The sequence below is a fragment of the Buchnera aphidicola (Cinara cuneomaculata) genome (genome assembly GCF_900698865.1).
Lineage (GTDB): Bacteria > Pseudomonadota > Gammaproteobacteria > Enterobacterales > Enterobacteriaceae > Buchnera_F > Buchnera_F aphidicola_AA.
On sequence record NZ_LR217695.1, the window covers coordinates 1 to 57,671 of the forward strand.

Below are 57,671 nucleotides of genomic sequence, written 5' to 3' on the forward strand. Positions count from 1 at the left end.
TATATATTTATATATTTATATATATGTAAATATATGTAAATATAATTATTTTTAGGAAAAAAAAAATGGTTTTTTATAAAAAATTTGATATCATTGTAATTGGTGGTGGACACGCTGGTACAGAAGCAGCGTCCGCTTCTTCAAGAATGGGTCAAAAAACTTTATTATTAACACAAAATATTAATACAATTGGAGAATTATCTTGTAACCCAGCTATTGGAGGAATAGGAAAAAGTCAATTAGTTAAAGAAATTGATGCTATGGATGGTTTAATGGCTCGTGTTACTGATTATGCTGGAATTCAATTTAGAAAATTAAATTCTAAAAAAGGATCTGCTGTACAGTCTACTCGCGCTCAAACCGATAGATCGTTATATAAAAAAAAGATGCAAGATTTTTTAATAAATCAAGAAAACTTACTAATTTTAGAAAAGGAAGTATCAGATTTAATTATTAAAAATAATCAAGTATATGGAGTTCTTACTGATGATGGTGATTCTTTTATTGGTACTGCAGTGATACTAACAACTGGTACTTTTTTAAATGGTCGCATGTATATTGGATCTAAAATATTATCTGGGGGCAGACGTGATGATGCTAATTCATCAATATTAGCTAAAAATTTAAAAAAATATCCTTTTAGATTTGGGCGACTGAAAACTGGTACACCTCCACGTTTACACGCTAAGACTATTAATTTTAATGAACTAGAAACTCAATGGGGAGATAATCCTATTCCATGGTTTTCTTTCATTAAAAATAGTTCAAAAAACCCAAAACAAGTACCTTGTTATATTACTTATACTAATGTTAATACTCATGAATTAATTAAAAATAATTTACATAATAGTCCATTATATAATGGAATTATTACAGGCATAGGACCTAGATATTGTCCTTCTATTGAAGATAAAATAGTTCGTTTTTCAAATAAACATCGTCATCAAATTTTTTTAGAACCAGAAGGTATTAATAGTGAAGTTATTTATCCTAATGGAATTTCTACTAGTTTATCTTCTAGGGTACAAAAAAAAATGGTACGTTCTATTAAAGGACTAGAAAGTGCAGAAATTATTTATCCAGGATATGCAGTAGAATATGATTTTTTTGATCCAAGAGATCTGAAAATGACATTAGAATCTAAAATTATTAAAAATCTATTTTTAGCCGGACAAATTAACGGTACGACTGGTTACGAAGAAGCAGGTGCGCAAGGTTTATTAGCAGGTATAAATGCTGCTCTATTGGTTCAGAACAAAATTTCTTGGTACCCAAAACGTAATCAAGCGTATATTGGGGTATTAATAGACGACTTGTGTAATAAAGGTACTTCTGAACCGTATCGAATGTTTACGGCTCGAGCAGAATATCGATTATTATTACGTGAAAATAATGCTGATGATCGTTTAACTGAAATTGGTTACAAGCTTGGAGTAGTTAGTTATAAACGATGGAGTATTTTTTCTAAAAAAAAAAATATAATTTCACAAGAACGTCGAAGATTAAAAAATATTATTATTACACCTAAATTATTTAATTGTTTTTTTAAAAATAAAAATTTAAATATTAATTTAAAACAAGATTGTACTGCTTTTGAGTTTTTACGTCGACCAAATATTACTTATACAATTTTAAAAAAATTCATAAATAATTTTATTTCTAATCAGACATTTATAAAAAATAAAGTAATTATTGAAGAAATTGAAACTCAAAGTAAATATTATGGTTATATTCAACGACAAAAAAGAGAAATAAAAAAAATTATACATTATGAATATATGAAGTTATCTTCTATTCAAGATTATAAATATGTTACCGGTTTATCTAATGAAGCAATAGACAAATTAAATATGTATCGACCTCATTCTATTGGTCAAGCTTCTCGCATCTCAGGTATAACTCCTGCAACGATATCTATTTTGCTTATTTTTTTAAAAAAATGTAATTTTAAAAATTAAGTATTTATTTTTATAAAATTCTTTTTAAAAATATTATTTTTGGCAGGTTTATTAAAATTATGTCCTGCCGAAATTAATAAATTTATAAATTTAATTATATAAGATATAAATAATTTTTATATATCAATATTTTTTGCGTATAAAGCATTTATTTTTATAAAACGACGCCTAGGTTCCACTGAGTCACCCATTAACGTACTAAACAATTGATTAGCTGCATGAGCATCATGCATAGTAATTTGTAACATTTTTCGGGTTTTAGGATTCATTGTCGTAGTCCATAATTGTTCAGGATTCATTTCTCCTAATCCCTTATATCTTTGTATATGAATCAATTTTTGAGTTTCTTTTATTAAGCTGTCAATAATGTCATCAATATTTTTAAATATAAATTTTTTATTATGAAACTTTATATACGCATGATTTTTAGTAATAAAATTAATTTTTTTTATAAATTTTAAAAATATCTTATATTTTGATATTGATAAAAAAATTTTTTTTAGAGAATATAAATAAAAATTTTTTTTATTACTAATGCTAAGAAGTGGTTCAAAATATATATTATTTTTTTTAATATGATAAGAATATATATGGTTTTTGTTAGATAAATTTTGATTTTGTAAAATTTTTATTAATTTTTGAATCCACTTTTCAACTATTTTTTTATTTTTTAGATTTTTTAAAGGAAAAATATATAACATAGCTTTATATATAAAAATAGGTATATGTGGATTATTAAGAAAATATTTTTTTTTAAGTTTCTGATATTCATTTATAATAATAGAAAATTTTCTTTTAATTTTTTTTTTGTCTGTTTGGTTTATATATTGTATATAGCTATTTTTTTGTATAATTTTATATTGATATTGATATAATGCTTTTGCATGCATGATATATTTTTCTTTTTTTCCTTGTTTTACTTTATACAAAGGAGGTTGTGCAATATATATGTGTCCTTTTTCTATAAGTTCTGGCATTTGTCGAAAAAAAAATGTTAATAATAATGTTCTAATATGTAATCCATCTACATCTGCATCAGTCATAATTATAATATGATGATATCGTAGTTTTTTAAAGTTATATTCTTCTTTTCCAAAACCACAACCTAAAGCAGTAATTAATGTAATTAATTCTGGAGAAGTTATTATTTTTTCAAATCGAGCTTTCTCTATATTTAATATTTTACCTTTTAACGGTAATACCGCTTGATTTCTTCTATTCCTACCTTGTTTGGCAGATCCTCCTGCTGAATCACCTTCTACTAAGTATATTTCAGAAAAAACAGGATCTTTTTCTTGACAATCTGATAATTTTCCAGGTAAATTAGCCACTTCTAATAACCCTTTTTTACGAGTTATTTCGCGAGCTTTTTTTGCCGCTTCTCTAGATCTTGCTGACTGTATAATTTTGTTTACAATAGTCTTAGCATCTTTTGGATTTTCTAATAAAAAATTCATTAAATGTTCGTTTAATAAGGTTTCAACAACTGATTTTACTTCTGATGATACTAATTTCTCTTTCGTTTGAGAAGAAAATTTTGGATTAAACATCTTAATTGAAATTAAGGCTGTTAATCCCTCTCTTGTATCTTCACCTGTAACAATAATTTTATTTTTTTTATTTGGTTTTTCTTTATCAGAAAAACAGTTTAATGTACGTGTTAAAGCGGCACGAAATCCAGATAAATGACTACCTCCATCTTGTTGCGGGACATTGTTAGTAAAACATAAGATTTTTTCTTGAAATGTTGTATTCCATTGCATTGCAATATTTACTTCAACAGATTTTTTTTTTTTTTGAAATATAAAAATTTTATTATGTATTGGTTTTTTATTTATATTTAAATATTTTATAAATGATTTAATCCCTCCTTTATGAAAATATTGAAATTTTTTTTTATTATTAAAATCTTTTAATTTAATTTTTACATTATTATTTAAATAAGATAATTCTTGTAATCTTTTTTGTAAAATATCACATTGAAAAGTATTATGGTTAGTAAAAATATTTTTGTTTGGCCAAAAACGAATTTTTGTTCCTTTTCTTTGTGTTTTTCCAGAATAAGATAATAGTTTCTGTGGATTTCCATTAAGATATTTTTGTTGATATTTTTTTTTATTACGGTAGATACATAAATCTAATCGTTCTGATAATGCATTTACTACTGAAATACCTACACCGTGTAATCCACCGGATACTTTATATGAATTTTCATCAAATTTACCGCCAGCATGTAGTACCGTCATAATAACTTCAGCAGCAGATATTCCTACTTCTGGATGAATGTCAATAGGTATTCCTCTTCCATTATCCCGTACAGATACAGAATTATCAGTGTGTATAATAACTTCAATTAAATCGCAATACCCTGCTAGAGCTTCATCAATTGCATTATCTACTACTTCAAATACCATATGATGTAATCCTGTACCGTCATCAGTATCACCGATATACATACCTGGTCGTTTTCTAACTGCGTCTAATCCTTTGAGTATTTTTATATTAGAAGAAGTGTATGAATTTGACATGTATTATCCTATTATATTAGTAGTATTTTTTATACAAAAATATATATATTAAAAATTAACTTATTTAAAATAAACTTATATTTTTAATGGCATAATTATAAATTTAATTTCTTTTTGTATATTTGATTGAATTTGAATACTTGAAATTGGTATATTAAAAACAATATTAATTGTATTATTTTTTAATACATTTAGAACATCAAGTAAATAAAAAACATTTATAGAAAATGAAATATTTTCATATTTATAATCAATACGAAAAGAATCACGTGATTCTTCGTCATCTTGATTACTTGATGTAATTGTTAGTAAATTTTTCGAAAAATTTAAATAAACACCTTTAAAGGTAGTGTTGCATAAAATTGATGTTTTTAATAATGATTCTTTTAATTGTTCTATTGATATTACTATACAGCGAGTATACGTATTTAGAATAATATCATGATAATTAGGAAAATGACCATTTATTAATTTAGTAATTAAAATTATATTATTAATTTGAAAAGATACATAATGATTATGAATAATAATTTCTATTAAATCAGTTGTATAATTTAATAATCTATATAGTTCTAAAATAGCTTTTTTATTAATAATTATAGAAAATTCGTGTATATGCAAATCTACATGAGTTTTATATAAAGACAATCTATGTCCATCCGTAGTTACTCCATATAAATAGTTTCCTTTGTATTCTAGTAACATGCCGTTTAAGGTATTTCGAATATCGTTATTGGCAATAGAAAAATGTGTTAATAAAATAATTTCTTTTAACATCAATTGAGACATAAAAAATTCTTTATTATTTTTAATAATTTTAAATTGAGGAAATTTTTTATATGAAATAGTATTTAATTTAAATATACTATTTAGTATTTTAATAGTTATTTTTTGATTAAATAATTGAAAATGTAATTCTACATTACTTTTTATATTACGACAAATATTAAATATTTTTTTTCCAGAAACTGTAATACAACCGGCTGTATAAAAAATATAATTTTTTTTATGTATATATGCATTTAATTCAAGTTCTAATGTAGAACTTGTTAATTTAAGCATATTTTTATTAATTTGTATCATTATATTTTCCAATACTGGAAAAATTGTATTTTTTGTGATAATTTTATTGATTTTTTTAAAAGAATTTAAAAAATCATTTTTTTTTATTTTGAATTCCATATTTTATGAATTTAGTTGATTAAATAAATATAAAAAATCGTAATAGAGTTTATTTTTTTTTTTTAATTGATTAATTTTTTTATATGCATACATGACAGTAGTACGGTGTTTTTTTCCAAAAGCTACACCTATATCAGAAAAGCTATAATTAGTTAATTTTTTTATTAAAGTCATAGCAATTTGTCTTGATCTTACAATAAATTTAGATCTTTTTTTTGAAATCATATCTGATATTTTAATCTTAAAATAAATAGAGACTTTTTTTTGAATTAACTTTATATCTATGTTTTTTTTTTTTTGTATTTTTCTTTTAAATTCCCGTTGAATAAGATGTATTTTTATTTTTTTTTTTAAGAATAATGATGTTAAATATATTTTTTTTAAAAAATTTTTTAATTCTCGTATATTAGAATATAAATTTTTTGCAATATATTGAGCAGATTTATATGGTAAATAAATTTTATGTTTATATGCTTTTTTTAAAAGAATATATGTTCTAGTAATTAATTCTGGAGATTTAATAGGTATAATTAATCCTTGCTTAAAATAAAATTGCAAATTTTTATTGATTCCATTAATATAATTTGGATAACGGTCTGAGCTTAATATAATTTTTTGATTTTTTTCAAATAATTTTTTAAATATATAAAACAATTCTTTTTGTAAATATTTCTTATAAGAAAATAGTTGAATGTCATCTATAAGTAGTACATTAATAGAACTATAATAATTTTTAAAATGTTCAATAGAATTATTCTGTATTGAATGTATCATATTTTCAATAAAATTTTTTGAATGTATGTATATTACTTTAATATTATAATTATCTATTAAAAATTTATTTCCTATGGCATGAAGTAAATGCGTTTTTCCTAAACCTGTATCGCTATATAAAAATAATGAATTATAAATATTTTTTATATTTTCAGTAAATTTGTAAGATAAAAAACGAGCCAATTGATTTGATTTACCTTCGATAAAATTATTAAATTGATATTTTGGATTAATGCCAGTATTTGATATTATTTTTATTTGTAATTTTTTTTTTTTCTTTTTTTGTGTATATTTTTATTAAAATGTTTATTTAGCATATATATTAAGATGAATCATAATTTATTTACATATAGTGCTTATATAATGATTGTTTATAATTTATCATTTATTTTAAATTTATTTTTTATAAAATATTACATTATTGTGTTATACAAGATATAATATAAAAAATAATTCAATATTTATATTGAATAAACTGTTTATATAAATAGTTAATTAGTTGGTTTTTAATAGTATTATTTGACATCAAATTATATTGATATTTTTTGAAAAAAAATAATTGTCATTATTATATTTTTTTATTTTAAAAAATAGTCAAATTAAGGATTTTAATTTATAAATATTATGTTATAAATATTTTTTATAAAAATAAAATTTTATTAATAAAATATTTATAAAAATATAATAAGGAAAAATTGTTATGAAACGTACTTTTCAACCATCTATTCTTAAACGTAATCGAACTCATGGTTTTCGTGCTCGCATGTCTTCTAAAAGTGGTAGAGCCATACTATCTCATCGACGTTTAAAGTCTCGTTCAGTTTTATGTGTATAGGGATACTACATGAAATTATGCAATACGCCTCGTTTTTTTTTTAAAAAAAAATTACGTTTATTGTCGAACGATCAATTTAAGTATGTTTATGAACGTAATTTTAGAATTCATGTAAAATCATTTATTATATTAAGATGTATAAATAATTTAAATTATCCAAGATTAGGTATGTCTATTGCTAAAAAAAATATTATACGATCACATGATCGTAATAGAATTAAACGTTTGATTCGAGAAAGTTTTCGTTTAATTCAACATAATTTATTATTAATGGATTTTATTATTATTGTAAAAAAAAATACACATTTATTGAAAAATAATAGTATTTTGTTTTTTTTACAAAATATATGGCGTTTTAATAGTAAAAAAAATTTTAAATATAAATAAATTATAATGTGATTATATATATTATAAATTCATATTATTTTATTTTTTAATTTTATTTAATGAGACAATTTTATGATATATTTTAAACGTATTTTTTTTATAGTATCTTGTGTTTTATTCTCTTTCTTGATATGGAATTTTTGGAATACACATTTTTCTATAAATCAAAGTAATTTACAGATAAATAATTATTTAAATAAAATAAATGATGTTAATAATGATAATCAAGATCAATTAGTTAATGTAGAATGTAATGTATTGCCGTTAAATATTAATTCTTTACTTCAAAAAATTGAACACCCTAACTCAGGAGGACATAATTCTAAAATAAATACATCATCTATTTTTAATTTTTTATCAAATAAAAAAAAAAATATTTATAGGAATATAATAAAATTTATTTATCGTCAAGTTGATTATATAAAAAGTATCAGAAACCCTATATATGTAATTCAATCAAGATTAAATAAATTACCGTTAAATCCTAAATTAGTTAGATTTTTTATAAAATTGAAATCAAAAGGTTATATTTTTTATAAAAAAATAGTTTCTTTAATACAAGTATTGTATAAACCTTGCATGAGTTTTATTGATCGGTATATTAGATATTATAGGATATATAATATACTTATGAATGAATTACGAGACATTCAAATGTTTTTTAAAAAAAAAAATTTTTTAGAACATCTTTTTATTAATCGAGATTATAAAAAAACTGTTTTTATTGATAAAAAGGAAAATTCTTTTATTTACCATATTAAAAATAATTATAATATTTTTGTAATGAAATTATTATCTCAAATTAATAATGTTAATTTTAATAATTTTTATAAAGTATTTTATACCATTCAAGTAAAACCTAAAATACAAAATAAAACATCTAAAGTTTCTAAAAATTTAGAATCTCACATAAAACACAAATGGTTATATATAATTACTTATCCTTTATTAAAATTATTAATTTTTTTTTATAGCATACTAAATAATTGGGGATTGACGATTATTATCGTTACTATTTTGTTAAAAATAATTACATATCCAATAACTAAATTGCAATATATATCTGTTTTAAAAATGAAATTATTACAATCAAAAATACGGGACATAAAAAATCAATTTAAAAATGATTCAGATATTATGAACAAAAAAATTTTATCATTATATCAATCTAAAAAAATTAATCCTTTTATGAGTCTTTTTTTTTCTATTTTACAAGCTCCTATATTTCTAGCTTTTTATTATGTGTTAGTAACTTCTGTTACACTACATCATGCACCTTTTTTATGGATTCATGATTTATCTAGTTATGATCCTTATTATTTTTTACCGATATGCATCGGTTTAAGTGTTTTCCTTACACAACTTCATGAATTAAATTTTAATAATATCTTTAAGCAAAAAAATTTTTTACGTATAATTCCAATTTTATTTACTGGTTTTTTTATTTGGTTACCTTCAGGATTAGCGTTGTATTATCTAACTAGTAATTTAGTAAATTATTTACAACAACGAATAATACGTCATAATTTCATTAAAAAAAATATTTGATTGAATCAAATATTCTAATATTTAATTAATTTTATTAAACAAAAAATTTATATATTTGGAATGAAAATAGAATATGATATTTCATGACACTATTGTAGCTCCAGCAACAGCTTTAGGTCAATCAGGTATCGGAATTATAAGAATTTCCGGTTTTTCTGTTTTAAAGATAATAAAAAAATTTTTAAAGCTTTCTATGAAGGAACGGTTTGCTCATTATACATCTTTCTTAGATATTCACGGTAATATTATTGATCACGGTATTGCTTTATTTTTTTTAGCTCCTCGATCATTTACAGGTGAAGATATATTAGAATTTCATGGCCATGGTAACCCTATTATATTAGACTTATTAATAAAAAATATATTATTAATTAAAAATGTTCGTATAGCTCGTCCCGGTGAATTTACAGAAAGAGCCTTTTTAAATAAAAAAATAGATTTAATTCAAGCAGAAGCTATTAGTGATATAATTAGTGCGCAGTCTGAAGTTGCAGTAAAATCTGCATTGCGTTCTTTATCAGGTATATTTTCAAAAAAAATATATGTCATTATTAATCTAATAAAAACTTTTTTTTCTAGAATAGAAGCAGTTATTAATTTTCCTGATGAAATAAATATTTCTTTTAAAATACAAGATAATTTATCAAAAATAATAAAATTACTTAAAGAGTTGATAGATATAGTAAAAAAAAATAATATATTGCAGAAAGGCATCAAAATAGTTATCGGAGGTCCACCGAATGTTGGTAAATCTAGTTTGTTTAATTGTTTATCTAACAAAAAAATTTCTATTGTTACTAACATTCCAGGTACTACTCGTGATGTCATGAATAATAATATTTATGTAAATGGAATATCTTGTGAATTATTAGATACTGCCGGGTTGCGTAAAAGTGATGATATTATCGAAAGAATAGGTATAAAATTAGCAAAACGAAATATTCGTTGTTGTGATCATATTTTCTTTGTTTTAGATGCTACGCATAATTATAAAAAAAATAATAAATTTATGTTAAAAAGCATAAATAATTTACAAAAAAATCAAAATATTACGTTTATTTTTAATAAAATAGATCTTATTAATCAAATACCTCATGCAGAAATGATATATAAAAAATTTCCAGTTTTTTATATATCAGTTAAAAATAAACAAGGAATTAATTTAATAACTGATAGAATTAAAAATTTATCTAAAGTTTTAAATAATGTTGAAAATGTTTTTTTAGCCCGACAGAGACATCTTATAGGATTAGAAGAATCATTAGATTATTTAATAACAGGTCAAATAGATTGGTTAGATAATCAAAATATTGAATTATTATCAGATAATATTCGCTTATCGCTTCAAAGTTTATTAGGTATCACTGGACATTTTAATAATGAAGATTTATTAAATAAAATTTTTTCTGAGTTTTGTATTGGTAAATAAAATATATAAATATTATTTTTATTTAACTAACATATGCCCGGAGGCGGAATTGAACCACCGACACGGGGATTTTCAGTCCCCTGCTCTACCAACTGAGCTATCCGGGCATTAAAGTGATTAAACATTAAAATATTTATCTTGTCAATGATTTTATTAAAAATTTTTTAAATTTATGTATAAAAAATAATTTTTTAAAATTAAATAGTATATATGTTTAATTATTTAATTTAATTTTTAATTTCATTCAAATTAATAATTTATTAAACAGATCAAAATATTAAAACAATTAAATAAAAAATTTAAATAAACCCCTTGAAATTCTTTATTTAGATCCATATATTCTTAAAATATAAGAGTACATTAAAAATACTAGTAGTCATTTTATTTGTATAAAATGTATTTTATTTATTAAAGAGGATTATAATATGAAACTTCGTCCATTACATGATAGAGTAATTGTTAAACGTAATGAAGCAGAATTGAAATCTGCTGGCGGTATTGTATTAACTGGCTCTGCAGCTGGAAAATCTACTCGAGGTGTAGTTTTATCAGTTGGAAAGGGTCGCGTTTTAGATAATGGCAATATTAAAAAACTAGATGTTAAAGTTGGTGATGTTGTAATTTTCAATGAAGGTTATGGCGCAAAGACTGAAACTATTGATAATGAAGAAGTTTTGATTTTAACTGAAAGTGATATTTTAGCGATTTTAGAAGAATAATTAGATTAATTATTAACACTAATAATTTTAAATTTTGAGGACATTTCAAATGGCAGCGAAAGATGTAAAATTTGGTAATGAAGCTCGAATTAAAATGCTTCGCGGAGTTAATGTTTTAGCTGATGCGGTTAAAGTAACGTTGGGTCCTAAAGGAAGAAATGTAGTATTAGATAAATCTTTTGGTCCACCAAGTATTACAAAAGATGGTGTTTCAGTTGCTCGAGAAATTGAATTAGAAGACAAATTTGAAAATATGGGCGCTCAAATGGTCAAAGAAGTTGCATCTAAAGCGAATGATGCAGCAGGTGATGGAACTACAACAGCAACTTTATTAGCTCAATCTATAGTGAATGAAGGTTTAAAAGCAGTTGCTGCTGGTATGAACCCTATGGATTTAAAACGTGGAATTGATAAAGCTGTAATTCATGCTGTTGATGAATTAAAAAAAATATCAGTTCCTTGTGCGGATTCTAAGGCGATTACACAAGTAGGTACCATTTCAGCAAACGCAGATGAAAAAGTAGGTAGTTTAATAGCTGAGGCTATGGAAAAAGTAGGAAATGATGGTGTTATTACGGTTGAAGAAGGTACTGGTTTACAGAATGAACTAGAAGTAGTAAAAGGTATGCAATTTGATAGAGGATATTTATCTCCTTATTTTATTAATAAGCCAGATACTGGATTAGTAGAATTAGATAATCCATATATATTAATGGCAGATAAAAAAATATCTAATATTCGAGAATTATTACCAATTTTAGAGTCAGTTGCTAAATCTAGTAAACCATTATTAATTATAGCAGAAGATTTAGAAGGTGAAGCATTAGCAACGTTAGTAGTAAATTCTATGAGAGGAATAGTTAAAGTATCAGCTGTCAAGGCGCCCGGATTTGGTGATCGTCGTAAAGCGATGTTACAAGATATTTCTATTCTTACAGGTGGTTCTGTTATATCTGAAGAATTAGCTATGGAATTAGAAAAAGCTTCTTTAGAAGATTTAGGACAAGCAAAACGTGTTGTTATTACTAAAGATGCAACTACTATTATTGGTGGTAACGGTAATAAGAGTAGTATTAAAGGTCGAATTAATCAAATTAGACAGGAAGTTAGTGAAGCAACTTCTGATTATGATAAAGAAAAATTAAATGAACGTTTAGCTAAATTGTCGGGTGGTGTAGCAGTATTAAAAGTAGGAGCTGCTACTGAAGTCGAAATGAAAGAGAAAAAAGCTCGTGTTGAAGATGCATTGCATGCAACTAGAGCAGCCGTAGAAGAAGGAGTAGTTCCGGGTGGAGGAGTTGCACTAGTTCGCGTAGCAGAAAAAATTTCCCGCATTAATGGTCAAAATGAAGATCAAAATGTTGGAATACGTGTAGCCTTACGTGCAATGGAAGCTCCTTTACGCCAAATTGTTGCAAATTCAGGTGAAGAACCATCGGTTGTAACTAATAATGTAAAAGATGGACACGGTAATTATGGTTATAACGCAGCTACTGATGAATATGGAGATATGATATCTTTTGGAATATTAGATCCAACAAAAGTTACGCGATCTGCATTACAATACGCAGCTTCTGTTGCTGGATTAATGATTACTACAGAATGTATGGTCACAGATCTTCCTAAAGATGAAAAATCTTCTTCTGATTTAAGTACTCCGCCAGGCGGTGGAATGGGTGGCGGTATGGGTGGCATGATGTAATTTTTATTTTTATGTTACTTAATTTAAGTATTGCTATCATAATAATAAAAAATAATTTTTTATATTAATTTTTATAGTTTGACGGTCTCCTTGTTCTCGGGAATAATAACTATATGAGAACAAGGGGTTATATTTATATATTGAGATGTATATTATGACAGCTTATAGCGGTAATTCTTTAAAGTCAGGAATAAAAATTTTAATAGATAATGATCCATATGAAATTCAATATAGTGAATTTATTAAACCTGGAAAAGGTCAAGCTTTTGTAAGGATTAAATTAAAGCAACTTATAACAGGAAAATTATTAAATAGAACTGTTAAAGCTACTGATATTTTTTATTCTATAGATATCAAAGAAATTCATGCAGTATATTTATATACTAATAAATCTATTTGGGTATTTATGAATAAAGAAAATTTTGAACATATTGAAGTATTATATAAATTTTTAAATGGTGTTGATAAATGGTTAATAAATACATCAAAATGTAAAATTACTTTATGGAATAATTCCCCTATTGCTGTTAATATTAATAATTTTATACATTTACGAGTCAATAATACAGATATTGAAGTACAGGGTGATACCATTAATTCATCCAATAAATTAGTTACAGTAGAAACTGGCGCTATAGTACGTGTACCTTTGTTTGTTAAAAAAGATGATGTTATTAAGATAGATACACGTAATGGAAAGTATATTTCACGTGTATTTTGTTCATGAAGAATAGATATATAAATTTATTTATTGATATATAATTTAATATACGTTTTTTCTATAGCTATCCCATTCGAATGTTAACCATAAACTATTACCTAAACTCATTCTATCAACTACTCTTTCTCCTAATAAATTTTTTAATTGGTTATAATTCAAATTAGATAACATACCAGTAGATTTTTTTGATGATGATCGTCTATCTATGATTTGATTAATAATCATTTTTTCATATCGAGATTCTATTTGCATTCCAACTTCATCAATTATTAGGAGATCTACTGTACTTAAATTTTCTAATAGTCTTTCTTCTGTTATACTGGTCAAAGATCTATTGAATGTACTTTTTATGGTAGACATTAAATCTGCGACTGTAATTATTAATATAGTATACCCATTAATAATTAAATAATTACCAATAGCAGATGCTAAGTGATTTTTTCCGGTTCCAGGGCGACCTGAAAATATAAAGCTTGCAATATTGTTTTTAAAGTTTTCTGCATATTTACGAGCTGCATGAAGAACTTTTCTATGTCCTTCATGATGAATATTATAATTTTTGAAGGAACAATTTATATATAATTCTTTTATTCCTGATCTACCTAATGTTCGTTTTATTTTCATAGCTTTGTTATGACGTATAATAGATTCAGAACGTTTTTTTCCTTGTTCTTGATTCCATAATAGTAGTTCTTTATCATTATAAAATTTTGGCTGTATATATGCGGGCATTATTTTTTTTATTTTTTTTAAAAAGTTATTTATTTTATATTTTTTTTTTCTCATATGTAATTTCTATGGTAGAATGCTTATATAAAAATTATACTAGAATTTTTATATTTTTTTTATATATATTTTTAAAATTTTTTAGTGAATATTTTTATATATATAAAAATATATTCATATATTGTGTTTAATAATCATTTGTGTACAATATATTAGTTGTAATTTATTTTCAAAATAAATTTATTTATTTTTATTTTAATATGTATATGGATGTATGATTAAAGTGTATAAAAAATTTTTTATATTCATTGTTATATTATTATGGATTTATAAAATAATGATAACGATACTGTTCCAATATTTTTTTTTTTCATTAATTTCCAATTATCTGGATAAAAAATATTATCATCGATATGTTCAACATATATAATAGAATTATTATGGGTCCAATTATATTTTTCTAGATACTTAATAGACAAGTTTAATAATTTTTTATTATTAAACGGTGGATCTAGATAGATAATATCAAATGGTTTACTATATTTTTTTAACCATATTAGCGTATTAACTCGAAAAACAGATATATTGTTAATTAAAAAAACTTTGATAGTTTTTTTTAATTTTTTTACTAAAATATAATTTTTTTCTAATGCTGTTACTGATTCAGCTGATCGAGATACTGATTCTATGCTTAAATTTCCACTACCTGCAAAACAATCTAAACATATAGAATTTTTAATATAATTTTGCAGCCAATTGAATAATACTTGTTTAACAAAATTTCTTGTAGGTCGTACATTTATTTTGGTTACTGAATGTAATATTCGATTTTTTAAAAATCCACCAGTAACACGAATTTTTTTTTGTTTCATTTTCATATTTATAAATTTACAATAGAATTGTGATTTATTATATATATATAAAATATTTTATATTAAAAATTTGAGGTTTTGTATGTTTAATAAAAAAAAAATTTTTTTTCTGCATTAAATATTTTTTCTAAAAATAAAAAGAAAAAATATGATAGTAAAAATGTTTTAATTCAGCCAGAAACACGTACTTCTAAAAAACCAGTTTTTTCTTTTTTAAGTAATTATATATATAATACGAAAAAATTTTTTATTAATAAAATTAATAGTATTTTTTCTAAACAAACTATAGATAGTCATATTTTTAAAGAATTAAGAAATTTATTATTGTTATCTGATTTTGGAGTTGTAGCTACTGAAAAAATTTTATATAAATTTAAAAAAAAAATTAATCAGAAAAATATTTTAGATACTAAAATAGCTATTTCTTATTTTAAGACTCTATTATTAGATATGTTAAAAATTTCTGAAAAATTTGAATATTGTAATTTTAAAACAATGCCGTTCGTTATTTTAATTATCGGTGTTAATGGGGCTGGTAAAACTACTACTGCTGCTAAACTAGCATATTTTTATAAAAAACTCGGTCATTCTGTCTTATTGGCCGCAGGGGATACTTTTCGATCCGCTGCTATTGATCAACTAATAGAATTAGGATCAATGTATAATATTCCAGTATTTTCAAAACCAATAGGTTCTGATCCTGCTTCAGTAGCATTTGATGCAGTTAAACAGGCTAGAGAACAAAAAAAAAAAATTTTAATTATTGATACAGCAGGTCGGTTACACAATAAAGATCATTTAATTCAAGAATTACAAAAGATTAACAGAGTTATTAGAAAATTTTCTTCAACAGCACCTCAAGAAATTTTTTTAGTATTAGATGCTGGAATTGGTCAAAATTCTATTCAGCAAGCTAGAATTTTTTCTTCTCATATCAAAATTACAGGATCTATTGTAACTAAATTAGACGGAACAGCTAAAGGTGGTATAATTTTTTCTATTGTTAAGGAGTTAATGATTCCTATCCGATACATTGGTATAGGAGAAAAAATAACAGATTTTAAATTGTTTAATCGAAAAGCATTTATTGATAGTTTTTTTGATGCTATTTTATGAAATAGATTTGTTAATCTTTTAATTAATGAGTTAACAAGAATTTATAGTATATATTTTAATTTTAGGATAAAATGAAAAAAATAAAAAATCAAATTAATTCAGTGAGTTTTTTTAATATTGGTAGTTTAGATGCATATATTCGTATGGCGAATTCGTTTTCTATTTTATCATCTAAAAAAGAAAAATTTCTTGCAAAAAAAATATACTTTTACAGTGATATAGAATCTGCAAAATTATTAATTTTATCGAATTTACGATTTGTTATTCTAGTTGCGAAACATTATTCAGGATATGGTTTACCGCAAGCAGATTTAATTCAAGAGGGAAATATTGGATTAATGAAGGCAATTAGACGATTTAATCCTAATATTAATGTTCGCTTAGTGTCTTTTGCTGTTCATTGGATAAAATCGGAAATTCATGAATACGTTTTAAAAAATTGGCGTATAGTAAAAGTAGCAACCACTAAAGCTCAGAGAAAATTATTTTTTAATTTAAGAAAATCAAAAAAACGATTAGGATGGTTTAATCGTCATGAGATAAATATTGTAGCACGTGAATTAGGAGTTAGTCAGCAAGAAGTACAAGAAATGGAAGCGCGCATGTCTGCTCAAGACATTACATTGGATATTACAGCTCCAGATTCTCAATCTGAGAATCCTATTAATAACACACGATCGTCTTTTTATTTAGAGGATAAGAAATCAAATTTTGCAGTTGAAGTAGAACAGGATGATTGGGCTTTACATGCTACTAATAAACTAAGTAATGCTTTATTAGTATTGGATGAAAGGAGTCAACAAATTATTAAAAGACGTTGGTTAAATCAAAATAATTCTAAAATTACTTTACAAGCAATTGCTCAAGATTATGGTATTTCAGCAGAGCGAGTAAGACAATTAGAAAAAAATGCTATGAAAAAATTAAAAATAGCCATTGAAACATAATTATTATTTATAATTTTAATATTTTTTATATATAATTAAATTAATTTTTCTGATATATTACATGTATTTAATAAATTTATCGTATTTATCATATAAATTTATTAAACTATTTTATCAGTAATAAATATAATTTTTTTTAAGTATTGTTATTCTTTTGTTTGTTAATTTTTAATAATTCAATTATTTTAAATATAATAGGAAAATTTATATATGGCTATAAAAAATCATATACTAGGATTTCCTAGAATTGGTTTACATCGTGAATTAAAGTTTGCTCTAGAGGATTATTGGAGCAATAAAATTACATTACATGATTTATTAAATATTGGTAAAAAAATTAGATATAGCAACTGGAAGAGTCAAATTGATAGTGGTTTGGATTGTGTAACAGTAGGTGATTTTGCTTGGTATGATCATGTTTTAAACATTAGTATGATGATTAATAATATTCCTAGCAGACATCAAATTGACAAAGAAAAACTAAATTTAGATACATTATTTAGGATAGCTCGTGGATCTAAATCAATTAAAAAAAATTGTTCAGCATCTGAAATGACAAAATGGTTTAATACAAATTATCATTATATAGTACCTGAATTTGTACATAATCAAGAGTTTTGTTTTTCTTGGAAACAAATCCTCGAAGAAACTGATGAAGCATTATCTTTAGGTTATACTGTAAAGCCTGTCTTATTAGGTCCCATAACATATCTTTGGTTAGGAAAAGTAAAAGGTATTCATTTTAATAAATTAGATCTTTTAGAAAAAATAATACCGATTTATCAAGAAGTATTAGCGGAATTATCTAAAAGACAAGTTAAATGGATTCAAATAGATGAACCTATTTTGGTTTTAGATCTTCCAAAAAGATGGAAGCAATCATTTGTTTATACATATAAAAAGATATATACAAATAAAATAAAAATTTTATTAGCTACCTATTTTGGTGATATACATCATAATATGGATATAGTAAATATATTGCCAGTTAATGGTTTACATATTGATTTAGTCGCTGGTAAGTATGATCTTATGAAGTTAGACGATGATTTTAATAAAAAATTTTTATTATCCTTGGGAGTAATTAATGGTCGTAATATTTGGAAAGCTGATTTATTGAATTGGTTTACTCAATTAAAATTTTTTATGAAATTGAGAAAAACTTTTTGGATCAGTACATCTTGTTCATTACTACATACTCCGTTGGATTTATCATTGGAAAATAACTTGACAGATTTTGTAAAATCTTGGTTTTCATTTAGTATACAAAAATGTTTAGAATTATCTATTTTATCTCGTGTATTAAATAATAAATTACATATTGAAGAAATACATCAGTGGATCAAACCAATTGATGCATATAAATCATCTAATATTATTAATAATATTGCTGTGCAAAAACGTATATTACAAATTTCTCCCGATCAAATAAAAAGAAATAGTAATTTTACTATTCGTTCTAAAATTCAAAAGTTAAATTTAAATTTACCTATATTGCCTACCACTACTATTGGTTCTTTTCCACAGACATCAGATATTAGAAAATTACGTATAGATTATAAAAATAAAAAAATTAGTCAGTTAGACTATGACACTTCAATTAAAGAGCATATTAAAAATAATATTCTTCAACAAGAAAAATTAGGTTTAGATGTTTTAGTGCATGGAGAACCTGAACGAAATGACATGGTCGAATACTTTAGTGAGTATTTGGAAGGTTTTGTTTTCACACAATACGGATGGGTACAAAGTTATGGATCACGATGCGTTAAACCGCCGATTATTGTAGGTGATATTAGTCGCATTACTCCAATTACAGTCATGTGGTCTAAATTTGCTCAAACATTGACTAATAAACCAATTAAGGCGATGTTAACAGGACCGGTAACAATTTTATGTTGGTCGTTTCCGCGAGAAGATATTTCTAAAGAAAATATTGCTAAGCAGATCGCTTTAGCTTTAAGAGACGAAGTTCTAGATTTAGAGAATGCCGGTATTAATATTATTCAGATTGATGAACCAGCTTTAAGAGAAGGATTGCCTTTAAGAAAATATGATTGGAACGATTATTTATCTTGGGCTGTTAAATCTTTTCAATTATGTTCTTCAGTTGTTAAAGATAGTACGCAAATTCATACTCATATGTGTTATTGTGAATTCAACGATATTATGTCATCAATCGTCGATTTAGATGTTGATGTTATTACTATCGAAACATCTCGTTCAGATATGGAATTATTAGAATTTTTTAAAACTTTTAAGTATCCCAATGACATTGGTCCTGGTGTATATGATATTCACTCTCCAAATATCCCGTCAATTAATTGGATTGAACAATTACTAATTAAAGCTTTAAAATATATTCCGATACAGCAGTTATGGGTAAATCCTGATTGTGGTTTAAAAACACGTACTTGGACGGAAACATCGTTAGCATTACAAAATATGATAACTGCTACGATGAATATTCGAAAAAAATTTTTTAAAAAGTAATATAATTTTTATTCCACTTCATGCAATCTATTGATTTTTTTTTGATTGTATTTAGTGGTTGAAATACATGTATTTTTGTATTTAGGATGTTCGATATATATCGAGCTGTTAACGAAATCAGCTCGAATTATATTTTATAGATTATTAGAGATATTTTCAGTAGAGTTTAATAATTCTGATAAATTTGCTGTTGCTTCTTCTACACTAATGGATCGGTTGTTATTTTTTTTGTTTGAAAAATTTTTTGTTTTGTTTATTAATCTTTGTTTATGATATTTATATCCTGTTCCAGCTGGAATAAGTCTGCCTACAATAACATTTTCTTTCAATCCGCGTAATTTATCTTTTTTTCCTGCTACAGCGGATTCAGTTAAAACACGAGTAGTTTCTTGAAATGATGCAGCTGAAATAAATGATTCTGTAGCTAAAGAGGCTTTAGTAATTCCTAATAAATCTCGAGAAAATTTTGCTATTTTTTTATTATTTTTTTTTAATTTTTTATTTTCTAAAATAATACGTGAATATTCTATTTGTTCTCCTTGTAAAAAATGAGAATCACCAGAATTTGTGATTGTAGCTTTTCTTAACATTTGTCTTATTATAACTTCGATATGTTTGTTATTTATTTTTACACCTTGTAATCTATAAACTTCTTGAACTTCATTTATTATATAGTCAGTTACTGCTTGTACTCCTCTTAATCTTAAGATATCATGCGGAGATTCTGGACCATCAGATATGATATCTCCTTTTTCTATTCTTTCTCCTTCAAATACATTAAGTTGTCTCCATTTTGGAATCATTTCTTCGTATGTATTATTTCCATCAGACGGAGTAAGTATTAATCTTCTTTTTCCTTTCGTTTCTTTTCCAAATGAAATAATGCCATTAATTTCAGCAAGAATAGCTAATTCTTTAGGTTTTCTAGCTTCAAATAAATCTGCGACTCTAGGTAAACCACCTGTGATATCTTTAGTTCCGACTGATTCTTGAGGTACACGAGCTAATGTATCTCCTGAAGATATTTTCATTCCATTATCTAATTGTACAACAGATTTTCCTGGCAAAAAATATTGGGCTGGCATATCAGTGCCGGGTATAAATACATCGAAACCATTTTTATTAATAATTTTTAAAGCAGGTTTTAAATCTTTGCCTTGTACATGTCGTTCAGATGTATCAAGAATTATGATAGAAGATAAACCCGTTAATTCATCAGTTTGTTTACTAATACTTTGTCCGTCAATCATATCGATAAATTGAATATATCCACTAACTTCAGTGATAACGGGAATAGTATGTGGATCCCATCGAGCAATTATTTCACCAGCTTTAATTTTTGCTCCTTCTCCTTTTTTAAGTATAGATCCGTACGGTATTTTATAGCTTTCTTGTGTTTTTCCAGATTTATCTAACATTTTTAATTCTACGTTTCTAGAAATAATAACAATTTTACCTTGCGAATTAACAACAGATTTTGCTTGATTTAAGTGAATACGTCCATTTTTACGAACTTGAATGCTAGATTCAGATGCTACTTTAGAGGCTGCGCCTCCAATATGGAATGTACGCATAGTTAACTGCGTACCGGGTTCACCAATAGATTGAGCGGCGATAACTCCTACTGCTTCTCCTTTATTGACTAACGTACCACGAGCTAAATCACGTCCATAACAGTACGCGCATACTCCAAATATTGTTTCACAATGTACAACTGATCTAACTTGAATAGTATCAATGGAATTATCTTCTAAAATACTACACCATTTTTCATTTAATAGGGTATTTTTTGGTATCATAATTTTTGTAGAATTGATATATAAAATATTTTCTACAGTTATACGACCTAATACTCTTTCTCTAAGAGATTCTTTAATATCTCCTCCTTCAATTAAAGCGCTCATAGAGATACCTTTTTTAGTATTACAGTTAGTTTCAGTAATTACTAAATCTTGAGCTACATCTACTAATCGTCTAGTTAAATAACCAGAATTGGCTGTTTTTAAAGCAGTATCCGCTAATCCTTTTCTTGCACCGTGCGTGGAAATAAAATATTGTAATACATTTAATCCTTCTCTAAAATTTGCAGTTATTGGTGTTTCTATGATAGAACCATCGGGTTTAGCCATTAACCCACGCATTCCTGCTAGTTGTCTAATTTGAGCTGCAGAACCTCTCGCACCGGAATCTGCCATCATAAAAATATTATTGAAAGATTTTTGTATTATTTTTTTTTGATTTTTATCATTAAAAATATTACGTGATAAATTCTTCATCATAGCATCTGCAATATTTTCGTTAGCTGTCGCCCAAATATCTATTACTTTATTATATCGTTCACTTGCAGTGACTAATCCTGTTTGAAATTGTTTATGTATTTCAGAAACTTCTTTATCTGCTTGTAATATAATGCTTGTTTTTTCTACGGGAATTATAATATCATTAATTCCTACGGATACACCGGATTTTGCTGCATATGAAAATCCCATATACATAATTTGATCAGCCAAGATCACAGTTTTTTTTAGACCTAACTTTCTGTAACAAATATTTAAAATTTTCGAAATATCTGTTTTTTTTAAAGTTTTATTAACTATATTAAATGATAATCCACGAGGAATTATAGTCCATAAAATTGCTCTTCCAATGGTAGTTTTTATAATATTTTTTTGTTTAACAATATGATTGTTATCATCTTTAATATATTCACATATACGAATTTTTACAATAGAATGTAAGTTAACTGCTCCTAATGCATACATACGTTCTGCTTCTTTTGGTGAACGTAATAACATATTAGCGCCTTTTCCGTTATGTATTGTTCTCGTCATATAATATATACCTAGAACTACATCTTGCGAAGGAACAACAATTGGTTCTCCATTAGCAGGAGATAAGATATTTTTAGTCGACATCATTAACGATCGAGCTTCTTGTTGAGCATATTTTGTTAAAGGAATGTGAATAGCCATTTGATCGCCATCAAAATCAGCATTATATGCCGCGCATACTAGCGGATGTAGTTGTATGGCTTTACCTTCAATTAAAATGGGTTCAAATGCTTGTATTCCTAATCGATGTAATGTAGGTGCACGATTTAATAAAATTGGATGTTTATAAATAATTTCAGCGAGTATATCCCAAACAATGGGTTCTTCTTGTTCTACCATTTTTTTTGCGGACTTAATAGTAGTAGCAAGATTTTTTCGTTCTAATTTACCATATATAAATGGTTTAAATAGTTCTAAAGCCATTTTTTTAGGTATACCGCATTGGTTTAAATGTAAATATGGTCCGACAGTAATAACGGATCGACCAGAATAATCTACTCGCTTACCTAATAAATTTTGTCGAAATCTACCTTGCTTACCTTTAATCATATCTGCTAAAGATTTCAATGGTCTTTTATTAGATCCTGTAATAGATCGACCACGTCTTCCGTTATCTAATAAAGCATCGATAGCTTCTTGTAACATTCTTTTTTCATTTTTAACAATTATATCCGGAGCTGAAAGCTCTAATAAACGTTTTAACCTATTATTACGATTAATAACTCTTCGATATAAATCATTTAAATCTGAAGTTGCAAATCTTCCTCCATCTAGCGGAACAAGTGGTCGAAGATCAGGAGGTAATATGGGAAGTACAGTTAAAATCATCCATTCTGGTCGATTTTTTGATATTAACAATGATTCGATAAGTTTAATTCTTTTTGTAATTTTTTTTTTCTTTGTTTCTGAATTAGTTTTAAATATTTCGTTTTTTAATTTTATACATATATTTTTTAGATCCATATTTTTTAAGATTTGTTGTATAGCTTCTCCACCCATTTTTGCTTCAAAATCATCGCCAAATTCTTCAACAGATTGCATATATTGGTCTTCTGTTAATATTTGATATTTTTCTAAATTAGTTATTCCAGATTCTATTACGATATATGATTCAAAATATAATACTCGTTCTATATCCCGTAATGGAATATCTATTAATAATCCAATTCGTGACGGTAATGATTTTAAAAACCATATATGAGCTATAGGTGACGCTAATTCAATATGACCCATTCTTTCTCGACGAACTTTACTATGTGTAACTTCAACACCGCATTTTTCACATATTACTCCTCTATGTTTTAGGCGTTTATATTTTCCGCATAAACATTCGTAATCTTTTATTGGTCCGAATATACGAGAACAGAATAATCCATCACGCTCAGGTTTAAATGTTCTGTAATTTATGGTCTCGGGTTTTTTTACTTCTCCAAAGGACCAAGATCGTATTATTTCAGGAGATGCTAACGAGATTTGAATAGAATTAAATTCTTCAATTTTAGATTTTTTTTTAAAAAATTTTAATATATCTTTCATGAATTTTTTCTTATAAAATGTATAGATAATTAGTAAAATAAGATAAAATAATGAGCTTAATATTAATAATTTAGTTTTAATATAGCTAAATATTTGATAATATTATTCATTATTTAGGTCAATATTGATACCTAAGGAACGTATTTCTTTGATTAAAACATTAAATGATTCAGGCATACCTGGTTCCATTTTGTATTTTCCACTAACTATATTTTTATACATTTTTGTTCTTCCATTAACATCATCTGATTTAACTGTTAACATTTCTTGTAGTATATGTGAAGCTCCGTATGCTTCTAATGCCCATACTTCCATTTCTCCAAATCTTTGTCCGCCGAATTGTGCTTTTCCTCCTAATGGTTGTTGCGTAATTAAGCTATATGATCCGGTTGATCGTGCGTGCATTTTATCGTCAACTAAATGATTAAGCTTTAACATATACATATATCCAACTGTGACTTTTCTTTCAAATTTTTTTCCAGTGCGTCCATCAAATAAAGTCATTTGTCCGGAAGTAGAAAAATTACCTATTTTTAGTAATTCTTTGATTTCCTGTTCATTAACTCCATCAAATACCGGTGTAGCAATTGGCATGCCATTTCTTAAATTTTGAGCTAATAGTAAGATTTCTTCGTCAGAAAAATTATTTAAATTAATTTTTTGATATGTTTTGTTTCCGAGATTATATGCTTTTTGCAAGAATTGACGAATTTTAAATATTTTTTTGTGTGTTTTTAACATTTTATTAATAACATTTCCAATACCTTTTGCAGCTAATCCTAAATGTGTTTCAAGAATTTGACCTAAATTCATACGTGATGGTACACCTAATGGATTCAATACAATATCTATTGGTATACCTTCATTATCGTATGGCATATCTTCAACTGGATTTATTTTAGATACTACACCTTTATTACCATGTCTTCCTGCCATTTTATCACCAGGTTGTATTTTTCTTTTCACTGCTAAATAAATTTTTACTATTTTTAAAATTCCGGGGGACAGTTCATTACCTTGTTTTATTTTTTTAGTTTTTTCTTTAATTTTTTCTATAAATTTATTTTTTAAATTTATATATTGTTTTTTTAACGTATTAATTTGATTACCTATTTCTGCTGTATATTGAATATTTTCTTTAAAGTAATGATCTAATGAAGTTATATTGAGATTATATTTTAGTTCTTGAGATTGTATGAGTATTTTTTTAACTTGGTAAATAAGATTAATTTCAAAAATTTTTAATTCTTTTGCAAGATCATCTTTAGATTTTTTTAATAGCATTTCTTCTATTTCTAGAGTACGTTGGTCCTTTTTGATTCCATCACGAGTAAATATTTGTACGTCGATTACAGTACCATGCATACCGTTTGGTACTCGTAATGATGAATCCTTTACATCTGATGCTTTTTCACCAAAAATTGCCCTTAATAATTTTTCTTCGGGTGTTAATTGTGTCTCACCTTTAGGAGTAACTTTTCCAACCAGTATGTCTCCATTTGAAACATCCGCGCCTACATAAATGATACCTGATGCGTCTAATTTTGATAATGCTATTTCTCCTATATTCGGGATATCAGCAGTTATTTCTTCAATACCTAGTTTTGTATCACGACATATGCAAGATAATTCTTGAATGTGAATAGTTGTAAAGCGATCATCTTTTACTACTGCTTCGGAAATAAGAATAGAATCTTCAAAGTTATACCCATTCCAAGGCATAAAAGCAACACGCATATTTTGTCCTAAAGCTAATTCTCCTAAATCAGTAGCAGGACCATCTGCTAAAACATCACCTTTTTTAATATCATCGTTAATGTTGACGCAAGGTACTTGATTGATACAGGTATTTTGATTAGATCTCATATATTTTTTTAATTTATATATATCTACACCCGGTTCACCTGATGAAAAATTAATGTTATGAACATGTACGACAATTTTGGAGGCGTCCACATACTGTATTTTTCCACTTCTTTTAGCAATAACAGTTACTCCTGAATCTATTGCTACTATTCTTTCCATTCCAGTTCCTACTAATGGTTTTTCAGATTTAATCATAGGAACGGCTTGTCTTTGCATATTAGCACCCATTAATGCGCGGTTAGCATCATTATGTTCTAAAAATGGAATTAAAGATGCTCCAACTGAAACAATTTGTTGGGTTGATACATCCATGTATTGCGCTTGTGTATTATTAAATAAACCAAATTCTCCTTTATATCGACATGTGATGAGATCATCTTTAAATTGTCCGTTTTTATTGATTTTTACATTAGCTTGTGCAATAATGTAATTACCTTCTTCAATAGCAGATAAATATTTAATATTTGACGTAACAATTCCATTTAATATTTCTCTATAGGGTGTTTCCAAAAATCCATATTGATTAGTTCTAGCATATATAGATAATGAATTAATTAGACCAATATTTGGTCCTTCTGGTGTTTCTACCGGACATACTCTTCCATAATGTGTTGGATGTACATCTCTTACTTCAAAACCTGCTCGTTCTCGTGTTAATCCTCCTATTCCTAATGCTGAAATTCTACGTTTATGTGTAATTTCCGATAATGGATTATTTTGATCCATAAACTGAGATAACTGACTAGATCCGAAGAATTCTTTTATTGCTGAAGAGATAGGTTTAGCATTAATAATATCTTGAGGCATTAATGTTTCTAAATCGCTTAGCGATAATCTTTCTCGTACTGCTCGTTCTACACGAATTAGACCTATTCTAAATTGATTTTCCACCATTTCACCTACTGATCGTACGCGACGATTACCTAAATGATCTATGTCGTCAGTTTCACCTTTCCCGTTACGTATATTGATTAATTTTTTTATTACATCAATAATATCTAGTGCATTTAGTGTTCCTGGGCCGGTTGTTTCATTACGATTTAATGATGTATTAAATTTCATTCTTCCGACAGGAGATAAATCATATTTTTCTTTGGAAAAAAATAAATTATTAAATAAATTTTCGGCAGCTTCTTTTGTTGGTGGTTCTCCTGGTCTCATCATTTTATATATTTCAATTAACGCGGCGCATCGATCTTTAGCGGAATCAATTTGTAATGTGTCTGAAATATATGATCTATGATTTTGATCATTTGTGAATAAAATAGATATTTTCGTGTAATTAAATTTTTTTATTTTTTTAAAGTCTTCTTTTGTTAATTTAGTATTTGCAGCAATAAATATTGATCCTGTATTCGGATCGATATAATCTTTACTTACTATTTTTCCATAAATATATTCTGATGGAACGTGTATTGATGTAATTTTATTTTTTAATAATATATTTATATGTTTTTGTGTTACTCTTTTTCCTTTTTTAATATAGATTTTGTTATTTTTTTTTATATCAAACGACATTATTTCTCCATTTAGTCGTTGTGGTATTAGATCCATAATAAGATTATTTTTTTTAATATGAAAAATATTATGTTTAAAAAATATTTTAAGAATTTTTTTAGTACTAAAATTTAAAGCATGTAATATCACAGTAATTGGCATTTTTCTTCGTCGATCTATTCGTGCAAAGATATAATCTTTAGCATCGAATTCAAAATCTAACCAAGATCCACGATACGGAATAATTCTTGCGTGATATAATATTTTTCCAGATGAATGAGATTTTCCTTTATCACTATCAAAAAATACACCTGGACTTCTATGTAATTGAGATACAACCACTCGTTCCGTACCGTTAATAATAAATGTACCATTATTTGTCATTAATGGTAATTCACCCATATATACTTCTTGTTCCTTAATATACTTAACTGCAGTATTTTTTGAATCTTTTTCGTATACAATTAATTGTAATTTCACTCTTAACGGAACAGAATAAGTAGCACCGTTTATTTGAGATTCTTGAACATTAAATAATTTTTTTCCTAGAGTATATGATACGTATTGTAATTCTGCATATTCGTTGTAACTGCGAATCGGAAAAATAGATTGAAATGCAGATTCTAATCCTTGGTGTTTATGTGTATTAGATTGAATAAATTTTTTAAATGAATCTATTTGGATAGATAATAGATAAGGAATATCTAAAATTGTTTGTTGTTTACCAAAGTTTTTTCGAATACGCTGTTTTTCAGTATGAGAGTAAACCATTAGCTCCTCAATTTATTTATTATGATAAATAATTTTTGTATATATTTAATATATAAATGTTTATAAAATAAAATAAAATATGTAGTATCTATGTATAATAAGAAAAACTGGTGACTTAATAATCACCAGTCACTCCAGTATGTCTATATATTTTTGTGTACATTTTAATGTTTGTTGTTATATAATTTCTGCTGTAGCACCAGCATCTATCAACATTTTATATAAATTATCTGCGTTTTCTTTTGTTATATTTTCTTTAATAATAGCAGGTGCTGATTCAACGAGATCTTTAGATTCTTTTAATCCTAATCCAGTAGTACTACGTATTATTTTAATAATAGAAACCTTATTTGATCCTATCGTCGTTAATTTTACATTAAACGATACTTTTTCTTCTTTTTTAGATTCAATAGAATCTTGTGGATTATGAGCTAAAACATTAGATGTGATGTCAAATTTCTTTTCTATCATTGAAACTAATTCCATAATTTCTTTTACTGACATTTCAGAAATAGCATTTAAAATTTCTTCTTTATTTATTAACATAATTATTATCCCTAAAATAGTCAAAATATATATAATATAATTATATTTTATATAGTTTTATGTCCAATATAATGGAGTAATCGTATCAATTTTCCTAATGATATTTCTTTCAATAAAAATATAAATTTAGTAACTGCTTCTGCATGTGTAGGCAGTAACGCTAAATTAATTATTTCTTTTTCTTTTAATAATTGATTTTCATAAACGGCATGTTTTATCTGAAATTTTTTATTTTTTTTATTAAATTGTATAAATATCCTGCTTGCGCTTCCCGGATGCTTAAAAGAAAATGCTATTAATGTCGGTCCGTTTAATACATTAATTATTTTATTAAAATTTGTATTTTTTAAAGATTTTTTTAATAGCGTATTTTTTACTAAATAAATTTTTACATAAGATTTTATAGCATTTTTACGTAATTGAGTTATTTTATTAACAGCAATTCCTGATGGATCTGCAGTAATAATAGATAATGATGTTTGCGCAATGTCATAAATTTTTTTAATTATATTAATTTTTTTGTTACGATTTAATGCCATTTTTTTTATCCTATTTGACGATTTATGTTTATAAATAATTATAAATAATTAATATTATAAATTTCAGGATAGAAGGCGTGTAATAGTTTATTAAATATTTATATACTGAATGTTATTTTTTTAAAAAAAATAAATATTTAATATGCTCGATATATTGAGTATATTAAATATTTTATAGGGATAGGTGATCAATGATAATACCCGGACTCATAGTCGTAGATATACTTATTTTTTTATAAAATATTCCTTTTAATTGATTCGGTTTAGATTTCATTATATTTTTATATAATGTTAAAAAATTTTCATATAATTGAATTTGAGAAAAATTTATTTTTCCAAAATTACTGTGTATAATACCATTTTTATCATTTTTATAATTTATTTTTCCTTTTCGAGCTTCTAGGATAGATTTTTTTAGATCGGTTGATATTGTACCAAATTTTGGATTAGGCATAATACCCTGAGGTCCTAAAATAGGACCTAATTTACCAACTAAATCCATAGTTTCTGGAGATGCGATAATTAAATCGAATTTAATAGTTTGTTTTTTAATAATTTCAGCTAAATCTTCCGTACCTACAAAATCTGCTCCATATTTATTAGCGACATCAATGTTTTTACCAGTCGTAAATACTCCAATTTTAATTTTTTTACCTGTTCCGTGTGGTAATAATATAGATCCACGAATATTTTGTTCAGATTTTTTAGGATTAATATTTACATGAAATGTTGCATCAACACTTTCTATAAAATTAGCTAGTTTCATAGTTTTTAATATTTTTATAGCTTCATGAAGGGAGTATATTTTTTTTTTTTTTATTTTTATGAGATTCACTTGCATTTTTTTTGATATTTTTTTCATAGTTATTCCTGTATTACTGTAATTCCCATTGATCGAGCTGTACCTTCGATGGTTTTAGCTATTTTATCAATGTTGGATCCAGTCATATCTGTCATTTTTTGTTTTGCAATTTCATATATTTGATTTTTTGTAATTTTTGCAATAATTTCGTGTTTAGGTTTTTTGGATCCACTTTTAATTTGTAAACATTTTTTTAATAAAACTGAAGCAGGTGGTGTTTTAATAATGAATGTAAAAGTTTTGTCAGAATAAACAGTAATAATAACTGGTGTAGGAATTCCTTTTTCTAAATTAGAAGTTTGTAAGTTAAAATTTTTACAAAATTCCATGATATTTAATCCTTTTTGTCCTAATGCTGGACCTACAGGTGGACTAGGATTGGCCATACCAGATGGAACTTGTAATTTTATATAAGAGATAATTTTTTTATTCATGATAATGCTCTTTGTTAAGATATATGAATTTTTTATATTTATAAGTTTAATAATATAAAAATATTTTTTATATTTAATATTTTTCTACTTGATCGAAACTAAGTTCTACGGGAGTAGATCGTCCAAATATAGATACAGAAACTTTTAATCGATTTTTTTCATAGTCAATAGTTTCAACGATTCCATTAAAATCTGAAAAAGGACCATCGTTAACACGAATATTTTCACCCGGTTCAAACATTTTTTTTGGTCGCGGTTTATCACCAATTTTTTTTAATTTATTTAAAATAATATTTATTTCATGAGTACTTATAGGTGTTGGTTTTTCAGAAGTTCCGCCTATAAATCCTAATACTTTCGGTAAGCTTTTAATTAAATGCCAACTATCGTTATTCATAATCATTTCAATTAAGATATATCCTGGAAAAAATTTATAATCACTTTTTTTTCTTTTACCTTTCCGAATTTCAATTACTTCTTCGGAAGGTACAATGACTTTACCAAATATATCTTTCATTTTTTTAATTTTTTCATTATTTATGATTGAAAGTGCTACTCTATTTTCAAAACCAGAAAAAGCTTGTAAGACATACCATTTTTTTTTATCTATGTGCAATTTTTATAATCTCGGTGTTAGTATTCGAGATATGATACGAAGTATTAATCCGTCAAATATCCATAAAAATATAGACGTTAATATGATTAATAATAGAACTATCCCGGTTGTTTGTAATGTTTCCGTATAAGTAGGCCATGTGATTTTATAAAATTCTAATTTTATATCTTTTATAAAAATAATTGTTTTTTTTCCAATATTGGTATTGAAAAATATGCTACCTAATAATATACAGAATATATTAAAAAATATTATTTTTATCAGTTTTGAGGATTGATGGATAAAAAAAATATAGTTAAAAATGATTAAAATAAGGATAACAGTTATACATAACCACTTTATTTTTTCAGCGTGATTCATATATGTTGTATATATTTTGTGAATATGCATAATTATAGCGCTCTGATAAAATGAATATAGTAATTTTAAAAATTATTCAAATAAAATTATTTATATAAAAAATATAACATGAGTATTTTTATTTTTATAAAAAATAAAAAATTATTTTAGTACATTACTATTACAATAATTAATAATAAAAATATATTTTATTTTAAATATAATTAATAAATAAAGCGCGATTTTTGATTTTTTTGAATATTTAATAGAGTATAAACAGTATGATTTGTGCTGACACCTAGATTTGAACTAGGGACCTCATCCATACCAAGGATGTGCTCTATCCGACTAAGCTATATCAGCGGTATTCTATTATTTTAATATAATTTTTTATTTTTATTAAAAAATTAATAGCGGTCAGCGGGAATTGAACCCGCATCATCAGCTTGGAAGGCTGAGGTAATTGCCATTATACGATGTCCGCTTTTTGTGGTGGGAGAAGGATTCGAACCTTCGAAGTCGATGACGTCAGATTTACAGTCTGCCCCCTTTAACCACTCGGGAACCCCACCAATATTTTGCCGGCTACCGGAATTGAACTGGTGACCTACTGATTACAAGTCAGTTGCTCTACCTGCTGAGCTAAGCCGGCTTATTTATACACAAATTTCGATGTATAATAAATACATATATTATAAAAATTTTATGTTATTATAATAAGAATTTATTTAAATTGTTATTATAATAACATAAAAATATTTTTTTATTTTTAATAATAACATATTTTTTATAAATATAAAACTATTTTTATAATTTTATATATTTGAATTATTTAAATTATAGTTATTATTTATAATATTTAATTTATTAAATTATTTTAATAAGAAGTCTTATTTATATAGCATATAATATTTGTGTATATAATTAATATATTCTAGATATATTTATCATTTAAGAATATAAAATAATTAAAATAAAAATTTTTACTAATAATTATTAATATTTACAGGGAGATAGTAGATTATCTATTTATAAAAAGTTTTTTTATATATTTTTATGTAGCTTGTTATGTTGAAAATGATGTTATTATATATTTATAATAACATTATTTTATTGATTATAATCAGGATATATATATGATAAATATCATCAAATGCAATAACGAAAAATATAATTATGAATCTTATCATTTAAAAAATAAAATTAGAATTTCGTTTGAAGTATTTCCGCCTAAAGATGTTATACTAACAAAACAATTATTTCATTCTGTTCAAAAGTTAAATAAATGTAATCCTGATTTTTTTTCAGTTACAAATAGTATATATTCTAAAAATCGTGATGAAACATTTCTTATTGTTAAAAAAATACGTTCTTTAACTAATAAAACTGTATTTGCACATTTTACTACAATTGGATATGATGAATCTGATATTAAAGCTATAGCAATGAAATATTGGAATCATGGTATTAAAAACATCATTGCATTGCGTGGTGATTTACCTGTTCAATATACTAAAAAAATAATATATGCAAGTAACTTAATTAAATTGTTAAAATCAATTAATAATTTTGAAATTTTAGTTGCTGCATATCCTGAATTACACCCTGAATCTAATAGTCTAAAAGATGATTTAAATAATTTAAAATATAAAGTTGATTTAGGTATTACACAAGCTATTACACAATTTTTTTTTAGCATCGATAAGTTTTTAAAATTTCGTGATAATTGTAAAAGTATGGGTTTAGCAATATCTTTAATACCTGGTATATTGCCAATTTTAAATATTAATCAATTACAGAAATTTGCTAATATGACTAATGTTTATATTCCACGATGGATTTTTGATTCTTTTCATGAATATGAAGGTGATTACGATAAATGTACTACCTTGAGCGTTAATATTGCAGTTAATTTAATTGTCCGTTTATATCACGAAGGTGTTAAAAATTTTCATTTATATACTTTAAATCAATCACATTTAAGTTGGAAAATTTGTTATCAATTAGGTTTAATTTAATTAATGAATTAATTAAATAAAATGTAAGATAATTTTATTTTAATATTATTATTATTAATAATATTTTATTAAATAAATATTTAATATTTTTGTAGTATATAGCAATTATATATATTTTTTAATTCACTGAACAGTAAATTTTTATGTATTAAATGGTATTAATAAATTAATTTTATAATTATTAATATAGAATAATGCTTGTATTCTAAAATACCATGACTAAAAAATTTATTTAACGTATAAAGACTATTTTTTTTCGATTAAAGATTAATTATTAATTATTTTTAATAATATTCTTAATACATGCATATAAAGAATAATAATTATATTGGTTAAAAATAAATATAATATATTTTATATTTTAATATGCTATATATAGCATATTAATTAGATAATAAAAATTATTGGAATAATAGTTAAAAATTATGTAAAACACGAATATATATGAAAGTTATTCATGGTTTTTGAGTATATATGCCATTTCTTTTTTTTTGTTCAGCTGTTTTGGTGGTATATAGTTATATTTTAATATTAACTCGATTGAATTAATTAATTTTTTAAATGAGAGTCTATTATTTATAGATAGTTATGTAAAAAATTATTTATTCACAGTGAAATAGTATAAAAAACGATATTTAATATATAGTAAATATATGAATTTTTTATTTGTAAATTGAATATTTTAAAAGATTTAATTACTAAATTAATATTTATGTCGATTTTCTGTGATTTTAGTTTTTAAATAAAGTGACTAAAAATAGATAATTTGTATAGTTTAAATGATTTTTTAAATTATGTATAAGAAAATTCAATAGATGTTGGGATTATAGAGCGTAATTGATAGGTTTATAAAAAATATGAAAAATAATAATGCTAATAAAACAATAGTTTTAGCATATTCTGGTGGATTAGACACTTCTGCTATTATACCTTGGATTAAAGATCATTATAAATATGATGTTATCGCATTTGTTGCTGATATCGGTCAATCTGAAAAAGATTTGTATAATATTAAGAAAAAAGCAATTTTATCTGGAGCATCTGATTGTTATATTGCTAATTTAAAAGATGAATTTGTAACAAAATACATATTTCCTATGTTAAAAATTGGTGCTATTTATGAAGGACAGTATTTGCTAGGAACAGCTATTGCTAGACCGTTAATTGCTAAAGCTCAGATAGATTTTGCTAATAGAATTAACGCAATCGGATTAAGTCACGGAGCTACAGGAAAAGGAAATGATCAAGTTCGTTTTGAGTTAGCGTATGCTGCTCTTAATCCTTCATTAAAAGTTATTGCTCCTTGGAGAGAATGGGATTTTCAATCTCGAGAAGACTTATTACAGTATTTATGTCATAAAAATATTGCTACTGATGTTACTAAAGAAAAAATTTATAGTCGTGATGAAAATATATTTCATGTATCAACTGAAGGAGGGATTTTAGAAAATACTTGGAATGCTACTGATAGTACGTGTTGGGTTTGGACAAATAGCCCATATGATGCACCAGATAATCCAGTAAAAATTCATTTACGTATTGAAAAAGGCTGTGTAATAGAAGTTAATCATAAATCTTTGAGTCCGTATGAATGTTTAAAAAAATTAAATTATATAGGTAGTGAACATGCTATTGGTCGAGTAGATATTGTTGAAAATCGTCTTATTGGTATTAAATCAAGAGGTTGTTATGAAACTCCTGGTGGGACAATTATTCACCATGCTTTAAGAAGTTTAGAGCAACTAGTATTAGATAGAGATAGTATGTATTGGAAAAATAAAATCGCACTAGATATGGCGTCGGTAATATACGATGGCAAATGGTTTACGCCTGTTAGACAATCTCTTCAAAAATCTTCAGAGATGTTATCTAAGAGTATTTCTGGTGAAGTAGTGGTGGAATTATATAAGGGTTCGGTACGTATTTTACAGAAAAAATCACCAAATACATTATATTCTGAAGAATACGCTACTTTTAATAAAGATCAGGTATATAGTCAAGTAGATGCGCAGGGTTTTATTCGTTTATTTTCGTTATCGTCACGTATCCGTGCATTAAATACTAAAAATAGCATTTAATACATTGATAGTGTATTTTGAGGTAAATATATGTCTCTTTGGGGTGGAAGGTTTACTAAGTTATCTCACGTGAAATTTAAAAAATTTAATAATTCTTTAAAGGTAGATTATCGATTAATAAAAGATGATATTAAATCTTCTATAGCATGGTCGAAAATATTAATAGATATTCAGATATTAACAAATAAAGAACAAAAATTAATTGAAACAACGTTAAATAGTATTTTAAAGAAATATAGTAATAATATTACGGATATATTAGAGTCAGATTCTGAAGATATACATAGTTGGCTAGAAACTATGTTAATCAATAAAATTGGTGAATTAGGAAAAAAATTATATACCGGAAGAAGTCGTAATGAACAAATTGCTACTAATTTAAAATTGTGGTGTAAAAGAAAATCGAATGTTATTTTAAAAAAAATTATTAAATTACAACGTATTTTTCTAAATCAAGCGTGTTTACATCAAGATACTATTATTCCCGGTTATACACATTTACAACGAGCACAACCTATTACATTTGCATATTGGTGTTTAGCTTATATAGAAATGTTGGAAAGAGATCGATTACGAGTTTTAGATGTAATGAAATATTTAAATTTATCGCCATTAGGATGTGGAGCTATTGCAGGAACATCATGGAATATTGATAGAAAAAAATTAGCATTATTAATGGGTTTTTCAGATAGTACAAATAATGCATTAGATAGTGTATCTGATAGAGATTTCATTATAGACATGTTGTCAGCAGCATCTATTAGTATGATGCATTTATCTCGTTTTTCGGAAGATTTAATATTTTATAGCTCCGGTGAAGCTTGTTTTATTGAATTGTCTGATTCAATCACCTCAGGTTCTTCATTAATGCCTCAAAAAAAAAATCCAGATATTTTAGAGTTAATTCGAGGAAAATGTAGCGGTGTGTATGGATCACTACATTCTATTTTAATTTTACTGAAAGGATTACCGTTATCATATAATAAAGATTTACAAGAAGATAAACAACATTTATTTCAAGGTTTAGATATTTGGGACGAGTGTTTAGAAATGTGTGGCGTCGTATTAAATAATATTCATATACATAAATTACGAGCGAAAAAACTAGCTCGGGAAGGTTATAGTAATGCTACAGAATTAGCGGATTATTTAGCAATAAAAGGGGTTTCGTTTAGAGATGCTCATCATGTTGCAGGAAATATAGTAATGAAAGCTATTTCTCAAAATAAATATCTTGAAGAGTTAGATTTATTAACTTTTAAAAAATATTGTCCGCTAGTTGAATCCGATATATATCAATATCTAACTTTAGAATCGTGTTTAGAGAAAAAAGATGCAATTGGGGGAGTTTCTAAAAGACAAGTGCAAAATTCATTAAATTTGATAAAAGAGCGACTATATCATATAGATTCATAAAAATATATTTTATAAAAAATTTTTATAAAAAATTTTATATATCACGCGATGTTTTAATATCGCGTGATATATAAATATATATTTTAATATAATTAAATTATTAAATATATATTTATATAAATATTTTTATTATGTTATAATATAAACTATAAATAAAATTTATATAATTTTTTTGGAATGCTATTACATTAATAATAAATATTAGTTATTAACTAACATAAATCTATTATAGGTATATATGTATTAATTAATTTTATATGTATAAAAATTATGAATTTTTAGTATATATAAGCATTTTAAATATATTACTTAATAAATTTTTTATTTTATTAAAGATAATAATAATGTGTCATAAAAAAATTGTTTAATTAGTGTTAATATTTTAATAATTTTAAGAAAATGTATACAAATAAATATTTATTTAAATATAAATTTTTGTTTATAGAAGTTGTAGATTTTATATCTATGATTAATATGGTACGATAGTATATATATACTTTTAATATATCAATACAAATACAAAATTACGAGTTATCTAAAAAACTTTTTAATATTTCTGATCGACTAGGATGTCTTAATTTTCGTAATGCTTTAGCTTCAATTTGACGTATTCTTTCACGTGTAACATCAAATTGTTTACCTACTTCCTCTAATGTATGATCAGTATTCATGTCAATTCCAAATCTCATTCTTAATACTTTAGCTTCTCTTTCAGTTAACCCAGATAAAACATCATTAGTAATAGTTTTCAAACTTTCAGATGTAGCGGATTCTAACGGTAATTCTAGATTAGTGTCTTCAATGAAATCACCTAAATGCGCATCATCGTCTTCTCCGACAGGAGTTTCCATAGAGATCGGTTCTTTTGCAATTTTTAATACTTTTCTAATTTTTTCTTCCGGAATTAACATTTTTTCTGATAACTCTTCGGGAGTGGGTTCTCGGCCAGTTTCTTGTAACATTTGTCTAGAAATTCTATTTAATTTATTAATTGTTTCAATCATATGTACAGGAATTCTAATTGTTCTTGCTTGATCAGCGATAGATCTCGTGATAGCTTGACGTATCCACCATGTTGCGTACGTAGAAAATTTATATCCGCGCCGATATTCAAATTTATCAACAGCTTTCATTAATCCAATATTACCTTCTTGAATAAGGTCTAAAAATTGTAACCCTCTGTTTGTATATTTTTTAGCAATAGATATTACTAATCTTAAATTAGCTTCAACCATGTCTCTTTTAGCTCTTTTTGCTTTCTCTTCTCCTAATAATATACTTTTATTAATTTTTTTAACTTGTTTAATAGTTAAACCTGTTTGCTTTTCAATAGTTAGTAATTTTTGTATACTATTTTGTATATCGGGTTGTATTAAGTTTAGTTTATAAAACCATGATTTTTTTTTATTAATTGCTATATTATACCATATAGAACGAGTTTCGTATTGACTAAATATTTTTATAAAATGTTTTTTAGGCATATGACATTTTTCAGTGCACAACATCATAATTTTTTTTTCTTGTAATTTAATTTTTTGAATTATTTTTCTCATATTTTTTACTAAATAATTAAATTGTTTTGGAACCAATCTAAATTGTTTAAATATTTTAGATAATTCATGAATAGCTTTTATAGAGTCGTGATGACTTCTATTTTTTTTTATAATAGTGTTATTAGTAATATAATATTGGTTTTTTAATTGTAAGAATTTTTTTTTTGCTAGTACGGGATCGATATGGTTATAATCATCGACTTGTCCTTCTGTTGGTTTAGTATTTATTTTTTTTTCAGTATTAGAATTAGATGTAAAAGATAACGGTTTTTCTGAGGAATTAGGTATTTTAGCTTCTATTTTCGGATCTATAAATCCTGTAATTAATTCTGATAATCTCATATCTCCTGATTTTACTCGATCATATTGTTTTAAAAAATATAAAATAGATTTAGGATATTCAGAAATTGAACATTGTACTTGATTAATTCCTTCTTCGATTCTTTTTGCAATTTTTATTTCACCTGCCCGTGTAAGAAGTTCTACAGAACCCATTTCTCTCATATACATTCTTACGGGATCGGCTGTTCTGCCGATTTCTGTTTCGACATTTGATAATACTTGATCAGTAGCTTCTGCTGTATCTTCGTCTGTATCTATGGGTGTTTCTTTAATAATAATTTCTTCTATTTCTCGTGCTTCTTCCACTACATGAATACCTAAATCTTTTATCATTTGTATAATATTTTTAATTTGATCAGAATCTGTAATTTCATTTGGGAGATGATCATGTACTTCTGAATATGTTAAGTATCCTTGTTCTTTTCCATGGGAAACTAATAATTTTAGTTGTGATTTTGGTTTTTTTTTCATAAGACGATATCCGTTTATATTGATAAATTTATCTAAAAAGTAAATAATATATGCTTATTGAAATAAATAATTAATATTATTTAATAATATTTTATATATGTTATTAATATCAATACACTGTGATTCACCTTATAATGCAAAATTTTTTATAGTATGAATACTAGTAAAAATTTTTATGTTATTGATATTTATAATGTTTAATTTTTATTATTTTTTTATTAATTTTCCATAATTCATTTTTTTCTATAATACTAAGTCCGTGTTTTCGCTCTAAATTAATTAATTGATTATATTTATATTCTAAATTTTGCATTTTTAAATTATTAAATAATTCCTGAATTATAGAATATATTTTATTTTTTTTAATCATATGGTCCCAAGTACTTAAATGTTTAAAAATTTTTTCCAAAGGTGTATGTCTATAGAATTCTAGTAGGTGTCCTGTTTTAAATATTTTTTTTTTACGAATTAATTGTATTAATTCTAATAAAATATTTTTTCCGATTATATTAAATGTTTTAATTTTTTCTATAATTTTAATTTTTTTCACTATTTGTGGATTTTGAATAATAAGACTAATTAATAGCCTCATGGTAGTTATTTTTATGGATTTTTTTTTGTACCAATGTTCATTGGTATTAGATAGAGTAATAAATTTATTTAATTGATATGTATCTAATATTCCAGTTTTATTTCCTAAAATTTTTATTAAGTAGATTTTGATTATTTTACTGGGTATTTTATTAATTAAAGGAATAGATAAACGACTTAATTTAATACAATCATTAATGCAACTTAAATTCATTTTATCAGCAAGTTTATTAAATAAATATGAATATAATGTTTCAGAATTTTTAATTCTATTTTCAAAATTTTTTTTTCCTTCTTTAAAAATTAGGCTGTTCGGATCTTCATTGTCCGGTAAGAATAGGAAATTGATTGTGCAATTATCTTGCAACAAATTTAATGATATATTTAGTGCCATCCAATTAGCTTGACGTCCGGCATTATCTCCATCAAAACAAAATATTATTTTTTTACTAATTTGAAATAGTATTTTTATTTGGTGTGTTGTAATATTGGTACCTAATACAGCTACTGAATAATTAATATTAAACTGTGCTAATGAAATAACATCTAAATATCCTTCTACTACTAATATTTTTGTGGGTTTAGAATTATATAAATATAGTTCATATATTCCATAAAGATTTTTTTTTTTTTGAAACGTTATAGTATCAGGTGAATTTAAGTATTTAGGATAATTATATTGATTTAATACTCTACCTCCAAAACCTTGTATTTGACCGTATTTATTTTTTATAGGAAAAATAATTCTTTCTTTAAATCGATCATGTTGATGTTTTTTTGTATTTTGAATAATTAACCCGCAATCTATTATAATAGATGAATTAATATATTTTTTTTTAATATAATTTGTAATTTGATAATTATTTTTAGTAGCAAAACCTAATGAAAATTTTTTCATTGTATTATAATTAATACCACGTTTTGCAAGATACTCGTAGGCTATATTCGGTAATATAAATAAATTTTTTTTATATATTTTTAATATTTTATTTAAAATATAATAAATTTTTTTTTTATAAGAATATTGGTTTATAAAATTACAATTAGTAGTAACTTCTGAAATATTTATACCATTTAGTGTTGTTAATTCAATAATACTATTTAAAAAATCTAATTTTTCATATTTCATTAAAAAATCTATTACATTGCCATGCACGCCGCATCCAAAACAATAAAAAAATTGTTTTTGAGGGCTGACGATAAACGAAGGTGTTTTCTCATTATGAAATGGACATAATGTTTTATAGTTATTTCCAGATTTTTTTAATGTAACATACTTATTTATTAATTCTATAATATCTGTACGTTCAATTAATTCATAAATAAATTTTTGAGAAATTTTACCTGTTATTTTTTTTGTTATCATATAATTTATTAATTTTCGACCGTTTTTAGTAAAAATAAACGGTCTAAATATTTGTATAATATGTAAATATTATTTTTATTAATATTTTTTAATACGTTTAGCATTGTCGCGTGTTAATTTTTTTGCTAATCGTTTTATGGCTGATGCTTTTGCACGTTTTCTTTCTGTTGTAGGTTTTTCGTAAAATTCTCTTCGACGTATTTCAGCTAAGATGCCTGCTTTTTCGCAAGATCTTTTAAATCTTCTTAATGCTACATCAAAAGGTTCGTTGTCTCTGATTTTAATTGCCGGCATAAAATTTTCCATAGAATTGATTTAATATATGTATAATATATAAATATTATTTATTGATGCAGAATATAGTATGCTATTATATAGCTAATTATTTAGCGTATTAGGTTAATAATAGTACTTATAAATATCATATTAATTATATCATAATACATATAATACATTATTAGTTAGATAATATATTTAATAAATTTTTTAGTATTATATGGATCATATTAAATGGAATAAGTATGCGGATATTAGGAATAGAAACATCGTGTGATGATACGTCTGTTGCTGTTTATGATTCAGAATTAGGTTTGATTTTTCATTCAATATTAAATCAAAATCATATACATGCTGAATTTGACGGTATTGTACCAGAATTAGCTGCCAGATCTCATTTAGATCAATTAATTTTTTTAATTAAAAAAGTTTGTATTAAATATTTATTTAATAATGAATTAAATATTCAATCAAATGGTTTTAATGCTATTGCATATACAGTTGGTCCCGGTTTAGCAGGATCGTTATTAGTTGGAGCAACTGTTGCCCGTACTTTATCGATATCTCTAAATATTCCATGTATCTTAGTGAATCATTTAGAAGGGCATTTATTATCAGCGATGATCAATCATCAAAAAAATTTATTTCCATTTTTAGCGTTATTAGTTTCTGGAGCAAATACACAATTAATTCAAGCTCATGGTTTTGGAAAATATACTATTTTAGGTAAAACAATGGATGATTCAGTTGGCAATGTATTTGATTACATAGCAAAATTATTAGGTTTAGGTTACCCAGGTGGAAAAAAATTATCTAATTTAGCAAAATTTGGTCAGTCTGGCAGATATTTTTTTCCACGGCCTATGACAAAAAATTATAATTTAAATTTTAGTTTTTCAGGATTAAAAACGCATGTCAAAAATGTTATCTTGCAGTGTTCTAATATATTTCAAGAGAAAAATAATATTGCATATTCTTTTGAAGAAGCTATAGTAGATACGTTAGTTATAAAATGTAAATTAGCTATACAAAAAATTAATTTAAAAAATTTTGTAGTATGTGGTGGTTTTAGTGCAAATAATTTATTAAGAAAAAAATTAAAAAATTTATTTATAACTAATCAAATAAAATATTTTTTTTCTAAAAAAATTTTTTGTACAGACAATGCAGCTATGATTGCGTATGTTGGTTTCTTAAAATATAAATTAGGTTTATATTCTCAAAACCAGTCTATTATAGTATATCCTGATTTATTAATTCATGAGACAATTGATTAATTCTGAATAAATTTAAGATATTTAATTAGCTAATATTATATTATTAGAGGATATTATTATGTATGTTATATATATTCAGATTATTTAGTTTTTTATGATTGTATTTTAAGAATTAATAATATTAATTAATTTAATGAAATAATTAAAATATTTTTATATTTTATTTATTGATATTTTTACTTAGGTGATATTTTGAAAATTTATTTAGTAGGCGGAGCAATTCGAGATCGTTTATTGGGTTTTTCAATACATGATCGTGATTGGTTAGTGGTAGGTTCAACGCCACAACAGATGTTAAAAAAAAAATATCAACAAGTAGGTCGAGATTTTCCGGTTTTTATACATCCAATAACACATGAAGAATATGCATTAGCTAGAACTGAAAAAAAACATGGAGTTGGACATTCTGGATTTTTATTTAATTTTTCCCCTACAATTACTCTAAAAGATGATTTAATTAGACGTGATTTAACAATTAATGCACTTGCACAAGATCGTTCTGGTAAGATCATCGATCTTTTTAATGGTCAACAAGATATTAAAAAACGGGTTTTACGTCATATTTCATCTTCTTTTACTGATGATCCTTTAAGAGTATTACGCGTTGCTAGATTTGCTGCAACTTTATCACATTTGGGTTTTTATATTGCAAAAGAAACGTTAATGTTAATGACAGTAATTTGTGAACGTAAAGAATTATTATATTTAACACCCGAAAGAATTTGGAAGGAAACATATAAAGGTTTATGTTCTAGAAATCCTCAGGTTTATTTTCAAGTTTTACATCAATGTAACGCATTATTATATGTATTTCCTGAAATTAGATTTTTTTTTAGAGAAACTAATTTTATTAATGTACAGGATAATTATATTAATGTTTTACAATATAGTTTAATGGAATTATCCAGAATTTCTAAAATTACGAAAGATGTTGACATTAGATTTTCTTATTTTTTACAATTTATGAGTTGTATCTTTTTTACATCTATAGTTCAAATTAACAATAATTTTTTTTATAAAGAACCAATTATTTTAATAAAAAATTTATGTACGAGATTAAAAATTCCTAAAGAAACACAAAATTTTTTAATTTTTTTATGTGGTTTTCATCATTTCTTACAAAATTTGGAATATCAAAGTTCAGAATTGATAATTAATTTTTTTAATAGTATTGATGTATGGAGAAAACCAAAGAGATTAAAAAAATTAATATATTTACGTCATTATTATTATAATAATAATCAAAAAAATAGTTTGCCTGTTTTAGGTAAATTATTACAATCTATGTTTTTATCTATAAAAAATATATCTGTTAATTCTTTTAAAAATAAAAATTTATTTCATGGAATTGCTATTAAATATGAGTTATATCGTTTAAGAGTAAATGCATTAAATAAATGGAGATATAAATAATTTTAATAATTTATTATATGAATTATTAATTCATTTAAATCATTGCATTGTTAATTTTAATTAATTATTATTAATTCGATATTAAGAATAATATTTATATGATTTAAATATATTAGGATATTATTTTTAATATGTTAAAAACATATTAGCATATTTTTTATTTAAATAGAAGATAATATAGTGGTGCCAGCTTGCACTTGAATTAACGAATTTTTTGTTTTTTTGATTTTTTTTGTAGAGTATATTTCTATTATAGTTTGATATTCATAATTATGTTTATTATTATTTAAGTAATTTATCATAAATATAATTTCTCCAGTACATATATTATAATTATTAAGGTTAGTAGGAATTATATTAATTTTTTTATATGTATTTTTTTTAAATTTATTTGTTATTAATATATGTATATTAGGATCATATTGTATTATAAAATTTATTTTTTTTGAAAAATCATTTTTTATTTTTCCGTTACTGGGTGATACAATTATATTTTTTTTTGAATTAATAATAATTTTTTTTTTATAAATAAAAAAATTTTTTGTTTCATAGATGGTTTGAATTACCCCGGTTGTAGGGGATACAATATATATTTTTTTTTTCATATTTATGTTTATTTTTAATTTTATAAAATTATTTATTTTTGTTTTTTTACACCTATATGCAGATAATATATGCATAGAAACCATTAAATATTTTAATATAAGTAATTCATATAAATATTATTTAGAAGTATATTCTATATTTTATAAATATATTTTAAAAAGAATTTTATTGTATTGAAATTTAATTTTATTGCTTTTAAAATAATGACGATTTTTTATAAAAATATATGGTGTGTATGATGAAGTCAATTTATGATAAAATTGTAGAATTACGTATGCAATTGAGATATCATAATTATATGTATTATACTTTAGATTCTCCTGTAATTTCAGATTCTCTTTATGATCAATTATGTACTCGATTAATTCAATTAGAAAAAAAATATGGAAAGAAAAATTCATTTAATAAATCAAATAAATTATTAAAACAAATTGGCGGAAAAAAATTACATATTTTTTCTGAATATATCCATAAAACTCCTATGTTATCATTAAAAAGTACTAATAATATATCTGATATTAATCTTTTTGAACGACGAATTAAAAAGTATATTAATGGTATTGATGATATTCAGTATTATTGTGATCTAAAAATAGATGGTTTAGCTGTAAATTTATTATATAAAAATGGATTATTAGTTTCAGCTTCTACTAGAGGAGACGGGTATATCGGAGAAGATATTACGAAAAACGTCCATATGATTTCGTCTATACCTAAAAAAATTATTGGAGCTAATATTCCTAAAATTATTGAGATACGAGGAGAAGTATTTATAAAAAAATCTGATTTTTTAATTTTAAATCAACTAGCTGTTTCAAATAATAAAAAAATATTTTCTAATCCTCGTAATGCTGCCGCTGGTTCTTTACGACAATTGAATCCTAATATTACCAGACAAAGAAAATTAATGTTTTTTGTATATGGATATGGTGCTTTTGTATCTGATAAAAAAATTTATAGTCATAATGAACGATTAAGTCAAATTAAAAAATGGGGTTTTACTGTAGATCAAAATAGTATGTTATGTAGTAATATAAAAGATATTATAAAATTTTATAATAAAATTTATTCTAATAGAACGAAATTAGATTTCGAAATAGACGGTATCGTTATAAAAGTAGATTCTATTACATTTCAAAAAAAAATAGGTTATGTAGAGAAATATCCTAGATGGGCATTAGCTTTAAAATTTATTTCCTTAGATGTAGAAACAAAAATTATAGATGTATCATTTCAAATTGGTAGAACGGGCATAATAACTCCTGTTGCTCATTTTATTCCTGTAAATGTTTCTGGAGTTTTGATTAGTAAAGCATCATTGCATAATATTAGTATGATTCAAAAATTAAATATTTATATTAATGATTATATTACAGTATATCGTGCGGGAGATGTTATTCCTAAAATTAAAAATGTTGTAGTAAAAAAACGAGATAAATTAGTAAAAAAAATTATTTGTCCAACATATTGTTTATCATGTCATACCCAATTAGTATATTCTTCTAATAATATTTTTTTATATTGTCCAGCTAGTTTTTTATGTCCAGCTCAAAATATACAGCGATTAATTTATTTTGCTTCTAAATGTGGCGTTTATATTAAAGGTTTAGGAAAAAAAAATATTATTAAATTAATTGACTATGGTTATGTAAATACTCCAGTAGATTTTTTTATTTTAACGACGAATATGTTGCAATCTATTCCGGGAATAGGTAAAAAATTATCAAATATTATTATTGATAGTATCAATGCGTCTAAAAATGTTAGTTTAGATAAATTTATTTGTTCTTTAGGAATAGTAGATGTCGGTATTTCTATTTCTAAAATTTTAGCTAATTATTATAAGTCTATCACGAATTTCATTAAAACTAATAATGATATATTATCAGATATTAAAGGTATTGGTATAAATATTGCTAGTTCAATTATGAAATTTATAAAAAATAAAAATAATATTTATATTATAAAAAAATTAATTGGTATCTTAAACATTTTTTTTATTTCTTAATAAAAATATAATTAGTAGTGTTTTATGGTTTAAAAATATGGGTCGTGCAGGATTTGAACCTGCGACCAATTGATTAAAAGTCAACTGCTCTACCGACTGAGCTAACGACCCCTTTATTATATATTGGGTGATGACGGTCTCGAACCGCCGACCTTCTCCGTGTAAAGGAGAAGCTCTACCAACTGAGCTAATCACCCTGATTACAATACTATATTGTAGAACAGATATATTATGAGTCAATATATATTTTACATATATATGTTTATTTGATTAAAAAATATACAATTTGATTGATTTTTTTATGTATAAATCTTTTTAATAAACTTAATTTTTAAGTTGAGTATTTTATGAAAGTTAAAACTAGATTTTCTCCTAGCCCTACTGGATATTTACATATAGGCGGTGCGCGAACTGCTTTATATTCATGGTTATTTGCTCAAAAATATAATGGATCATTTGTTTTACGTTTTGAAGATACTGATATTAAAAGAGTACGTAAGAATTACGTACAAGATATTTTATATGGATTGAGTTATTTAGGTTTACACTGGAATGAAGGGCCTTTTTATCAAAGTAATCGATTACAGATATATAAAGATATAATCTTATCTATGTTAAAAACAGATATTGCGTATAAATGTTATTGTTCACAAGAACGTTTAGATCAATTAAGAAAAAATCAAATTTTAAAAAAACAAAAACCGCGGTATGATAGAAGGTGTCGAAATCATTGTTTTTTCTTAAAAAAATCAAATATACCATTCGTAGTGCGATTTAAAAATCCATTAACAGGTATAGTAAAATTTACTGACATGATTCGAGGTCCGATATACGTTTCAAACAATGAATTAGATGATTTAATTATTCAGCGATCAAATGGCATGCCTACATATAATTTTTGTGTTGTTATAGATGACTGGAAAATGAATATTACTCATATTATTCGAGGAGAAGATCATATTAATAACACTCCTAGACAAATTAATTTGCTACATGCATTAAATGCACCGATTCCAAATTATTCTCATGTATCGATGATTTTAGATAATTCAGGTATTAAATTATCTAAACGAAATCAATCTAGAAGTATTACTAGTTATATTAATGAAGGATTTCTTCCTGAAGCAATTTTAAATTATATATTACGATTAGGATGGTCTTATAAAGATCAAGAAATTTTTTCTGTAGACGAAATGAAAAATTTATTTAATATATGTAATGTCAGTAAATCATCAAGCAAGGTAAATGATAAAAAACTTTTATGGTTAAATCATTATTATTTAAATAATTTACCGATTAAAAGAGTACATTCATATTTTTCTATATATTGTAAAAATAAAAAAATTTTTTTAGATAAAAATATTGACGTTCAAGGTTTATTAAAAGAATTTTTACATCATCATAATACGATTCAAGAATTTGTATACTCATATCTTTATCTTTATAAAGATATTAATTTATCTAAAATAGATAATATTAAGATTTATTGTAGTATTATGAATATAAAAATATTAAAATTTTTATATAAAAATTTTTTTTCATTAACTTGTTGGCATAAATCAGATATTTTATATTTATTAAAAAAATCGACAAAGAAATTTAATCTTTGTTTTAAAGATATAGCAACTTTAGTTAGAATTGGTATTACAGGAAAAAAAGAAACTCCTAATATTTCTTCTATAATATTTTACATTGGGAAAAATCAGTTTTTATTACGAATATACAATTTATTACGATATATACAAATACATACATATATATAATAAAATTTTTATATAAAAATATTTATCATTAAATTTTATATATATCGAGTATAATATACAATATTTTATGGAAAATATTGTATATTATTTATATATATAAAATATTTGAATAATGAAATTTTAATATGTATTAATAAAAATATTTATATTTTAATTAAATGATATATATTTATATATAAAATAAGTTATTTGGAATATATTTATATTGGCATATTCATAATTTCTTGATATATATTCATTATTTTTTGATTTAACAGAATTAACATTTTTATTTTTTTTTTATTGATTTTTTGATTTAGATGAATATCTTTTATAGTTTTTTTTTGATTTATTTTATTATTAGCAATATTTGATGTATTGATGGGTGTTTTTAAGGCATGTTTCCACATCGAAAAAAAATTTATATTTTTTTCGTTATTTTTTTGTAATGAAATTGGTGCTAATCTTACTTTTTTTCTTGGTATAGAATTTATTTTCATAATATTTTTCCTTTTTGAGATATGTATATTTATACTATAATTTTTATATCATTATTTAAGAGTAAGAGATTACATCTTAAATGTTTTTAAATAATTAAATATATTGATTGTTATAATATTTGATTATTAGATAATTACATGTTATAACACAATTATTAAGTAGGAAAAGTTATGGATGTTATAAATAATGTATTGTTAAAAATCAAAAAAAAATGGCATACATTTTTAATGTATGTATCGCATCGATTAAAATTTATCATTTTTATTTTTTCTATTATCTTTTTTTTTATATCTGCTATTTTTTTTTGGTTTAATAAAATTAATTACGTTGTATTATATGATAATTTATCTGACACAGATGGTCAATGGATTACATCACAATTAAAAGATATGAATATATCATATCGATTTCGTAATTCTTATAAAACTTTATTAGTTCCGTCAGATAAAGTTCATGAATTACATTTTTCTTTAATAAATAACCAAGATATTAAAAAAAAAACTGATGGTTTTAAATTATTAGATAAAGAAAAATTTGGTATTAGTCAATTTCATGAAAATATTAATTATCATAGGGGTTTAGAAGGTGAATTATCAAAAACATTAGAACATATTTTTCCTATTAAATATGCTCGAGTACATTTAGTTTGTAAAAAAGATAGTGATTTTTTTAGAGATAAACAAATTCCATCTGCATCGGTAATTATCACTTTATTTCCTAATACACAATTAAATTCAGAACAAATAGATGCTATTACTTTATTGCTTGCAGGTAGTGTTCCAGATTTATCAGCTGATCGAATTGTTGTTGTGAATCAATTTGGAAATGTATTGAATAAGTTTACTTTGAATCAAAGTAAGTTTTTTAAATTTAATAAATATAAAAAAATTAATACTTTAGAAGAATACTATTCTAGTTGTATTAATAAAATTTTATTTCCTATATACGGATCTAAGAATATTATTGCACACGTTACTGCTGATGTAAATTTTAATCATATCAATTCGAGACAGTCTAATTTAGATTATATTCAAAAAAATTCTTCTTTAAAAAAATTACCAGACAATATTTCAGATTTGATTTCATGTAAAAATCAACATAATTCTTTAAATAATTCAGTATCACAATTAATTTTAGAATTGTTAAGTATGAAGTTTTTATATAAATTTTATATAAAAAATTTTTTAATGAATAATTCTTTTTATAATGATAATGTATTAAATAAAAAATTTGTTTATTCAAATAATTTTATTATTCCAAGTAACAGTAATACTACTAATAAAATTAAAAAAAAAATAATTGATTTTAACTCAGTTAGTGCAAATAATATCGTTTCTTTTCCAGGTTTTAAAAAATCGGATATTCGACATTTAACAATTACTGTATTAATAAATTATAAACAAAATGATATAGGTATTTTTACGCCATTATCTACGAATGAATTACAAGATATAGAAAAATTAGTTAAGTCAGTAATAGATTTTTCAGATAGTCGTGGTGATTGTATTAATATAATTAATTGTATGTTTTCTACTTCTCAAATTCCTTTAAATCAAAATAATGCATTGATAAATATGAATTTTAATTTCAACTATTTATTAGTTATTTTATTAGGAATATTAATTATTATTTTTATTATTTTTTTATTTGTTCAAGAGATTACGGTTAGTAAGAATCAAAAAAAATATTTAAAACCATTAAGTAACAATAATTTAAATTTAGAAAACAGATCTGATCAAAAATTAAATCAATTGAATTTAAATATAAATCGTACAGTTACTAAAGATGATATTTTTAATAAAAATCCAAAAATTATCGAACAGATCATACGTTATTGGATGAATAAGAAATGATACATTTAAATGGTATGCAGAAAAGTGCTTTATTATTAATATATCTAGATATACAGCAATCAGCTTCTGTTTTAAAATTTTTTAATAATTCAGAAATTAGTGAATTAGTGGATGTAATGATTTCATTGGATAGTGAGATAATGAAATATACTAATATGGTGATTTGTGAGTTTTGTAACTTACTAAAAAAAAATAAAGTTTCTAATGTTGATATCAAAACACGTATATCTCAAATTATAGAAAACACGATTGATACAGAAAAATCACATAAATTATTAAAAAAAAGTTTCATAAAAAATGATTTTTTACATAACATTATTATGTTAGAAAAATTAGGTGCAAAAAATATTTTTTTTTTAATTCAAAATGAAAATTTAAATATTATTTCAGCATTGTTGATTTATGTAAATCAAACTTTATCCATGAAAATATTAGAATTATTCAACAAAAAAAAAAGGTTAAATATTTTAAAAAAAATGGTAACTTTTAAAAATTTACGTTGTTCAGGGTTTATTGAATTAAATAAAATTATTAGTTATTTTTTATATATACAACAAGCTTCTTTTTTAGAAGAGAAAAGAATTAATCAAATTGTCAATATGTTATCTTATTTCAAATATGATAATATTATTCAATTTATTAGTCAAATTAAAACTCCATATATAAATATTTTAAATAAAGTGATTAGCAAGTATTTTACATTTGAAGATATCATAATTGTTGATGATATAAGTATAAAATGTATCATTAATAACATAGATTTAGATAGTTTATGTATTGTGTTACGTGATGTACATAATTCTTTAAAAAATAAATTTATTTCTAATATGTCCAACGAACAACGTAAATATTTTAAAGAAACTATTTTTTTAAATAAATCAATTACTGATGATATCATTTTTTTAAAAAAAAACTTATTACTTCAAAAAATCAAGAAATTGATACGAATGAATAAGATTATTATTAAACAAAATTAGGTATATAATATGAATCATATTTTAAATAATAATTTATGGAAGAAATGGAAACCCAAAAAATCATATAAAACTATTAATGTAGTACAAAAATCAGATATTTTTTCACATAAAGCATCGTTGTTTTCTGATGTTTTAAATAAAAAAAATACATCTACGTATTCAAAAATTTATAAAAAAGGATATCAGCAAGGTTTAATCGCTGGATATAAAAAAGGATATTTTATTGGATGGATTCAGGGCTTTAATTGTGCTCGTGATTTTTTATCACAAAATATAACAAGATGTATACAAATACAATATGCGGATTTATTAAAAAAATTTAAAATTGCTATAAATAATTTTAACGATAGTTTTTCAGAACGATTAATAAAAATTGTATTACATATTTCAAAAATTTTAGTAGAAGATATTATTGTAGTTAATAAAAATTACTTAATTAACAGAATTCAAAAATTAACGGAACAATCAAAATTTATATTTAATAGACTTCAATTACATGTACATCCTAATAATTATAATTTAATAATAAAAAAATTTGGAGTTTTAATGGAAAAATATAGTTGGACTGTTATTAGTAATGAAAAAATAGACGTAAACGGTTATCGTGTTATTACTTCTGATGAAGAAATAGATTCTTCTATCTCTTCTTTTTGGCATCGAATTAATAATGCAGTAAATTTATCGGATTAAGAGTATATGAATTATCTACTAAATACTTGGTTTAATAAAGTTGATAAATTTGAAAAAAAAATATCGTTTTTTTCCCACAATATTTCATATGGTAGAGTATTAAGTGTAAATAATTTAATTATTGAGGTAACTGGAATATATTTACCTATTGGAAATTTTTGTTGGGTAGAACGAATTCATAAAGATATATTATCTGGTATAATATGTAAAATTATAGGGTTTAAAGGAAAAATTACTTTTTTAGCGCCTATGCAGCATTTAGATGGTGTTTTTCCTGGATCGAAAGTTTTTTCTCAATATAGCATGAATAATACTATTATTGATTTTAATAGCTTTCCATTTGGATATCAATTATTAGGGCGGGTATTAGATAGTTATGGCTATCCTTTAGATAATTTAGAAGAAATTAAATCACAAAAAAAACCACTTAATTTCTTTAAAGCATCAATTAATCCCTTACAGAGATCTCCAATTACAGAAATTTTAGATACGGGTGTACGAGCTATTAATAGTTTATTAACTGTTGGTAGAGGGCAAAGAATGGGTATATTTTCACAGCCTGGAATTGGAAAAAGTATGTTACTTGGAATGATATCTCGACATACTAATGCTGATATAATTGTTGTATCTTTAGTGGGTGAAAGAGGAAGAGAAGTAAAAGAATTTGTTGATAATATTTTAGGTGTTCATAGTTTAAAAAAATCAGTGGTTATTGTTTCTCCAGCTGATGTTTCTCCTATTTTAAAAATTCAATCTGTTCAATATGCAACTTCTATTGCAGAATATTTTTGTAAAAAAAATAATCATGTTTTATTGATAGTGGACTCATTAACGCGATATGCTATGGCATATCGAGAAATATCTAATGCTATGTACGAAGTTCCGGTATTAAAAGGTTATCCTGCTTCTATTTTTTCAAATATTCCGTATTTAATTGAACGTATAGGTAATATTAATCCGAATGGTTTAGGATCTATTACTGCTTTTTATACTGTATTGACGGAGGGAGATGAATATAATGATCCTATTTTAGATATTGCAAAATCTGTTTTAGACGGACATATTGTTTTATCAAATTTTTTATCAGAAGCTGGTCATTATCCAGCTATTGATATTGAAAAATCTATTAGTCGATCGATGCATTCTATTATAAATCGTGATCATTATAAAAATTCTATATTTTTAAAAAAATTAATATCATGTTATTATCGTCATAATGACTTGATTAATTTAGGGGTATATTCTTCCGGTTCAAATAAATTATTGGATAATGCAATAAAAATTTGGTCGAATTTAGAAAAATTTTTACAACAAAAATTTTTAGAACGTTGTTCATATACGCAATCTGTATTAGAATTAATAGCATTATTAAAAAATATTTAGTATATAAATCGGAGATATATATGATTTTAAACATGTCTAGTATTAATGTATTTAAAAAAAAATAGAAATAGATATTCATAAGAATATTTTTAATATAACGCGTTATAAAAATAAAAAAACAGAAATACAAAAATATTTATTACAATTAAAAGAATATAAAAATAAATATATTTTTTTATTATCAAAAAAATTTTTTTCTGGTGTTACACAACATAGAATTCAATTCTATTTTAATTTTATATTGATGTTACAAAAACTGATTGATCAACAAAATATTTGGTTAAATTATTTTAAACAAAAATTAAAAAAAAGATTATTAATTCAATATAAATTGAATTCTACTTTAGAACAATGGAAAAAATTAGAATTACGTCTTAAAAATCGTATTATAAAAGAAAAAATATTGATAGACCAACGTAATGATAATGCTGTATGTTTGAATTTTTATAGTATTTTGACCTTAAAATAAACAAAATAATTAATAATTTGGTTATTTATAGTATAATTATGATATTATATATATACGTAATATTACGTATATATTTATCTTATAAATAAGTTATAACTATGTCTCGGAAATTTAATTTTTTATATAAATCAAATAATAATCAAGAATTAAATCATATAAATTTTATGAATTTTTTTTTGAATAAAAAAAAAATATTTTTTAGAAATTTATTCTCTGATTTTATTTTATTATTTGAAAAAAAATTTAGTAAATTTTTTTATTGTAATGTGAATATACAGTTTATACGCAGTTATATTAAATATCATCATATATATATGAAGAGTTTATATATAAAATATATCGGTAAACAATTCATGTTAAGAGATTGTACTGATAAATGTTTAATTTTAATTACACAAGATTTATTTATTATTTTTATTAATTATTTATTTGGTCATGTTAATGAAAATACAGATGAATATTGTAATTATAAAAATTTAACATTACATGAAATAAAAATTTTAGATCTTCTATTACAAAAAATTTTTATTATTTGTGATTTAACATTTTTAAGTAATATTTCAACGTCAAGTATTAATAATTGTAAGTATTATTCATTAAATGATTTTTTATTTACGCGATTTATTAAATTTCCTTATATATGTTTTGAATTTAATATTTATATTAAAAATCGTATTAATGTATTAAAAATATATATTCCGAATTGTATTGTAGAAAAGTTTTACAAATAGAAATATTATTTTAATATAAGTAATTTTTACTAATTATATAAATATATATTTGATATAAAAGACAAGATTATATAATTTAATTATATTAAATATAAAAGTTTATTTATTTTATTAAAATATTGTATTTTTAAAATAAACATAATAATTTAAAATTATGATATAATGTGAAAATTACATAAATATATTTTATAAGGTGATAAAAATTTCGTGAGTACAAAAGAATTATTAAATCAAGAAATACAAAGTAAAGATCTCAATAAAAAAATAATAGACCAATCTATGATGACAGATTTATCTATTATGTCGATTCCTGTTCTTATTACTATTGAATTAGGAAAAAAAAAAATTACTATTCGTGAATTATTACAACTATCATGCGGATCTATATTAGAATTAGAAGAAGCAGTAGATGAACCGTTAAATATTTTTGTTAATAATTTTTTAATTGCATTAGGAGAATTAGTCATGCATAAGGAAAAATATGGTATTCGTATAACAAAATTGTTACATAAGTAATGATGATATAGACTATTCATCATGTAAAAATTTATGAAATTAAACAGTTATATTCAATTAAGTTTAATATATATTATGCCTAATAATAACATGATTCATTATTTTGTTAACCAAAATAATCTAAATATATTTATGTATAGTTTTTTATTTATTTTTTTTATTTTATTTTTAATAAAAAGATGTAATTTATTTTATTGGAATAAAAATAATGTTAGTTATATAACGGATAAAGTTTATTTAAATCCCGATCATTATATTTGTATATTGCATATTGAAAAAACTAGGTTATTACTTGCTGTTACATTAACTAAAATTAATGTGATACACGAATTACCATCTAATTTGAAAACGGTTATAAAAAATAAAAATAAATGTTCATTTTACTCTAAACCATTAAAATTATTAAAATCAATAATATTTTGGTTTAAGTGAGGTAACATGTTATTTGACAATATAATTTTTTATTTATCTATTGTGCCAGTTTTTTTATTAACAAATACTACTAATAGTAATGTAAATAATATCGTGAGTTACGGAACTAATATATTTAATTATTCTCTTCAATCATCAATGATGTTAACTGTATTGAGTTTAGTACCTGCGTGTTTATTGATGATGACTTGTTTCACTCGTATTATTATTGTGTTTAGTTTTTTAAGAACAGCATTAGGAACACCTTATTCTCCTCCTAATCAAATATTGATTGGGTTATCATTATTTTTAACAGTGTTTATTATGTCTCCGGTATTGGATAAAATCTATAATACTGCGATAGTTCCGTTATATAATAATGAAATTCATATAGATACAGCTTTAAAGAATATTATTAAACCATTACATAAATTTATGTTAAAGCAAACTAGAAAATCTGATATTTCCGTATTTTTACGGTTAGCTAAGATATCTACGAAAAGTAATTATAAGAATATTCCTATTCAAGTATTATTACCAGCATTTATGATTAGCGAATTAAAAACGTCTTTTCAGATTGGTTTTACAATTTTTTTACCTTTTTTAATTATTGATTTAGTTGTTGCTAGTATTTTAATGTCTTTAGGAATAATGATGGTACCGCCGTCTACAATTGCTTTACCGTTAAAATTAATCTTATTTGTTTTATCAGATGGATGGAGGTTATTAATTTTATCTCTTTCAAAGAGTTTTTTTATTTAAATTAATTGTTTTAAAATTATTAATTATAATGGATATTATTATGAATCAAGAATTTTTAATGATATTATTTCAAGATTCTATTCAATTTGCATTATTGCTATCTGCTCCTTGTTTATTGTCAATATTATTTAGTGGTTTATTAATGAGTATATTTCAAGCATCAACACAAATAACTGAGCAAACATTATCATTTATACCTAAAATAATATCGGTAGTGTTATCTTGTATTGTTTTTGGACCTTGGATGCTACAAATTACTTTAGAATATATAAACAATATTTTTCATATAATATCAATTATTAGTTCATCATCATGATAAATCATTTGTTTTATAAACATATATTTGGTATGGATAGTAAAATTCTACTAATAATGTCACGTATTTATTCAATTTTAATGTATTCCAAAATATTTAGCTATATTAGTGATAATGCATCTATAAAATTT

General features: G+C 24.0%; 46 protein-coding genes, 7 tRNA genes and 1 pseudogene (1 of these 54 running past the window's edge). 29 read left to right on the plus strand and 25 right to left on the minus strand.

Annotated features, from left to right (window positions below):
• Positions 1-65: 65 nt before the first annotated feature.
• Complete coding sequence (gene mnmG, locus APCICUMA2628_RS00005; RefSeq protein ID WP_154026939.1) at positions 66-1,958, plus strand: tRNA uridine-5-carboxymethylaminomethyl(34) synthesis enzyme MnmG; 1,893 nt, start codon at positions 66-68, stop codon at positions 1,956-1,958.
• Positions 1,959-2,074: 116 nt separating this feature from the next.
• Here the strand turns inward: mnmG and gyrB are convergent, their stop codons facing one another.
• The 3 genes and pseudogenes from gyrB to dnaA form a co-directional block, all read right to left on the minus strand.
• The gene (gyrB, locus tag APCICUMA2628_RS00010) at positions 2,075-4,486 is read right to left on the minus strand and encodes a DNA topoisomerase (ATP-hydrolyzing) subunit B (protein WP_154026943.1); all 2,412 of its coding nucleotides are present in this window, start codon (positions 4,484-4,486) and stop codon (positions 2,075-2,077) included.
• Positions 4,487-4,561: 75 nt separating this feature from the next.
• Positions 4,562-5,668 (minus strand): DNA polymerase III subunit beta, encoded by a 1,107-nt coding sequence (gene dnaN, locus APCICUMA2628_RS00015; RefSeq protein WP_154026946.1) that lies wholly within the window; start codon positions 5,666-5,668, stop codon positions 4,562-4,564.
• A 3-nt stretch (positions 5,669-5,671) separates the two neighbouring features.
• Positions 5,672-6,709: pseudogene (gene dnaA / locus APCICUMA2628_RS00020) on the minus strand (chromosomal replication initiator protein DnaA); the annotation flags it as partial.
• A gap of 433 nt (positions 6,710-7,142) precedes the next feature.
• Here dnaA and rpmH point away from each other — a divergent pair.
• From rpmH to mnmE, 4 genes are all read left to right on the plus strand, one after another.
• Entirely contained in the window at positions 7,143-7,277 is a 135-nt protein-coding gene (rpmH, locus tag APCICUMA2628_RS00025) for a 50S ribosomal protein L34 (protein WP_154026949.1), read from the plus strand.
• 9 nt (positions 7,278-7,286) lie between these two features.
• Entirely contained in the window at positions 7,287-7,664 is a 378-nt protein-coding gene (gene rnpA / locus APCICUMA2628_RS00030; RefSeq protein ID WP_154026953.1) for a ribonuclease P protein component, read from the plus strand.
• A gap of 72 nt (positions 7,665-7,736) precedes the next feature.
• Positions 7,737-9,212 carry a membrane protein insertase YidC gene (gene yidC, locus APCICUMA2628_RS00035; RefSeq protein ID WP_154026956.1) on the plus strand — a complete coding sequence of 492 codons (1,476 nt, stop codon included), beginning with the start codon at positions 7,737-7,739 and terminating at the stop codon, positions 9,210-9,212.
• Between the two features lie 73 nt (positions 9,213-9,285).
• On the plus strand, positions 9,286-10,641 hold the full coding sequence (gene mnmE, locus APCICUMA2628_RS00040; RefSeq protein WP_154026959.1) for a tRNA uridine-5-carboxymethylaminomethyl(34) synthesis GTPase MnmE: 1,356 nt from the start codon (positions 9,286-9,288) through the stop codon (positions 10,639-10,641).
• A 34-nt stretch (positions 10,642-10,675) separates the two neighbouring features.
• Here mnmE and APCICUMA2628_RS00045 read toward each other — a convergent pair.
• Positions 10,676-10,748: transfer RNA gene (locus APCICUMA2628_RS00045), tRNA-Phe, on the minus strand.
• Positions 10,749-11,066: 318 nt separating this feature from the next.
• On the opposite strand from APCICUMA2628_RS00045, the gene APCICUMA2628_RS00050 reads away from it, so the two are divergent.
• The 3 genes from APCICUMA2628_RS00050 to efp all read left to right on the plus strand — a co-directional run bounded on the left by APCICUMA2628_RS00050 (position 11,067) and on the right by efp (position 13,789).
• Positions 11,067-11,360 carry a co-chaperone GroES gene (locus APCICUMA2628_RS00050; protein WP_154026962.1) on the plus strand — a complete coding sequence of 98 codons (294 nt, stop codon included), beginning with the start codon at positions 11,067-11,069 and terminating at the stop codon, positions 11,358-11,360.
• A 49-nt stretch (positions 11,361-11,409) separates the two neighbouring features.
• Positions 11,410-13,062, plus strand: a complete 1,653-nt coding sequence (gene groL / locus APCICUMA2628_RS00055) for a chaperonin GroEL (RefSeq protein ID WP_154026965.1) — start codon at positions 11,410-11,412, stop codon at positions 13,060-13,062.
• Positions 13,063-13,216: 154 nt separating this feature from the next.
• Positions 13,217-13,789: an elongation factor P gene (gene efp, locus APCICUMA2628_RS00060; RefSeq protein ID WP_232036802.1), complete on the plus strand. Its 573-nt coding sequence runs from the start codon at positions 13,217-13,219 to the stop codon at positions 13,787-13,789.
• A gap of 36 nt (positions 13,790-13,825) precedes the next feature.
• On the opposite strand, the gene dnaC is transcribed toward efp, so the two are convergent.
• Positions 13,826-14,569, minus strand: coding sequence for a DNA replication protein DnaC (gene dnaC, locus APCICUMA2628_RS00065; RefSeq protein ID WP_154026968.1), 744 nt, complete (start codon positions 14,567-14,569; stop codon positions 13,826-13,828).
• Positions 14,570-14,820: 251 nt separating this feature from the next.
• Entirely contained in the window at positions 14,821-15,381 is a 561-nt protein-coding gene (rsmD, locus tag APCICUMA2628_RS00070) for a 16S rRNA (guanine(966)-N(2))-methyltransferase RsmD (RefSeq protein WP_232036803.1), read from the minus strand.
• A gap of 258 nt (positions 15,382-15,639) precedes the next feature.
• Between rsmD and ftsY the strand changes: the two genes are divergently transcribed.
• The 3 genes from ftsY (at position 15,640) to metE (ending at position 19,937) form a co-directional block, all read left to right on the plus strand.
• Positions 15,640-16,497, plus strand: coding sequence for a signal recognition particle-docking protein FtsY (ftsY, locus tag APCICUMA2628_RS00075; RefSeq protein WP_269472301.1), 858 nt, complete (start codon positions 15,640-15,642; stop codon positions 16,495-16,497).
• A gap of 80 nt (positions 16,498-16,577) precedes the next feature.
• The gene (gene rpoH / locus APCICUMA2628_RS00080; protein ID WP_232036815.1) at positions 16,578-17,444 is read left to right on the plus strand and encodes an RNA polymerase sigma factor RpoH; all 867 of its coding nucleotides are present in this window, start codon (positions 16,578-16,580) and stop codon (positions 17,442-17,444) included.
• Between the two features lie 210 nt (positions 17,445-17,654).
• Positions 17,655-19,937, plus strand: coding sequence for a 5-methyltetrahydropteroyltriglutamate--homocysteine S-methyltransferase (gene metE / locus APCICUMA2628_RS00085; RefSeq protein ID WP_154026980.1), 2,283 nt, complete (start codon positions 17,655-17,657; stop codon positions 19,935-19,937).
• Between the two features lie 134 nt (positions 19,938-20,071).
• Here metE and rpoC read toward each other — a convergent pair whose 3' ends face one another.
• The 12 genes from rpoC to APCICUMA2628_RS00145 all read right to left on the minus strand — a co-directional run bounded on the left by rpoC (position 20,072) and on the right by APCICUMA2628_RS00145 (position 32,426).
• Complete coding sequence (rpoC, locus tag APCICUMA2628_RS00090) at positions 20,072-24,304, minus strand: DNA-directed RNA polymerase subunit beta' (protein ID WP_154026982.1); 4,233 nt, start codon at positions 24,302-24,304, stop codon at positions 20,072-20,074.
• Between the two features lie 102 nt (positions 24,305-24,406).
• Positions 24,407-28,438: a DNA-directed RNA polymerase subunit beta gene (gene rpoB / locus APCICUMA2628_RS00095; protein WP_154026985.1), complete on the minus strand. Its 4,032-nt coding sequence runs from the start codon at positions 28,436-28,438 to the stop codon at positions 24,407-24,409.
• A 177-nt stretch (positions 28,439-28,615) separates the two neighbouring features.
• Positions 28,616-28,984 (minus strand): 50S ribosomal protein L7/L12, encoded by a 369-nt coding sequence (gene rplL, locus APCICUMA2628_RS00100; protein ID WP_154026988.1) that lies wholly within the window; start codon positions 28,982-28,984, stop codon positions 28,616-28,618.
• Between the two features lie 47 nt (positions 28,985-29,031).
• The gene (rplJ, locus tag APCICUMA2628_RS00105; protein WP_154026991.1) at positions 29,032-29,523 is read right to left on the minus strand and encodes a 50S ribosomal protein L10; all 492 of its coding nucleotides are present in this window, start codon (positions 29,521-29,523) and stop codon (positions 29,032-29,034) included.
• Between the two features lie 172 nt (positions 29,524-29,695).
• On the minus strand, positions 29,696-30,385 hold the full coding sequence (rplA, locus tag APCICUMA2628_RS00110) for a 50S ribosomal protein L1 (protein WP_154026994.1): 690 nt from the start codon (positions 30,383-30,385) through the stop codon (positions 29,696-29,698).
• A gap of 2 nt (positions 30,386-30,387) precedes the next feature.
• Positions 30,388-30,819, minus strand: a complete 432-nt coding sequence (gene rplK, locus APCICUMA2628_RS00115) for a 50S ribosomal protein L11 (RefSeq protein ID WP_154026997.1) — start codon at positions 30,817-30,819, stop codon at positions 30,388-30,390.
• Positions 30,820-30,892: 73 nt separating this feature from the next.
• Entirely contained in the window at positions 30,893-31,435 is a 543-nt protein-coding gene (gene nusG / locus APCICUMA2628_RS00120) for a transcription termination/antitermination protein NusG (protein ID WP_154027000.1), read from the minus strand.
• Positions 31,436-31,438: 3 nt separating this feature from the next.
• Positions 31,439-31,825, minus strand: coding sequence for a preprotein translocase subunit SecE (gene secE / locus APCICUMA2628_RS02125; RefSeq protein WP_154027003.1), 387 nt, complete (start codon positions 31,823-31,825; stop codon positions 31,439-31,441).
• Positions 31,826-32,063: 238 nt separating this feature from the next.
• A tRNA-Thr gene (locus tag APCICUMA2628_RS00130) sits at positions 32,064-32,137 on the minus strand.
• Positions 32,138-32,186: 49 nt separating this feature from the next.
• Positions 32,187-32,258, minus strand: a tRNA-Gly gene (locus APCICUMA2628_RS00135).
• 6 nt (positions 32,259-32,264) lie between these two features.
• Positions 32,265-32,346, minus strand: a tRNA-Tyr gene (locus APCICUMA2628_RS00140).
• Between the two features lie 7 nt (positions 32,347-32,353).
• Positions 32,354-32,426: transfer RNA gene (locus APCICUMA2628_RS00145), tRNA-Thr, on the minus strand.
• Positions 32,427-32,910: 484 nt separating this feature from the next.
• Here APCICUMA2628_RS00145 and APCICUMA2628_RS00150 point away from each other — a divergent pair.
• The 3 genes from APCICUMA2628_RS00150 (at position 32,911) to argH (ending at position 37,286) form a co-directional block, all read left to right on the plus strand.
• Positions 32,911-33,792, plus strand: a complete 882-nt coding sequence (locus tag APCICUMA2628_RS00150) for a methylenetetrahydrofolate reductase (RefSeq protein WP_154027006.1) — start codon at positions 32,911-32,913, stop codon at positions 33,790-33,792.
• A gap of 857 nt (positions 33,793-34,649) precedes the next feature.
• Positions 34,650-35,870, plus strand: a complete 1,221-nt coding sequence (locus tag APCICUMA2628_RS00155; protein WP_154027009.1) for an argininosuccinate synthase — start codon at positions 34,650-34,652, stop codon at positions 35,868-35,870.
• Between the two features lie 30 nt (positions 35,871-35,900).
• Positions 35,901-37,286 carry an argininosuccinate lyase gene (gene argH, locus APCICUMA2628_RS00160; protein WP_154027012.1) on the plus strand — a complete coding sequence of 462 codons (1,386 nt, stop codon included), beginning with the start codon at positions 35,901-35,903 and terminating at the stop codon, positions 37,284-37,286.
• A 524-nt stretch (positions 37,287-37,810) separates the two neighbouring features.
• Here argH and rpoD read toward each other — a convergent pair.
• From rpoD to rpsU, 3 genes are all read right to left on the minus strand, one after another.
• Positions 37,811-39,652, minus strand: a complete 1,842-nt coding sequence (gene rpoD / locus APCICUMA2628_RS00165) for an RNA polymerase sigma factor RpoD (protein ID WP_154027015.1) — start codon at positions 39,650-39,652, stop codon at positions 37,811-37,813.
• Positions 39,653-39,830: 178 nt separating this feature from the next.
• Positions 39,831-41,609, minus strand: a complete 1,779-nt coding sequence (gene dnaG, locus APCICUMA2628_RS00170; RefSeq protein WP_154027019.1) for a DNA primase — start codon at positions 41,607-41,609, stop codon at positions 39,831-39,833.
• Positions 41,610-41,687: 78 nt separating this feature from the next.
• Positions 41,688-41,903 carry a 30S ribosomal protein S21 gene (gene rpsU, locus APCICUMA2628_RS00175; RefSeq protein ID WP_154027023.1) on the minus strand — a complete coding sequence of 72 codons (216 nt, stop codon included), beginning with the start codon at positions 41,901-41,903 and terminating at the stop codon, positions 41,688-41,690.
• 227 nt (positions 41,904-42,130) lie between these two features.
• Here rpsU and tsaD point away from each other — a divergent pair, with 227 nt between their 5' ends.
• Complete coding sequence (gene tsaD, locus APCICUMA2628_RS00180) at positions 42,131-43,162, plus strand: tRNA (adenosine(37)-N6)-threonylcarbamoyltransferase complex transferase subunit TsaD (RefSeq protein ID WP_154027025.1); 1,032 nt, start codon at positions 42,131-42,133, stop codon at positions 43,160-43,162.
• Between the two features lie 192 nt (positions 43,163-43,354).
• Positions 43,355-44,575 (plus strand): CCA-adding protein, encoded by a 1,221-nt coding sequence (locus tag APCICUMA2628_RS00185; protein ID WP_154027028.1) that lies wholly within the window; start codon positions 43,355-43,357, stop codon positions 44,573-44,575.
• A 161-nt stretch (positions 44,576-44,736) separates the two neighbouring features.
• Here APCICUMA2628_RS00185 and APCICUMA2628_RS00190 read toward each other — a convergent pair whose 3' ends face one another.
• The gene (locus APCICUMA2628_RS00190; RefSeq protein ID WP_154027031.1) at positions 44,737-45,255 is read right to left on the minus strand and encodes a hypothetical protein; all 519 of its coding nucleotides are present in this window, start codon (positions 45,253-45,255) and stop codon (positions 44,737-44,739) included.
• Positions 45,256-45,419: 164 nt separating this feature from the next.
• Here APCICUMA2628_RS00190 and ligA point away from each other — a divergent pair, with 164 nt between their 5' ends.
• Positions 45,420-47,189 (plus strand): NAD-dependent DNA ligase LigA, encoded by a 1,770-nt coding sequence (gene ligA, locus APCICUMA2628_RS00195; RefSeq protein ID WP_154027034.1) that lies wholly within the window; start codon positions 45,420-45,422, stop codon positions 47,187-47,189.
• Positions 47,190-47,227: 38 nt separating this feature from the next.
• Here the strand turns inward: ligA and APCICUMA2628_RS00200 are convergent.
• Both APCICUMA2628_RS00200 and APCICUMA2628_RS00205 read right to left on the minus strand, forming a co-directional pair.
• Positions 47,228-47,300, minus strand: a tRNA-Lys gene (locus APCICUMA2628_RS00200).
• A gap of 13 nt (positions 47,301-47,313) precedes the next feature.
• Positions 47,314-47,386, minus strand: a tRNA-Val gene (locus APCICUMA2628_RS00205).
• Positions 47,387-47,536: 150 nt separating this feature from the next.
• Between APCICUMA2628_RS00205 and gltX the strand changes: the two genes are divergently transcribed.
• Complete coding sequence (gene gltX / locus APCICUMA2628_RS00210) at positions 47,537-48,952, plus strand: glutamate--tRNA ligase (protein WP_154027037.1); 1,416 nt, start codon at positions 47,537-47,539, stop codon at positions 48,950-48,952.
• 200 nt (positions 48,953-49,152) lie between these two features.
• Here the strand turns inward: gltX and APCICUMA2628_RS00215 are convergent, their stop codons facing one another.
• The gene (locus APCICUMA2628_RS00215) at positions 49,153-49,431 is read right to left on the minus strand and encodes a hypothetical protein (RefSeq protein ID WP_154027040.1); all 279 of its coding nucleotides are present in this window, start codon (positions 49,429-49,431) and stop codon (positions 49,153-49,155) included.
• A gap of 171 nt (positions 49,432-49,602) precedes the next feature.
• Between APCICUMA2628_RS00215 and fliF the strand changes: the two genes are divergently transcribed.
• From fliF to APCICUMA2628_RS00270, 11 genes are all read left to right on the plus strand, one after another.
• Positions 49,603-51,285, plus strand: a complete 1,683-nt coding sequence (gene fliF, locus APCICUMA2628_RS00220; protein WP_154027043.1) for a flagellar basal-body MS-ring/collar protein FliF — start codon at positions 49,603-49,605, stop codon at positions 51,283-51,285.
• Positions 51,282-52,262, plus strand: a complete 981-nt coding sequence (locus tag APCICUMA2628_RS00225; protein WP_154027046.1) for a FliG C-terminal domain-containing protein — start codon at positions 51,282-51,284, stop codon at positions 52,260-52,262. The genes fliF and APCICUMA2628_RS00225 overlap by 4 nt, the downstream gene beginning before the upstream one ends.
• 9 nt (positions 52,263-52,271) lie before the next feature.
• Entirely contained in the window at positions 52,272-52,952 is a 681-nt protein-coding gene (locus tag APCICUMA2628_RS00230) for a FliH/SctL family protein (protein WP_154027049.1), read from the plus strand.
• 6 nt (positions 52,953-52,958) lie between these two features.
• Entirely contained in the window at positions 52,959-54,335 is a 1,377-nt protein-coding gene (locus APCICUMA2628_RS00235) for a FliI/YscN family ATPase (RefSeq protein ID WP_154027052.1), read from the plus strand.
• Between the two features lie 244 nt (positions 54,336-54,579).
• Positions 54,580-54,804, plus strand: coding sequence for a hypothetical protein (locus tag APCICUMA2628_RS00240; protein WP_172598569.1), 225 nt, complete (start codon positions 54,580-54,582; stop codon positions 54,802-54,804).
• Between the two features lie 98 nt (positions 54,805-54,902).
• The gene (locus APCICUMA2628_RS00245; protein WP_154027059.1) at positions 54,903-55,535 is read left to right on the plus strand and encodes a hypothetical protein; all 633 of its coding nucleotides are present in this window, start codon (positions 54,903-54,905) and stop codon (positions 55,533-55,535) included.
• Between the two features lie 207 nt (positions 55,536-55,742).
• Positions 55,743-56,051, plus strand: coding sequence for a flagellar motor switch protein FliN (gene fliN, locus APCICUMA2628_RS00250; protein WP_154027061.1), 309 nt, complete (start codon positions 55,743-55,745; stop codon positions 56,049-56,051).
• A gap of 132 nt (positions 56,052-56,183) precedes the next feature.
• Positions 56,184-56,483 carry a flagellar biosynthetic protein FliO gene (locus APCICUMA2628_RS00255; RefSeq protein ID WP_232036816.1) on the plus strand — a complete coding sequence of 100 codons (300 nt, stop codon included), beginning with the start codon at positions 56,184-56,186 and terminating at the stop codon, positions 56,481-56,483.
• 6 nt (positions 56,484-56,489) lie between these two features.
• Positions 56,490-57,224: a flagellar type III secretion system pore protein FliP gene (gene fliP, locus APCICUMA2628_RS00260; protein WP_154027067.1), complete on the plus strand. Its 735-nt coding sequence runs from the start codon at positions 56,490-56,492 to the stop codon at positions 57,222-57,224.
• A 40-nt stretch (positions 57,225-57,264) separates the two neighbouring features.
• Positions 57,265-57,540 carry a flagellar biosynthetic protein FliQ gene (locus APCICUMA2628_RS00265; RefSeq protein ID WP_154027070.1) on the plus strand — a complete coding sequence of 92 codons (276 nt, stop codon included), beginning with the start codon at positions 57,265-57,267 and terminating at the stop codon, positions 57,538-57,540.
• On the plus strand, positions 57,537-57,671 hold the 5' portion of the coding sequence (locus APCICUMA2628_RS00270; RefSeq protein WP_154027073.1) for a flagellar biosynthetic protein FliR. The gene runs 657 nt beyond the window's last position; only the first 135 of its 792 coding nucleotides appear in the window; its start codon is at positions 57,537-57,539; its stop codon lies beyond the right edge, outside the window. The genes APCICUMA2628_RS00265 and APCICUMA2628_RS00270 overlap by 4 nt, the downstream gene beginning before the upstream one ends.

Coding starts and splice junctions, on each gene's coding strand:
- yidC (WP_154026956.1), top strand. CDS start 7,737: ATGATATATTTTAAACGTATTTTTTTTATAGTATCTTGTGTTTTATTC.
- efp (WP_232036802.1), top strand. CDS start 13,217: ATGACAGCTTATAGCGGTAATTCTTTAAAGTCAGGAATAAAAATTTTA.
- APCICUMA2628_RS00225 (WP_154027046.1), top strand. CDS start 51,282: ATGATACATTTAAATGGTATGCAGAAAAGTGCTTTATTATTAATATAT.
- APCICUMA2628_RS00235 (WP_154027052.1), top strand. CDS start 52,959: ATGAATTATCTACTAAATACTTGGTTTAATAAAGTTGATAAATTTGAA.
- rpoD (WP_154027015.1), bottom strand. CDS start 39,652: ATGAAAAAAAAACCAAAATCACAACTAAAATTATTAGTTTCCCATGGA.
- rpsU (WP_154027023.1), bottom strand. CDS start 41,903: ATGCCGGCAATTAAAATCAGAGACAACGAACCTTTTGATGTAGCATTA.
- APCICUMA2628_RS00230 (WP_154027049.1), top strand. CDS start 52,272: ATGAATCATATTTTAAATAATAATTTATGGAAGAAATGGAAACCCAAA.
- gyrB (WP_154026943.1), bottom strand. CDS start 4,486: ATGTCAAATTCATACACTTCTTCTAATATAAAAATACTCAAAGGATTA.
- APCICUMA2628_RS00240 (WP_172598569.1), top strand. CDS start 54,580: ATGTTACAAAAACTGATTGATCAACAAAATATTTGGTTAAATTATTTT.
- rplA (WP_154026994.1), bottom strand. CDS start 30,385: ATGAAAAAAATATCAAAAAAAATGCAAGTGAATCTCATAAAAATAAAA.
- APCICUMA2628_RS00155 (WP_154027009.1), top strand. CDS start 34,650: ATGAAAAATAATAATGCTAATAAAACAATAGTTTTAGCATATTCTGGT.
- APCICUMA2628_RS00245 (WP_154027059.1), top strand. CDS start 54,903: ATGTCTCGGAAATTTAATTTTTTATATAAATCAAATAATAATCAAGAA.
- APCICUMA2628_RS00050 (WP_154026962.1), top strand. CDS start 11,067: ATGAAACTTCGTCCATTACATGATAGAGTAATTGTTAAACGTAATGAA.
- ligA (WP_154027034.1), top strand. CDS start 45,420: ATGAAGTCAATTTATGATAAAATTGTAGAATTACGTATGCAATTGAGA.
- APCICUMA2628_RS00265 (WP_154027070.1), top strand. CDS start 57,265: ATGAATCAAGAATTTTTAATGATATTATTTCAAGATTCTATTCAATTT.
- rplL (WP_154026988.1), bottom strand. CDS start 28,984: ATGTTAATAAATAAAGAAGAAATTTTAAATGCTATTTCTGAAATGTCA.
- tsaD (WP_154027025.1), top strand. CDS start 42,131: ATGCGGATATTAGGAATAGAAACATCGTGTGATGATACGTCTGTTGCT.
- mnmG (WP_154026939.1), top strand. CDS start 66: ATGGTTTTTTATAAAAAATTTGATATCATTGTAATTGGTGGTGGACAC.
- rpmH (WP_154026949.1), top strand. CDS start 7,143: ATGAAACGTACTTTTCAACCATCTATTCTTAAACGTAATCGAACTCAT.
- groL (WP_154026965.1), top strand. CDS start 11,410: ATGGCAGCGAAAGATGTAAAATTTGGTAATGAAGCTCGAATTAAAATG.
- fliF (WP_154027043.1), top strand. CDS start 49,603: ATGGATGTTATAAATAATGTATTGTTAAAAATCAAAAAAAAATGGCAT.
- dnaN (WP_154026946.1), bottom strand. CDS start 5,668: ATGGAATTCAAAATAAAAAAAAATGATTTTTTAAATTCTTTTAAAAAA.
- argH (WP_154027012.1), top strand. CDS start 35,901: ATGTCTCTTTGGGGTGGAAGGTTTACTAAGTTATCTCACGTGAAATTT.
- dnaG (WP_154027019.1), bottom strand. CDS start 41,609: ATGATAACAAAAAAAATAACAGGTAAAATTTCTCAAAAATTTATTTAT.
- rpoC (WP_154026982.1), bottom strand. CDS start 24,304: ATGAAAGATATATTAAAATTTTTTAAAAAAAAATCTAAAATTGAAGAA.
- dnaC (WP_154026968.1), bottom strand. CDS start 14,569: ATGAGAAAAAAAAAATATAAAATAAATAACTTTTTAAAAAAAATAAAA.
- gltX (WP_154027037.1), top strand. CDS start 47,537: ATGAAAGTTAAAACTAGATTTTCTCCTAGCCCTACTGGATATTTACAT.
- rplJ (WP_154026991.1), bottom strand. CDS start 29,523: ATGGCATTAAATCGTAACAAAAAAATTAATATAATTAAAAAAATTTAT.
- mnmE (WP_154026959.1), top strand. CDS start 9,286: ATGATATTTCATGACACTATTGTAGCTCCAGCAACAGCTTTAGGTCAA.
- fliP (WP_154027067.1), top strand. CDS start 56,490: ATGTTATTTGACAATATAATTTTTTATTTATCTATTGTGCCAGTTTTT.
- rplK (WP_154026997.1), bottom strand. CDS start 30,819: ATGAATAAAAAAATTATCTCTTATATAAAATTACAAGTTCCATCTGGT.
- APCICUMA2628_RS00190 (WP_154027031.1), bottom strand. CDS start 45,255: ATGCATATATTATCTGCATATAGGTGTAAAAAAACAAAAATAAATAAT.
- APCICUMA2628_RS00255 (WP_232036816.1), top strand. CDS start 56,184: ATGTATAGTTTTTTATTTATTTTTTTTATTTTATTTTTAATAAAAAGA.
- APCICUMA2628_RS00215 (WP_154027040.1), bottom strand. CDS start 49,431: ATGAAAATAAATTCTATACCAAGAAAAAAAGTAAGATTAGCACCAATT.
- APCICUMA2628_RS00150 (WP_154027006.1), top strand. CDS start 32,911: ATGATAAATATCATCAAATGCAATAACGAAAAATATAATTATGAATCT.
- rsmD (WP_232036803.1), bottom strand. CDS start 15,381: ATGAAACAAAAAAAAATTCGTGTTACTGGTGGATTTTTAAAAAATCGA.
- rnpA (WP_154026953.1), top strand. CDS start 7,287: ATGAAATTATGCAATACGCCTCGTTTTTTTTTTAAAAAAAAATTACGT.
- metE (WP_154026980.1), top strand. CDS start 17,655: ATGGCTATAAAAAATCATATACTAGGATTTCCTAGAATTGGTTTACAT.
- rpoB (WP_154026985.1), bottom strand. CDS start 28,438: ATGGTTTACTCTCATACTGAAAAACAGCGTATTCGAAAAAACTTTGGT.
- secE (WP_154027003.1), bottom strand. CDS start 31,825: ATGCATATTCACAAAATATATACAACATATATGAATCACGCTGAAAAA.